The sequence below is a fragment of the Streptomyces sp. NPDC050564 genome, assembly GCF_044457265.1.
Taxonomy (GTDB): Bacteria; Actinomycetota; Actinomycetes; order Streptomycetales; family Streptomycetaceae; genus Streptomyces.
The window spans coordinates 194590-249510 of the sequence record NZ_JBITGS010000006.1 but is presented as its reverse complement, the minus strand read 5'-3'; the positions used below and the strand labels follow the sequence as shown (position 1 = coordinate 249510).

The window sequence follows — 54921 nt, the reverse complement described above, 5'->3', positions numbered from 1 at the left end:
TGCGCCCGCTGCGGCGCAGTTCGACCTCGAACGCGCCGTTGCCCTCGCTCGACGCAGGGTGCGAAAAACGCTCCATGTGGAGTGCCGCCGACTCCGGGACGCGGGCCTCGACCGCCTCCATCAGCCCTTGCGGACCACAGCAGTAGACCGCAGCGCCCTCGGGAACGTCCGCCAACAGTGCGTCGAGGTCGGGCCTTCCGTCCTCGTCCTCGGCGACGACGGTGACCCTGCCGCCCGGAAGCTTCTCGATCTCCTCCAGGAACGGCATCGAGTCCCGCGTACGCCCGCCGTACAACAGCCGCCAGTCGGAGCCGTTCAGCTGGGCGGCCCGCAGCATCGGCAGGACCGGCGTGATCCCGATGCCGCCGGCCACGAAGACGTACGCGGGAGCGTCCACCAGGGCGAACCGATTGCGCGGCCCGCGCACCTCGACCTCCATGCCCTCCCGGAGCTGCTCGTGGACCTCGCGCGAGCCGCCCCGCCCGTCCTCGACCAGCCGGGTCGCGACGGTGTACGACGACCTGTCCTCCGGGTCACCGCACAGCGAGTACTGCCGTACGAGCCCCGACGGCAGCACCAGATCCAGATGCGCGCCCGGCTCCCAGCCCGGCAGGTCCGGCCCCTCCAGGCGCAGTTGTACGACCCCGGCGGCGACCCGCTCGTGCCGGGTGACCAGCAGACGCAGTGCCCGCGAGCGCGGCCGGCCGGAGACGGGGTTCTCCAGGGCGGGCAGCGGCCACAGCGGCGAGGCCTCGATCCGGCGGCGCATGGCGCGCCTGACGAGCAGGGCCGCACCGGCGACGGTGACGACGGTCCGCAGCCGGGGCATCAGGCCATCCTCCGGTCCGCCGCCGTCGCCGCGGGCGAGGAGGCGAGATAGGCGACGGCCTGCTCGGTCGACCCCTCCTGGGACGGGTGATAGGCGCGGCTGAGATAGCGGGGGATCGACCTGAGCATGTCCCCGGTCGACGGCAGCACGCCCTGCTTCCCACTGACGTAGAAGTCCTTGAAGCTCGCCCTGCCCGCCACCGGCGTCGGGTCGTTCTTCATGAAGAACCGCACCCCGCGCTGCCACAGGAAGACCAGCGCCGTGAAGGCGGTCGCCCAGGTCCGTGCGCGCCGCCGGTAGCTTCCGTCGACGTGCATGAACAGCTCGAACGCCACGGACCGGTGCTCGACCTCCTCCGCACCGTGCCAGCGCAGCAGGTCCAGCATGGTCGGGTCGGCGCCTCGCCGGTCCAACTCCTCCGCGTTCAGTACCCAGTTGCCGAGGAAGGCGGTGTAGTGCTCGATGGCCGCGATGATGGCGACTCGCTCCACCAGCCACCACTTGCGGGCCTTGCCCGGCGGCAGCGTGCGGTCGCCGAGCAGCTTCTCGAAGAGCCAGTCGACCTGGGCGGTGTACGGCGTCGGGTCCAGGCCGAGTTCCTTGAGGTGGGGGAGTACCTCGTCGTGCGCCTGCGCGTGCATGGCCTCCTGGCCGATGAAGCCGATGACGTCCTCGCGCAGTCGCTCGTCCCGGATGTAGGGCAGCACCTGCTTGTACACATGCACGAACCAGCGCTCACCGGCCGGCAGCAGCAGATGCAGCACATTGATGGTGTGCGTGGCGAAGGGATCCCCCGGCACCCAGTGCAGCGGCGTGTCCTCCCAGGAGAAAGACACCTTCCGCGCCTTGAGCGCCACTCGCTCGGACTCGACCGGCCAGGGCAGCCGGGTCTGCTTGTTAGACATGCTGTCAATGTACTGACGGGTAAGTCCGCCGGGAACCCTCTTGCAGCGGCTTGTGCGAAGACGCCGTGACGGGCGAACGGCTCCGCGGGTAGACGGACTCACGGGTTCCGTACAACCAATCCCTCGGCACACAGGTCACCTACGCGTCGAACCGCACGTATCCCACAGGAGACCCCGCAGTGCACCTGCCCCTCAGACGTGTCCTCGCCTGCGCCGCCACGGCCGCCCTGGCCGTCGGCGGCCTCGTGGCGACCTCCGCCCCCACCGCCGCGGCGGCCCCGGCCAAGAAACTCGTGGACGACTTCAACGGCGACGGCTATGGCGACGTCGTCCTCAACCTGCCGTTCCACTCGCCGCTGGACCGCAACAAGAGTGGCGCCGTGATGGTGCTCTACGGCTCGGCGAGCGGCCTCAGCAGCAGCCACCGCAAGCTGATCACTCAGAACACCGCCGGGGTGCCCGGCACTGCCGAGTCCACCGACTGGTTCGGCCACGCCACCACGACCGGCGACTTCGACGGCGACGGCTACGCGGACCTGGCCGTCTCGGCCAACGGAGAGGACTACACCTCCGGCGGCACCTCCTGGTCCGACGTCGGTCAGGTGACGCTGATCTGGGGTGGCCCGAACGGCCTGACCTACCACGGCGCCACGACCGCGAAGCTCGGCACGCCCGCCGTCCAGAACCTGCTGGCCGGCCAGGACCTCACGTCCGGCGACTTCAACGGCGACGGCAAGCGGGACCTGGCCGTCGGCTACGGCCGCGGGGGCGAGGCCGGCACGGTGCTGTACGGCCCGATCGACCGCACCGGCGCGCCCGCCTCCCGCAAGGCACTGGGGCTGACCGGACTGCCCTCCTACGCCGACACCATGCTGGTCCCGGGAGACGTGACCGGCGACGGCATCACCGACCTTGTGGTGTCCTGGGACACCATGACGCTGGGCAACACGGACAAGATCCATGTGCTGCGCGGGGGCGCCGACGGTTTCACGGACATCGGTTACCTGAAGAACGAAGCGGGCGCCCAGCTCTACCACCGTCAGGGCGAGCGCCTGGCCGTCGGTGACCTCGACCACGACGGCCACGACGACATCATCGTCCCGCAACCCTTCGCGCTGAACTACAAGGGCGAGTTCATCGTCGTCCACGGCGGTGCGAACGGCCAGGACACGACCCGCAAGCCGGTCCACTTCAGCCAGGACACGCCCGGAGTGCCGGACACCAACTCCGACACCGGCGGCGACAACTTCGGCCAGCAGGTCGCCGTCGGCGACGTCAACGGCGACGGCTACCTGGACATCATCGCCACCAGCCCCCTCGAGAACCACAGCTACCTGACGAATGCCGGCAAGGTCACCATCCTGCCGGGCGGGCCGGGCGGAGTGACCGGGCGCGGCTCCACCGCGTTCACCCAGAACACGCCGGGTGTGCCCGGCTCCGCGGTCGCGGAGGGTGGGTTCGGAGCAGGCGCCAAGGTCACCGACGTCAACGGCGACGGTCGCGGCGACGCCATGATCGGGGTCTACGCCGTCGACGAGGCGGGGGTGAGCAACCACACCGGCGGCCTGTGGACGCTCCCGGGCAGCGCCACGGGCACCACGGCCACCGGCTCCAAGGAGTTCACCGCGACCGGTCTCGGTCTGCCGGCCGATGGCTTCCTGTACATAGGCCAGTCCTTCAACCGCTGACGGGCCCGCGGGCCCGAGGGGACGCACCTATCGCAGCGCGCCGATCGACCTGCCGTCGCTCAGCGTTCCCTTGAGGTCCGCCTGCGCGCCCTGCTTGGTCCGTACGGCCAGCAGGTTGCCCTGGGACGCCCCGCGCGCCCCGCCCGTCGCCCGGATCGCGTCGGTGTCCCGGCTGCCCGCCGCCAGCAGGTACCAGGACCCCGCCGCCGACTTCCACAGCACCCCGGCCAGCACGTGGGGGTCGCGCGCGCCGCACGCCGGGGAGTTCTCGGCCTTCGCGGCGACCGCCCCGTACGCGCTGCCCGGGGTGTGGAACTGGGCGAGCACCCGTGTGCCGCCGCCCCGCCAGGTGTCGGCCCGGGTGCAGACCCACTCCGCGCTGCCGCTCGCGTCGGGCAGCGGCTGCTCCGCGTACTGCCAGGCGTTCACGGACCGCACGCCCTGTGAGCGTACGGAGGCAAGGGAGCAGGCGAAGGGCGACCAGCTGCGCAGGGCCTGGGCGCCGGACGCCTCGTGGGGTGCCGAAGGGCGGCCGGCGGTGAGGTGGGCCGGGGTCAGTTCGCCGAGGTCGGTCATCAGGTGGGTGCCCGAGTCGTCCTTCAGCTGGAGCACGTTCCACGAGGCGCATGAGCCGGTGTGCTGGGCCGGGCTGGCCAGCGGGGAGGTCACGCCGTCGGCCGAGAGGGTGAGGTCCATCGCTCCGGAGGACGGCTTCAGCAGATCGCGCTCCGCGGCCTTGGTCACCCAAGGGGCCGTGAGATAGCGGACGTTGCTGTCGGCCCGGTCCAGCACGACCGCGTCCGCCTCGGCCCCGGTCGCCCCGTCGACGCGCGCGAAGTCGAGGGCCGCCCCGCTGGTGCCGTCCTTCGGCTCGGCGTAACGCGCGATGCGCAGACCGTCGTAGAGGAGCACCACACGCGCCTGGTCCACGTCTCCCGCGTACAGCAGCTGCGGCGGTCCGGGCGGGGCGCCGGAGGGGGTGCCGGGCGTCGCCGAGACCTGAACGGCCTCGCCGGGCCTGGCCCATACGGCGAGGGCGCGGCGCAGCAGGGCGGTGTCCTCGACGAGGTTCCCGCGGGCCGGCCACACGGAGAAGTCGGTGCGCGCGGACGACTCCCATGCCGTGGCGGCCACCCTCGTCAACTGCGCGGGGTTCAGGGCGGCTTCGGCCGCCGGGTTCTGCGCGTACGAGGGAGCTGCGGCGCCGTCCGGGCCCCACCCGTCGCCGGGCAGGCCGAGCAGCGCGCCGCATACGGCCACGGCCGCGGTGGCGGCGAGCGCGGCCTTCATGTGCTGCCTGCGCCGCATCAGGTCGGTGGGCCGGGCGTGCAGTGAGCAGGGGTCGAACTCGGGGGAGTTGAGGAGGGAGTCCCGGGCTTCCACACCACCGGCCTCGGTGAGCGCGGCACGCGGGTCCTCGACCCCCGCCGCCGTCAGCACCTTCTGAACGTCCTCGTCGGACAGCTTCTCCAGACCGCGCAGCACATACGCGGCGCGGGCGGGCGCGGAGAGCGCGGACAGCCGCTGGTCCAGGGCGAGTTCGTCGGCACCCCCGGAGCGCGGGAAGAGCCTGAGACCCCACACCTGAGGCAGCAGCGGCGGCAGCTGGGACCGCTTGGGCCACGCCCGCCGCTTCAGCGGCAGGCCCGCCTCCAGGGCGGTACGCACCACTTGGAGACGTACGAAGGTGTAGCCCGGGTCGCCGTCGCGGCCGCCGCCCGACTGCTGGGCCGGGATGACCGACGAGTCACCCGACGTACGGCCCCGCGGCAGCGCGCGCTGGGTGAGGGCGTGTGCGGTCAGCACCCTGCGGTTGCGGCCGAGGCTCGGCGGCAGCACCAGATAGGCGAGCCGGACGAGCCGCGGATAGTGCTCGACGAGCGCGGCCTCGGCCTGCTCGACGTCGACGACGGGTCCTGAGGAGGGTGCGGGGCGCGGGGCTAGATCCTGTGACGGCACGTTCAGCAAAACGAGCGAATCGGCGGATGGTCACCTGCCCCGGGGAGTTACTCCTCGGGCTCGACGAGCAGGCGTGCGTAGTTCGCCATCGAGCGCTGGTAGCGCGGCAGATGGGGCGCGAGGGCGCCGAGGACGAGCGAGAGGCCCTCGCGGTCGCGGCCCAGGCTGGACAGACACAGGGCGAGACAGGCGCGTACCGCGTCGTCCAACTCGTCCGACGGCGCGTCGAGTTCGGGAGTGAGGAGCTTGACCCCCTCGTCCGCCTGTCCGATGTTCCGCAGCGAGCTGGAGAGCTGGATCTTGGCGCGTCGGCCCTTGTAACCGTTGAGGCCGCGTGCGAGCGCCTCTCGGTACAGGGGCGCGGCCTTGTCCGAATGGCCTGTCGAGTCCCAGGCGCAGGCCTGCTCGAACGGTCCGAGAGGGCTGTCGGCGGGCAGTTCGGCCACCAGCGCGTCGATCACCGCCCGGAAGTCCGCCTCGCCCGCCGCCCCTGCTTCTTCGTAGGCGCCGAACGTGGCCCAGACGGCCGCCGTACGCTCTTCCCAGTCTTCGTTCACGGGGGACACCCTCGCACACCTGTGCCCCTGGGGGCATCGGCTTTGCCCCATGGAACAGCGGTCGATTGAGCACGGGGCGCCCGGGAGCCGTATCGAAGGCAGAGTCCCCGCCGGGGCTCTTATCGGCGTGAGCGCCGACAGGTACCGGAGGAACGTATGAGGTTGACACGCGAGAAGCTTCTGGCCGGGGCGGCCGTGGCCCTGCTGGCGCTGACCGGCTGCGGCGGATCGGGCGACAAGGCGGCCACCGAGGACAGGGTTCCGGCCACCGCGACCGGCAGCCTGGAGGACCTGGCGGCCGAGGTGAAGTGCAAGCCGGACATCCAGACGGACGCCGACGAGATCCGCCAGGGCGTCTGCAGGATCAGCGACGGCAAGTTCATCCTGGCGACCTTCGCCACCGACCGCGGTCAGCGCGAGTGGCTCAACGGGGCCAAGGACTACGGCGGCTCGTACCTCGTCGGCGCCAAGTGGGTCGCTGTGGGGGACCAGAAGATGGTCGCGACGCTGCGCGGCCAGCTCGGCGGGACCGTGGAGGAGGGGGCCTCGCACCACTCGGGGAGTAGCGGTGGTGGGGGAACCGAGACCGCGCACTCCGGTCACCACAGCGGCTGACCGCGCAGGACTTGGGGGGCTTGCTCCCGCGACAGTGACGAAGGCCGGTGACGGGAGATCCCGCCACCGGCCTTCTCAGTGGGTCACTTACAGCGTTGGCCGGTGTTGATGCAGTTGACCACCTTGTTCATCTCGTTCTCGTCGAAGACGTTGATGAAGTCGTCGTGGTCGGTCGCGGGCTTGTGGAGCTGCTCGGGGAAGCCGTCCACCGCGTAGGCGTTCTTGACCTGTCCGTTCTGGATGGTCGGCGCCGGCACGTTGTACACCAGACGCATCGTCAGCTGCGGGATCGCCTTGAAGCCGTTTGCGCAGTTGCCCTGGGCGTCGGCGAAGGCCACGTGCGTACGGTGGTTCGCGCTGTCGATGTTCTGGCCGTCCCAGCAGCTCTGGAACTTGAACGTGCGCACCACGCTGCTGCCCTGGGGGCAGATCGGGTACTGCGTCGTCAGCTGCACCTTGTTCTCGAAGCCGGTGCAGCTCCAGTGGGCGTTGGCGTTCGCGAGGCCGTTGGTCGTGGTCTTCGCGTCACCGGTGATGATCCGCAGGAATTTCGGCATCGCGACGACCTTGCTCTTCGGATTACCGACGAACTTGATCTGCGCCTGCTTGGCCTGCTGGATCGCGCCGACGTTGCCTTCCTTGCCACCGCCGTCGTTGTTCTGGTCGAAGTCCTGCGTACCGTTCTGGATACGGACGACCGGCCAGTAGTACGACGACTTGTCGCCCTGGTTCTGGCAGCTGGTCTGGGCCGCCGCGAACGTGTCGTTGTTGGCGAACGCGTCGTTCGACTGGTTGCCGACGTAGTCGTGCAGGTGGTGCGCACCGTTGGTCACGCCGGGCGCCACGATCACGTTGTCGGTGTTGAACTTCTTGTTGGCGTTCACGCCGCACAGGCTCGTGAAGGTGCCGGACGAGCCGCCGGCCCGGGTCCGTGCTTTCTGAGCGACATTCGGCTGGACCTTCGTGATGTCCACGAAGTCGGCGGCGACGGGACCGTTTCCGGCCTGACCGCCATTGCCGGCCTGCTGACCGCCGTTGCCACCCTGCTGACCGCCGTTACCGGCCGGCTGGCTGGCCGACGCGCTCGGGGCCGCGCTGGCCGTGGCGCCCCCGTTGTTCTGGCCGCCGTTGTTGTTCCAGCCGCCCCCCGCGTTGGTCTGAGCCTGGTCCGCGGTCGTTCCGGTACACGTGGCGAGACCGTCCAGCGAGTCCGGTGCGGTACCGCCGACCCGGGTGATCTCCAGCTGGATCCGGTCGATGATCGCCGCGCGCCGGTCCTTGAGCGGCCCGAGCACGGAGTTCTGGACGAAACTGGCGTCTTTGGCCTGCGCGTCCCGCGTGGTGGCCAGACGCTGGTACGCGTCGGTGATCTGCTGGTCGAGCGTGGCGAGCTCGCCGTCGACCTCCGTGCGGGCCTTGTTCGGCACGTCGGAGAGTTTCTGCCCGACATCGGGGCAGCTGATCGTGGCGACCTGGGCGGAGGCGGCCTTCGTGGTGTTGGGAGAATTGTTCTCCTCGTGTGCCGAGGCGTAGAAATTCGCCCAGATCAGCCCGCCCCCGCCGATCGCGAGAGCTGCCGACGCTGCAACGGCGCGAACGGCCAGCGGCGAACGGCGTTTTCGTATGTTGCGTCCCATGGAACTCCTCTGACTTCCTTGCGGGGGCATCGAGGCGCCCGACAGGAGTGAAGCGGCGCCATTCCATACGCACGGGGCGCGTGAGGTGTTCAGAAACCTCGGAAAATCTTAGAAGTTCGTGAGGTCAATTCCGGCACAATGGGCCCAGAAACCCCCGTTTCTCCGGGAGTTGATCTTCCCATTCAGGTTTGACGGTGCTTTTTGACTGATATTCAGCGGGCGCCCTGATCCAAATAGGCCAGCACCGCGAGGACGCGTCGGTTGTCGTCGTCCGAGACCTCCAGGCCCAGCTTGGCGAAGATGTTGGAGGTGTGCTTCGCGATCGCCCGTTCCGTGACCACGAGTTGGGCGGCGATCGCTGCGTTCGACCGCCCCTGCGCCATCAGTTCGAGCACCTCCAGCTCGCGCGGGGTGAGCCGCCCGAGCGGCTGGTCGACGGTGGAGCGTCGCGACAGCAACTGCTGGATGACCTGGGGGTCCATCGCCGTACCGCCCGCCGCGACCCGCCGTACGGCATCGATGAACTGCTCCGCGTCGAACACCCGGTCCTTGAGCAGATAACCGACCCCGCCCGTGCCGTCGGCGAGCAGCTCCCGCGCGTACAACTGCTCCACGTGCTGCGACAGCACGAGCACCGGCAGCCCGGGCCGGTTACGCCGGGCCTGAAGCGCGCACTGCAGCCCCTCGTCCGTGTGCGACGGCGGCAGCCGTACGTCGACCACGGCCACGTCCGGCTCCAACTCGGCCAGCGCGCGGCTGAGTTCGGGACCGCTCTCGACGGCCGCGGCGATCTCGAAGTCGTACGCCTGGAGCATCCGGACCAGTCCGTCGCGCAGCAGGAACAGGTCTTCGGCTAGGACAACGCGCAAGGGATCTCCATGGTGACCATGGTGGGACCGCCCGCGGGGCTGCTGACGGCCAGGACGCCGTCGAATGTACCGAGTCGCCGCTCGACTCCGGCCAGGCCCGTGCCCGCCCCGATCCGCGCGCCACCCTTGCCGTTGTCGGTGACCGCGATGCGCAGCATGCCGTCCGCGTGGTGGACATCGACCCAGACACGGTCGGCGCCGGAGTGCTTGACCGCGTTGGTCAGCACCTCGCTGACGGCGAAGTACGCGGCGGACTCGACGGGTGCCTCGGCTCGGCCGGGGAGGCTGACGTCCGCCTCCGTCGCGAGGGGCAGCCGCAGCGCCAACGCCCGTACGGCATCGCCGAGTCCGCGCTCGGCGAGCACGGGCGGATGGATGCCCCGGACGAGATCGCGCAGTTCGGTCAGCGCGTCGGCGGAGGACTGCCGGGCCTGCGCGAGCAGCTCCTTCGCCTTCAGCGGGTCCTTCTCGATCAACGCCTCGATGGTCCCCAGATCCATGCCCATCGCGACGAGCCGCGCCTGCGCGCCGTCGTGCAAGTCCCGCTCGATGCGCCGCAGTTCGGCCGCCGAGGTGTCGACGGCGGCGCGCCGCGTCTCGGTCAGCACGCGTACCCGCTCGGCGAGTTCGCCCTGCCCGGCGGCGAGCACCGAGCGGGTGAGCTGGAAGTGGAGGCGCAGGAGGGGCGGGGAGAGGTGGTAGGCACCGACGAGGAGTACGGCGGCGAGGACGGCCGCGAGGAGGGCGGATCCCTGCCCCGAGATCGGGACGAAGCCGTACCACCACCCGACATGCGTGCCGTCGGTGAAGACCTGCCACAGCCCCAGGGCGAGCGCGAATCCCTCCACCGGGTAGAAGACCAGCGCGGCGGGCAGTACCGCGGTGACGAAACCGGCGGTCATGTCGACCAGCAGCCAGCCCAGGTCCCGCCAGGTGGCGGGGTCCGAGAGCATCCCGAAACACCGCGTCCAGGGGTTGGCCCCCTCGGGGACCGGGCGGTACACGGCCGGAATCCGCACCCCGCACCACCGCGCGGCGACGATCCGCCGCGCGTCCGCGAAGGCCCGCACGCCATTCAGCACCCAGGGGGTCGTGACGATTCCCGGGCCGAGCGGCACGAGGACGATCGACACAACGGCCAGCACGAACAGGGTGATCGACCCGGCCGGCCCCAGCACGGCGACCCCGAGCCCCCGCACCCCGGCCACGACGGCCTCCCTGCCTCGCCCGCGGACCCCACCTCTCTCCGTCTCCATATCCCTCAGTCTCACCGACCCGCCTGCTCGGGTCACTGGGCTGGGCACCCCGGCGGGGGTGGTGCCAGCAACACCTCCCCGGCTGCTGGTGCGGTGAGTTCTGTTCGCCCCCTCCGCCCCTGCCCGTCCCGTACCAGCCTTCGGCTGCGGACCGGTGGGGGTTGATCGCGCAGTTCCCCGCGCCCCTCTTTAGGGGCGCGGGGAACTGCGCGGTCTTTGGGCGGGGGTCTGGGGGCGGCAGCCCCCAGGGGCGGGACGGGCAGGGGCGGAGGGGGCGAAACCCTGGTCACACACCGAGTACCTTCGACTCCACCGCCGGGTCCAGTCCCACCCCCGGCCGATCGGCCCGCAGCGGCGCAACCCCGCCAAGGCTCTGGAGCCAGCTCCACGTATCGGCGACGGTCTCGGAGACGGCCCGGCACCGAAGCCCGGCGCGCACCGCGCGGGAGACATCCGCCGAGTGGAGGGCGGCATGGAGATCACTCCCGGGCGGCACCCACACCGGCAGCTGAGTCCACGGCTCGATCCCTGCATCGAGCACGACATCGGGGTCGGTCCACCGGAGCTCCACCTGGGCCCCCGTGGCCCGAACGCACGCGTCGAGGAGACCCCCCATCGTCGTATGCCCCTGCGGACCGACGAGGTTGAACGCCCCCTCCCGCCCCACCTCCGCGGCCCCGACAATCCACTCGGCGAGGTCACGGACATCGACGTACTGGAGCGGCAGATCACGCGGCCCGGGCGCGAGCACGGGACCACCCCGCGCGATCCGGTTCAGCCACCACGGCAGCCGCCCGATGTTCTCGTACGGCCCGAGGATCAACCCGGACCGCACCAGCAGCGACCCCTCCGCGCCGAAGGCGTCGAGCACGGCCAGCTCAGCGCCCCGCTTGTCCCGCGCGTAGTCCGTCTGCTCCGCATCCGCGGCCGCCCCCTCCACAAGGGGCGCGTCCTCGGCGTATCCGGCGGCCGGCGCCCACGCGTACACGGAACAGCTCGACACGTACACGTACCGAGAAACCCGGCCGGCCAGCAGCCGCGCGGTGTCCCGGACGGCCCGCGGCGCCGCCGACCAGGTGTCGACGACGACGTCCCACTCGCCTTCGGCAAGGGCCGCGAGACCGTCGGGCGCGGTGCGGTCACCGTGCAACGACCGCACCCCGCCCGGGGGTTCATGCCGCCCCCGGTGGAAGACGGTCACGTCCCAGCCGTGGCCGAGCGCCGCCTCCACGACCGCCCGCCCCACGAACTCGGTACCGCCCAGTATCAGAAGTCTTCGTGTCATACGACGACTCTGCACGGGCGCCCCACCGGACGGAACCGCAATCTGCTGACAGAAGATCCGCCGCGAGGGGCTCTCAGCCCCGACGTACGGTCAACGCGCCGTCGGCGGCGCGTACTTGTACCCGACCCGCCGCACGGTCTGGATCGTCTGCCGGTGCTGCGCCCCGAGCTTGCGCCGCAGCCGTGCCACGTGCACGTCGACGGTCCGCCCGTCGCCCACGTGCCCATAGCCCCACACCGTGGTGACCAACTGGTCGCGGGTGTGCACCCGGTTCGGGTGTGCGACGAGATGGGAGAGCAGCTCGAACTCGAGATAGGTGAGGTCGAGCGGCCGGCCGTCGACCTCGGCGGTGCGCTGCACCGCGTCGATGTGGACGAGCGGGTCGCCACCGTCGGCGGTCGCCGACGGCTCGGGCCGGTCCGGCACGGCGACCGGCAGCACGGACTGCTGGTCGGCCGGTACGAGGACCAGGTAGCCGATCATCGGCGGCTGCCCCGGCAGTACGGGCAGGGCGTGCTGGGGAGCGGGCAGCCAGGTGGCACCCGGCGGCAGGAAGTCGGCGACATCCACCACCTCGTCCCGGTCGACGGCACGGAGACGATGCCGGGACGGTGCGGCGGACGGGGTGGGAGCGGTCGCGACGGAGGAGAAGGAACGAGTGGTCGCCATGAGAGGTCAGCTCTTTCGCGCGAGGAGTTCGTCGGGAAGGTCGACGACCGCGAGTTCGTGGTCGGGGCCGTCGAGGACGTACGTCGTGCGCGCTGGCCGAAGGCCGGGGTGTACGGCTTTAGAGGGCCGGCGCGTTCATCGCGCGGCAACACACCCGGTCGAAGTCGTGGTGCTGACGAGAAGGCCAGAAGGGCTCGAGGTCATGGCGACCCGTCGCGGTGTACTTCTGAAAGCTGGCCATGAACCCATTGAAGCAGAAGCCGGAGACGGACAGGAGACTCCTCTCACGGGTCGGACGCTTCCTTGGCGTGAACTTGACGTTGCGTCCCCTTATCCGACCAGGCGTTTGTGCCATGCCAGGGCCGCAACCGTGATCGCGTTGTCCGGAGAACCGTCCCACTCCGTGGACAGCCCGGCGGCGCCGAGCGCCGCGACGACGTCACGTCCGACGGCCGCGGTGGTCTCGGCCGAGCCGTCGAACCCGCCGTACAGCAGGGTCAGCCCGTGCCCGGCGGCCGCGCTCTTTGTGCACTGCGAGTGGAAGTAGACGAAGCCGCGAGCTCCTTCGCGCCGCTCGTCGGCAATCTCCGCCGTACCGCACGTGCGGCAGCAGGTGAAGTTCTCGCACGCGGTGATGCCGTCCGCGTCGAGCGCCTCGAAGGCCCGCGTGAGGCGCTCCGGGTCGGTGTCCCCCTCCCAGGTCTCCATCTCGGCGATCCGCTCCAGCCACAGCCGGTCCACGAGCTGTCGGGCCTGGGACTTGGACACCGGCCGGTGATCCCCGTCGACCAGCCACTCCTCCGCGTCCTCGGTCAACTGGGCCCGGCTGTCGTACCCGCAGCGCAGCAGCTCCCGCACCCGCTCCTCGACCTCTTCCCGTACGTCCTGCGGCAGCTCGGGGACCTCCTCGGGGGCGTCGACGTCGACCGGAGCCCAGTCGATGCCCGCGTCCCAGCCGTTCTCCCGCCGCGCCCAGCCCGCCATGGCGTCCGCGACCCGGCCGGGGTCCACGAGATCGGTCCCGAAGAACAGCTCACGGCCGTCTCGGTACTCCAGCCGGTAGTCCGCACCGCTCTTGTGCCACACCTGGATGAAGACATCCGGGATGTCCGGTATCCGCTGCACGACCAGATAGTGGTCGCCCTCGCCCCCGATCCGGTGCACCAGCTCGCGCAGCAGTTCCGCCGAAATCCGCGCGTGTGTCTGCCAGTTCTCCGTCTCGACCTTGATGGCGAGGGACTTGTCGATCTCCATGGGCCAACCATGGCACGCCCCACTGACAACGTGAGAGGGCGCCCACCGCGACGGTGGACGCCCTCTCACTCAGGCAGGATGAATCAGACCTGGCCGGCCTTCTCCAGGGCGGAGCAGCAGGTGTCGACGAGCAGACGCGTCACCACGTACGGGTCGACGTTGGCGTTGGGGCGGCGGTCCTCGATGTAGCCCTTGCCGTCCTTCTCGACCTGCCACGGGATGCGGACCGAGGCACCGCGGTTGGAGACGCCGTAGCTGTACTCGTTCCACGGGGCGGTCTCGTGCAGGCCCGTCAGGCGGTCGTCGATGCCGGCGCCGTAGTTCTTGACGTGGTCCATCGGCTTGGAGCCCTCGCCCAGCGACTCGCACGCGGTGATGATCGCGTCGTAGCCCTCGCGCATCGCCTTGGTGGAGAAGTTGGTGTGCGCGCCCGCGCCGTTCCAGTCGCCCTTCACCGGCTTCGGGTCCAGCGTCGCGGAGACGCCGAAGTCCTCGGCGGTGCGGTAGAGCAGCCAGCGGGCGACCCACAGCTGGTCCGAGACCTCCAGCGGCGCCAGCGGGCCGACCTGGAACTCCCACTGACCGGGCATGACCTCGGCGTTGATGCCGGAGATGCCGAGGCCCGCCTTGAGGCAGTTGTCCAGGTGCGCCTCGACGACGTCACGGCCGAAGATCTCGTCCGCGCCGACACCGCAGTAGTAGCCGCCCTGCGCGGCCGGGAAGCCGCCCTCGGGGAAGCCGAGCGGGCGCGAACCCTTGAAGAAGGTGTACTCCTGCTCGATGCCGAAGATCGACTCCTGCGCGGCGAACTTCTCCGCGACCTCGGCCAGCGCGGCACGGGTGTTGGACTCGTGCGGCGTCATGTCGATGTTGAGGACCTCGCACATGACGAGGATGTCGTCGCCGCCGCGGATCGGGTCCGGGAAGCTGGCCACGGGCTTGAGTACGCGGTCCGAGGCGTGCCCCTCGGCCTGGTTCGTGGAGGAGCCGTCGAAGCCCCAGATCGGCAGCTCAGCACCCTTGGCGTCGTCGCCCAGTATCTTCGTCTTGGAACGGAGCTTGGCCGTCGGCTCGGTGCCGTCGATCCAGATGTACTCAGCCTTGAAGCTCACGGGCCACATCCTTCGGGGTGGGTCTTGAGTCGCACTGCGGGTGCTGCGGCGCTGCGGCACTGGGGCGCCGCTGGGGATGCCCGGCAGCCTGTCAACAGGCGATTTCCCGATCATTGCCCGAATGTGAACCCCGTGTTACCTGGGCTGTGTGTGCGCGTTCTCACTCGCCCTCTCGCGACGGGAGCGTCAGCGCGGGAGGGTTCGCGACCGCGATCGGCGGCCCGGCCGATCCCGTCGGCCCCGTTGCTTTTGCCGAGCGACGGCTCGTATGCGATGAGAGTGAGCGCGATATGGGCGTGTTCTCACGCGTCGACCCTGTTGCTCCCGGCGGAGAGCAACAGGGCCGACGACGGGTGTCCGGATGGCCGGATGTCACCCCACCTTCTCGATACGGGCCTTGCGGATCAGGAACTTGCCGGGCTCCCGAACCTGTTCGAACGCCGCGTTGTTCAGCAGGACGCAGCTGCCGGACACCGAGGTGACCTCCACGGTCGTGGATTTGTTGTTGTCCAGGTTCGTGACCTTGAGCTTCGTCCCGGCCGGGAACTGGTTGCTGGACGCCGCCGGGGCGCCGCCCTCACCGGAGAGTGTCACGGTCGAGCCGGCACAGACCTGCTGACCGGCGGCGGCGCCACCGGCGTTGTCCGCGGGTGCACTCTGCGCGGGCGCGGACTGCTCCGGAGCCGACGCTGCCGGAGCCGAGGCTGCCGGAGCCGACTGCTCGGGCTGCGCGCCGGCCTGGGAGTCCTGAGCCGACTCCCCGACCGTGCAGCCCGATGCCTCCTGCTGGACCTTGATCTGCGCGATGACGGCCTCGCGGTTGGCGATCCGGGCTGCCGACTGAGCGTCGGGCTTGGCCCGTTGGCCGTCGATGAATTTCTGGTTGTTGCCGAGCGCGGTGGCAAGGCCCTTGCAGACCGTCGAGGTCTGCGCGTTCTGCACCGACGCCGCGTTCGAGGTGGCGGCCAGGGCGAAGGCCCCGCCTCCGGCCACGGCCGCGGCGCTGACCAGCAGTGCGAGCTTCTTCTTGGTGCTGAGAGTTCTCCTACGCGACATGCACGCCTCCTGGGTGAGGGGGAGTGGTACGTCGCTATGTACGAGATACCGAACGGGGTTACTCAATAGTCACAGGAGTCACTGAAGTGGCTTGGATCACAAGCGAGTTGCCGACTTCGGCGGGGAACTCGGGACGTCCCGTGCGTCTAACGGGACAAGGCGTCCCGTACCGCCTCATCCGTGCGCGCCACGACCGCCGTTCCGTCCTCCGCGGTGATGATCGGCCGCTGGATCAGCTTGGGGTGCTCGGACAGCGCCGTGATCCACCGGTCCCGCGAACCGGCGTCCCGGGCCCACTCCTTGAGCCCCAGCTCCTTGGCGACGGCCTCCTCGGTGCGCGTGATGTCCCACGGTTCCAGTCCGAGGCGATCGAGCACACCACGGATCTCGTCCTCGGTCGGTACGTCCTCCAGGTATCGGCGCACCGTGTAGTCGGCGCCCTCCGCGTCGAGCAGGCTCAGGGCGCTGCGGCACTTCGAACAGGCCGGGTTGATCCAGATCTCCATGCCGCACACGTTACGTCAGACATCCTCATCCGCTGCTGTCACGGCACCCCCAAAGCCCGTGTGGCCAGCGGCTTTTGTCAGTGGTTGGCGGTAGAATAGAAGCAGTGTTCGAGGGTGCCGCCGGGGGGTCCGGACGGTTCCCTGACCGCGACAGGAGGATGCCTGTGCCCGCTGCCGCACTGAAGCCGCTGCCCACTCAGTCCACGTCCAAGAGGGCGGTCCTGCTGGACCTGCCGTACGACCCCGTGGAGAAGCGCCCGCTGCCGCCGGGGCGTCCCCGCGAGTGGTATGTCACGCACAATCGCCGGCTCAAGGCGATGCGCCTTGCGATCGCTCTGCTCGACTCCGGTGTCTACATGCCGAACCAGGCCCGCAACGAGAAGATACGCAGCACCGCGGAACTCATCGGCATCCACCCGCCGTCGGACACCACCTGCCACATGGTCCGCGCGCTGATGAGGTACTCGCGCTGAGCCGGGTGGGGGTTGTTCGCGCAGTTCCCCGCGCCCCTGAAAGGGGCGCGGGGAACTGCGCGATCTTTTAAGCGGGGGTCTGGGGGCGCAGCCCCCAGGGACGGGACGGGAAGGGGCGGAGGGGGCGAAAACTCACCCCGACGACAGCTCCCGCTCCAGTGGTGTCCGGAAGCGTGGGGTCACCCGGGTCGTCCCCAGCCACGCCTGCAGGCGCGCCGCCTCCGCGGAGAAGGCATCACGAGCATCCCGCCCGAGTCCCTCCGGGTCCAGCGACCGCCACACCACCTCACCGTCGGCCCGCTGAGCCCAGCCACCGACCACCCCGATGTGCCGCAGCTTCCCGCCCACTCCGCCTCCAGCCCATCCCGCGATGTCCCGTGCCCTCATCCTCTCGAACATGCGACCAGCAGCGGGCGCGACTCACCCGTTCGCCGTACCCGGCATGCGCACGCCCTGCTCACAGCCTTGACTGAGACCACCGCGGCGAGCGGGTTCCGGAAGAGAACGCACGAGGAGCACGTCGGGAGATTCCATGCAGGGGCACGGCATACGAGGACTGATCCTGACGGCGGCCGCGGCGACGGCCCTGGCCGCCTCCCTGACCGGCTGCTCGGACGACAACACCCCCGCGAGCACCGTCTCCAAGGCCGCGTCCGCCGCGTCCGCGGCCGGCGAGGCGCTGGCCTCGGCGACCGCCGAGGCCGGCCGGAAACTCGACGAGGTCAAGAACGGTGTGAACGCCAAGGGCGATGTGAAGGTCGACCCCCACGTGACCACCGCCTCCGACGGCCGCGCCACCGCCAAGGTGACCGTCACCAACCCCGCCTCCTCGCAGAAGTCTTACGCCGTCCAGGTCAACTTCCGCGACAAGAGCGGCAACCTCCTCGACACGGTCGTCGTCACGGTGAGCGACGTCGCGGCGGGTGCCTCCAAGGACGCCACCGCCCGCAGCAACCGCGCACTCTCCGGCGACGTCACCGCCGACGTCGCCCGAGCTGTGCGGCACTGACGACCGTGGTCCAGAACGGCGCCGCGGTCACCCCGGCGGATCGCGCCGCCCAGGGCAAGGCGGCCCGCAAACGCGCGCCACGTTCCTCGCACGCCGGCTGGATCCCGGCCGCCGGGCGCCCCGATCCCGTCGCCGTACTCGAACGGCAGGGCAGGGACCGGCTCCAGGAGCTGCTGCCGATCCGGTACGGGCGGATGACGGCGTCGCCGTTCGCGTTCCTGCGCGGCGCCGCCGCCGTCATGGCCGCCGACCTGGCGGCCCAGCCGCACACCGGACTCATGGTGCAGCTGTGCGGAGACGCGCACCTGCTGAACTTCGGCCTGTACGCCTCCCCGGAACGCACCCTGCTCTTCGACCTCAACGACTTCGACGAGACGTTTCCCGGGCCCTTCGAGTGGGACGTCAAACGGCTCGCGGCCAGCGTCGCCGTCGCGGCCCGCGAGAACGGGTACCCCGAGGAGCAGGTCCGCCGCGCCGCCCAGGCCGCCGCGGGCGGATACCGCACGGGCATCCGGCGGCTCGCCGCGCACGGTGAGCTGGCCGTCTGGTACGAGCGCATCGACGCCGACCAGCTGCTCCCGCTCGTCCGCTCCGCCCGCCGCCGCAAGCAGGTCGAGTCGACCCTCTCCCGCGCCCGCCGACGCACCAGCCTGCACGCGCTCGGCAAACTCACCCGGACCGTCGACGGACGCCCCCGCATAGTCCACGACCCGCCTCTGCTGGAACCGGCAGGGGCCCCCGACATGGCCTCGCTCCGCAAGTCCTTCAGCGACTACCGCTCGACGCTCTCCGAGGAGCGCCGCCTGCTCCTCGACCGCTACCGCTTCGTCGACGCCGCCCGCAAGGTCGTCGGCGTGGGCAGCGTCGGCACCCGCTGCTTCATCGTGCTGCTCGCCGGGCGGGACGCGGAGGACCCGCTGTTCCTGCAGATCAAGGAGGCCGGACAGTCCATACTCGAAGAGCATCTGCCCCACGGCCCCTATGCCCATCCGGGGCATCGCGTCGTCGCCGGTCAGCGGCTGCTGCAGGCGACGAGCGACATCTTCCTCGGCTGGACGACCGGGCCGCAGGGACGGGCGTTCTACTGGCGCCAGCTGCGCGACATGAAGGGCTCCGCGGACGTCGCGGGCATGAGCCCCCGCCGGCTCCAGAACTACGCCGGCCTGTGCGGCAACGCGCTGGCCCGCGCTCACGCCCGCTCCGGCGACCGCATGGCGATCGCCGGATACCTCGGCGGCGCCGACACCTTCGACCGCGCCGTCGCGGACTTCGCGCTGCGCTACGCGGACCAGAACCTCGCCGACCACGCGGCACTGGGCGCGGCCGTGGTGGCGGGAGTGGTCCAGGCGGCTCCGGGCGTCTGACCGCGGCCTCCCGTACCCGGACAGCCGCTGTCAGCCGTACCGCGGGCAACCGCTGTCAGCCATCTCCGTACAGCCGCCGTCGGCCGTACCCGTACGGCTCCCGTCAGCCGTACTGCTCCAGCAGTCCCGCCACATACGCGCCGAGCCGTCCGCCCAGCACCTCCGGCGTCAGATCCGTGCGCCCCAGCTCGCGCCAGGGTACGGCGACCTTCTCGGCGTCGGGGGAGTAGGCCAGCGCGTCCAGGAGCCGCCAGTACAAGTGGTCGGCGCCGTCGGCCAGTCGGCGCCCGCCGTGTGCCTCGTACCGCTCGCGGAAGCCCAGCCCGTACGCCTCCCCGTACAGCAGGGCGAGGGCCGTGGAGCAGTGGGCGACGTCGAGGTCGGCCGGGCCCCAGGAGGTCTCCACCCAGTCGACGACCCCGCTGATCCGCAGGGTGTGGCCCGCACCGGTGAACAGCACATTCCCGGGGTGGAAGTCCCGGTGCAGGAAACACCCTTCGTACGAGGGCGGCTCGTGCCGGATCACGTCGACGGCCCGGTCCCACGGCGCACCAACGGGTGTACGGACGCGCTCGGGAGACGTCCACGGCTGGTAGGGGCGCGGACGCTCCGCGGGAACCACCCCGTGAATACGGACGAGTTGACGTGCCAGCAGGTCGAGGCGCCGCTCCAGATCCTCCTCGTCGAGCCGGACCGTGCCCGGCAGCGAGGACATCAACAGCGTGGGGTGGTCGCAGTGTTCCGCGGTGGCGTCGACGGCGTACAGCTCGGGCGCGGGCACGCCGTCGTGGGCTGCGAGCAGGGTGAGGACGGACGCCTCGCGGGTCAGCAGCCCCGGTGCGTGCCGCCGGTAGAAGGGCTTGACGAACGACCGCTGGACCAGGCCGGTGCCGTCGTCGAGGGTGAGCCGGCGCATCTGGGAGCTCCAGCCGCCGCGCAGGGGTGTGGACTCCCGTACGCTCCTGCCGTCCGGAAGCCGCTTGGCCACCCAGGTCCGGGTCGCCGTCCATCCCTGGTCGCCGAGCCCGGTGAGGACGAGGTCCACGAACCGCTGCCGGTCCTCGGCGTGGTCGCGGAACCACAGGCCCAGCATGTGCTCGGCGTCGGGCAGTTCGAACCGTGTGAACTGGGCGTCGGTGGCCAGCGCGTCCGTCACGGCCTCGGTCACCGCGGGCGGGATCACCGTGTCCGTGCCCGGCACGGCGAGTACCGCGCGCCCGGCATACGCCCGCAGGATGTCGAGCGCCGGGGCACGGCGCCAGTTGTCCGGCGTACGGATGGTCTTGCTGAAGCGGCTGTCGCCGTCCCCGAACGGAACCGGCCACGCCTCTGCGCCGTACACCGCGGGTGCGCACAGCCCGAGTGCCGCCACCCGCTCCCCGTAGTGCGCCGCGAGATCGGCCACCGTCTGGCCGCTCATGCTGAACCCGACCAGGATCAGCGGACCGTTCGCCCGAACCGTCGCGTCGATGACCGCGACGGCCTGCTCGAAACGCCGCTGAAGGCTCAACTCCCGCAGCTCGCCCGTGCTTTCGCCGTGCCCGGAGAAGTCGAAGGCGAGACCTCGGCAGCCGCGCGCGACGAACTCCTCCAGCAACGGGAGCAGCCGCTCCTTGCTTCCCTTGCCCGCGCCGTGCAGCAGAACGGCGGTGGCCGGCTCCCGATCGCCGTCGCTGTCGCCACCGCCGCGTACGCAGCTCAGTCGTTCACCGTCGTGGTCGTACGTGAAGGGAGAAAGCACCCCGTCATTTACTCATGCCGCCGTCTTCGCCTGCCCGGCTACTCATGCCGCAGGCTTCGCCGGCCCGGCCGGCTGCCCGACCGTCGGACCGGGTCGCCGGAAAAGGAGATGCACGCGCAGTGACCACATCCCTACGCTGGACATGCGTTACGGAGCCGCCCACCACCGCTTTCCGCCGGACAGGCATCACTCGGCGGAGTCAGGGCTACTCTCTACGCACCGACTGGCGGCCGCCCACCCCCAGCGCCCCGTCGGACACATCGGACACCACCCAGTCATCACCCACGCCCACGGAGGCCCGTCATGGGCACCATCGTCATCTCCGGGACCGTTGTCCTGGTCGTCTTAGGATTCGACAATCACATCTGGTGGCTCGCCGCGGTCGGCGTGCTCTTCATGTACATGCAGTACGGACGGGGCTCGTCCTCGGCGTCCTCGTCGAGCGGCGGATCCGCCTCGGGACCCCCGTCGCCGGCCACGCCCGCGTCGTACAAGGCATACCGCGACCGCCGTGACCGGCAGGCGAAGTGGGAGCGCCGCTACCGCCGCGAGCGCCCCCTGGAGTCCCGCCGCCAGGCACGCGAACAGGGCAAGTAACCTCCGGTCACCGGCTCACAGACCGGGCGCGCCCCAGATCGGGAACCAGCGGCCGAGGTCCTGCTCGATCCGCAGATCGTCGGTGAGCGCCGCCTTGATCTGCAGCTCCAGCGCGTTGTCGCGCCGCTGGCCGTCACCGGCCAGCGGCGCGAAGGGATAGAAGGTCCCGCGCTTGTACAGATAGACGAGTCCGAGCCGCCGCTGCCGCTCGGTGTCCTCGAAGGCGGCGACGGAACAGAGCAGCTGCGGCCCGAAGCCGCTGCCCTCCAGCGCGCTGTTCACCGCGTGCAGATCGCTCACCAGGGCGGGCAGATCCTCGGGCTCCCGCCGTGAGACGAGCCACGAGTACCCGTACTCGTCCCGGGTGAGCTCCACCGGCGGCCCACGCCGCTCGGCGTCCGCGTCGAGCAGCGCCTGCACCTCCTGGTGCGCCTCGGCGAAGGCCGCGCCCTCGACGGACGCGAAGCACACCGCACCCGTCCCGGTGGGTGTGAACCCGGCGGCCGCCTGCAGGGTCACCGCCGCCGACGGCAGCCCGAAAAGCTGGTCGAGATCGGGCGCGACGGCCTTGGTGCGGCCGAGCAGGATGTCCAGGAACCCCATGCAAATGGCCTTTCCGGGGGAGTCAGACGGCGTTTCCGGGGGTCGCCGCCTCACCCAACTCGGCGGAGATGCGGGCCAGTTGTTCGAGCCGCTGCTCCAGGCTCGGGTGGGTGGAGAACAGCCTGGAGATGCCCGGCTCGGCACCGAAGGCGGGCGTGAAGTAGAAGGCGTTGAACGCCTGCGCCGTCCGCAGGTCCTTGGTCGGAATCCGCCCGATGTCCCCGGTGACCTTGGTCAGCGCGGACGCCAGTGCCGAGGGCCGCCCGGTGAGCAGCGCCGCGGCCCGGTCGGCGGCCAGCTCCCGATACCGGGACAGTGCCCGGATGAGAACGAAACTGATCGCGTACACGGCCGCGGAGACACTCATGACGGCCACGAACACGATGGCCGTGTTCTGGTCCCGCCGTCCCCCGCCGAAGAGCTGCGAGTAGAAGGCGAACCTCACGATCAGCCCGGCGAGCACCCCGAGGAACGACGCCACGGTGATCACGGCGACATCCTTGTGCGCCACATGCGACAGCTCGTGCGCCAGCACACCTTCGAGCTCATCGGGCTCGAGCCGCCGCAGCAGCCCGGTCGTCACACACAGCACGGCATGATCGGCATTGCGCCCGGTCGCGAACGCGTTCGGCATGTCCAGATCGGACACGGCCACCAGCGGCTTGGGCATGTCAGCGACCGCGCACAGCCGATCGACGACGCCATGGAGCTGCGGATACTCCTCCCGCTCCACGATCCGCCCGTGCATCGCATACAGCGCGATCCGGTCCGAGAACCAGTACTGCGCGCCGAGCACTCCGGCCGCGACCACGACGACCAGCACCCAGGACTTCAGCAGCACGATCAGCGCGGCGACGAACGCCACGTACAGCAATCCGAGCAGAAACAACGTGACCGTCATCCGCACGGTCAGCTGCCGATCACTCCGGAACCGGCTCTGCATCATGCATCACCCCGCACTCAGGCACTCGTCCCGCCTTCCATTGTGCGCCCGCGCTCCCTCATGAGCAGGCCCCGATCGGCCCCATGACGGGCAAAGAACTCCTCTGTCAAAAGCCACTTATTTATGCGGAGCACAGCTTGGGCACACAGGTTGGACATACGGCTTCGGCATACGGCAAGGGCGCACGGCTCGGGCGGACAGCATGGGCACACAACGACGGAGCCCCGCCACCGCCCGAAGGCAATGACGGGGCTCCGTACCGAAAGCCGTGTCGGCTCACGACGACTTACGCGTCGACGTGAACGACTTACACGTCGTAGTAGAGCTCGAACTCTAACGGCGAGGCCCTTACCTGCGATCGAGCGGCTCTATAGCCTCTGACCTGCGGTAATGGGCCTCGTTGTTGCTCATGATGCCCCATCACGCCTCGGTGGACTGCGGACTGTCTGCGGACTGGTCGTCATCACTGTCCGCAGCCTTCACGATGCGGCGTACCTGTTGGCGGGTGTATCCGGTTGCCTCGCAGATGTCCTTCTGCGGTACGCCGTCCGCGTCCGCCTGCCCGATTGCGGCGGCCAGCTCCTGGCGCAGGATCTCGGTTCGGGCCTCGGCTTCTCTGAACCGGCGCGCCAGCTGCGTCAGTGATCGCTTGTCCATGACACATAGTGTTCCATTCGCAGTCATGGAACATGACGTTACACATGATCCAAGCGTTTGCCCAGATCCTGAGGCGTTGACAGGGAACATCATGTTCCCTACGGTGGTTCATGTCGCCGAAAACGACGACGGCCCCGCCCGGTGTTGGAGCACCGAGCGAGGCCTAGGAACGAACCCTGACTGAGAGGGATCGCCCCATGGGGATCACCGTATCGCCCCCCGTCAAGCCGTCCGTCGACTTCGTGATGGACGCCCCGCTGCAGCAGCTTGTCGACGAGCTGGGCATAGATCTCGTCGAGGCCGGCATCACCGAGCCGGGCTTCACTGGCTACGTCTACGTCGACCGTGACGGGGTTACCGTCGCGCTCCCGCCGAACCGGTCGGAGCTGGAGCACGACTGCATGGCCCGGTACCTGATCGGGACCGCGTTCCGGGTCGACGGCCTGCCGCCGCTGCCCGAGCCGTTCCAGGTCTCGGACATGACGGCCGACGTCAACCGCGCCCACCGCTCCCAGGCCGACGAGGCGCTGCGCCGGGTCCGCGGGGGTGCCGTCTGATGCCGCGCCGTAACCGCAACGTCGCCACGGTCCGCGTCGAGCCCGTGCCGGACCTGGTCCGTGCGATGGTCGGCTGGGCCGGTCCCCGGTCCCGCACCGTCCCGGTCAAGCCGTCCGCCAAGCGTCGCCGCTTCCGCGTCTACGGCGGTGCCGCATGAGCAACTCCTATGACCCGCTGCACAGCCCGGACAGGGCGGTCGGGTTCGTGGCGCCTCTGGCCGTCGAGGTGGAGTGCGCCCGGAGCCTGCTCGCCGAGACGGCCTCCGCGAACATCCACGACAACGAGTCGATGCTGAAGGCGGCCGTGGCCCTCGACTGCCGGCTGCGGTCTTTGCTCGCCGCGCTCGACGCCGAGCGAGGTGGGAAGCGGTGACCGGGCGGACGGTGTCGATCGTGACCGTCGACCAGGGCGAGGTCACCATCCCCGAGCCCGCATGGTGCGTCGGTCACCACTGGCAGCCGCGCCCGTACCTGGCGGACGTCACGCACAACTCGGTGCGGGTGAAGGCCGGCGCGATGACCGCCGAGCACGGCTGGGTGTCCATCCTGGTCGCCCGTATCTCGCACGCCCCTTACGCCCTGGTGATTCCGCAGCCGTACCCGGTCGTGTCCGTCGAGGTGGACATGGTCGCGGAGCTGGCCGCGGAGGACGTGCCGAAGGTGGCGCAGGGCCTGCGGGTCGCGGCGATGCGGCTGGAGAAGGTCGCGGCCGAGGCGCTCCGCCTGCGAGGTGGCCTCGCGTGAGCCGCTACGTCGTAGTGCCCCGCCCGACCGAGTGCCGCGCCATCGAGCGTGCGGCCCGGTCGGAGCGGCCGCTCCCCCCGATTCCGGCGATCCTCGCCGACCTGCTCACCGCTAACCGTCTCGGCGACCGGCACGGCGTGAACCTTTGCGCCCACCTGGTTGCCCGCGCCGCCCAAGGAGGGCAGCTGTGAAGTTCCGTACCGAGACCCGCCGACGGCTCGTCGACCACACGGTCGACGGCATCACGCACACCGTCAACAAGCCGTACACGAAGCGCGTGCCGGTCCTGCCGGCCGACTGGGACTCCCGCGCCATCAAGGCCGCGTCCACCCTCGTCCTCACCCTCACCGCGATCGCCATCGTCTGGTCGACCGTCAGCATCGGCAGCCTGCTGAACGGCGGCCCCGGCTACGCCGCGGCGGCCCTGTTCGACATCTCCTGGGTGACGGTGCTGCTGCTGGAGTGGATGGCCCGCTTCGACCCGGCCAAGCGGACGTTCGCCCGGAACATGGGCTTCGTCCTCGTCGCCATCACGGCCGCCGCCATCTTCTGGCACGGCATGCTGCTGCACTCCGTCGCCCTCGCGGTCGTCGGCGCCGCGGTATCGCTGATCGCCAAGGCGCTATGGATGGCCATCTTCAAGCACGTCGAGAAGCCTCTGTCCGACGAAGACCGGCAGTGGGTCGACGCCGAGATCAGCAAGGCGAACGCGAAGCTGGCCGTGGCTGGTGTACGTCGCCGGGTGGCGGTCGCCGAGGTGCAGGCCCGTGCGGAAATCCTGGCCGCCGAGAGCCTGCTCGCCGAGCTCGACGAGGGCGCGAACACGGTCGAACAGATCACGGACGCGGAGCCTGAGCCGATGCCTCTGGCCAGTCCGAACACGGTTCGCAAGCCCGTCGAGCCGCTGCCGTCCATCGCCGAGTTGGCGCGCCAGCAGGTCACGGCCGGCGCCTCCAACAAGGACGCCACTCAAGAGATTCTGCGGCGCCTCCCGGAAGCCAATCCCGAGTCCGTGCAGGCGACGGTGCGCCGTGAGGCCCGCCGCGTCAACGGCTACCTGTGAAGGGGAACACCGTGAACCACACGATCCGCATTGAGCCCGAGTTCCGTGGCCACGGCCGCTGCACCTACAGCTACCGGTGCAGTTGCGGTGCCTACGGCTACGGCTCTCGGAGTCGGGGCGCCGCCGAGGCGGCCGGGCGCGAGCACCAGCGCAAGCAGGGGGTCCGCTGATGCCGGTCTCCAAGCATGATCCGCATAACGCCCGCGAGCTGGCCTCGGTGCTCATCCTCGGCGCGCGCATCCAGCGCCGTAAGAACCGCGGCAAGTCCGTGAAGGCCCTGGAGAAGCGCGTCGACCGCATCCGCGAACAGGCCCAGAAGCGCGAGAACGGCAAGTAGCTACACCCCGGGGACGGCGTCCAACCGCCAAGCTGCCGCCGTCCCCGGGCCTCCCGTCCCTCCGCAGAGAGAAGGAAGTATCAGAATGTCAGTGACCCTCCTGAAGGAGCCACTGGACGCCCCCGAGGCGCCCGCCAAGCAGCGGGAACGACGCCGTGCCCGGTTCCGCACCGCCGCCCGCGCCGCGCTCGCCAACGAGCAGGTGCGCACCGTAGGCCGGCTGGCCGTCCGCCACGGCTCGTACATCATCGGCGGCACCCGGGTCACCGCACGCCGCGCCTGGGACGGCCGCAGTGCCTCCCGGTACGAGCGGATGATCCGCGCGGCCGAAGCAGCCGGCCTGATGGACCAGGTGGCCGAGTGGGAGCAGCGCGGGCACGCCTTTCGCATGGCCCGGCATCGCAGGCGTATGGACACCATCCAGGCTTTGCTCAGCCTGCCCAAGGCGCTCGCCTCCGCGGCTGCCGCGGGTACCGGGCTGCTGCTGTTCGTCGGCATCCTGCTGGCCTGGGCGAACAGCGATGTTCGCGATGTTCTCACCCCCATCGAGACCGTCGTCGACCTGGTGCGCTGGGTCGCGTTCATCGGCGGCATCGTCTGGGACCCGTTCCTGTTCGCCGCCCCGTGGATCGGCCTCGCCGCCGTCTGGACCGTCGGACGCCAACGGCACACCGCACCCCAGTGGGCCCTGCCGATCCAGGACCGGGACATGGGCGGTCCGATCACCCCGCACATCGTCATCGTCGCGTTCAGGGACCTGGGCATCAGCGCCTTGCGTAAGGCCATCGAGGACATGGGCGACGTCGGAGCCGCCATGCTCTCCCCGATCAAGATTGCGGGCTGTGGTGTCGAGGTCGATGTCACCCTGCCGTCCGGGGTGTCCACCGAGGAGATCCAGAACCGGCGCCGCAAGCTCGCCGAGAACCTCAACCGGCATGAGCACGAGCTGCACATCACCATCCCTCCGCAGCCCCGCACCGTACGTTTGTGGATCGCCGACTCCGGGGCGCTCGACGAGCCCATCGGCGCCTCGCCGCTCGTCCTCGACGACGACGCGGTCGCCGACTACTACAACGGCCGCGCCCCGTGGGGGCAGAACCTGCGCGGTGACGCGGTCGGAGTCTCCGTGAAGCAGCGGCACATCCTGGTCACCGGCCTGTCCAACCAGGGCAAGACCGCAGCTCTTCGCGCGCTTGCTCTGTGGCTGGCCCTTGACCACACCGTCGAGTTCTACGTCGCGGACTTGAAGGGCATCGGCGACTGGCGATGCTTCCTCGGCCTCGCCCAGGTGCTCATCCAGGGGCCGACCGACGAGCACGTGATGGCGGCAACTCACATGGTCGAGTGGGGTGTTGAGGAGATGCAGACGCGCATCGCCCTCGTCGAACAGTCTGGGTCGACGGACGGCATCACGCGTGAGATGGCGCGCACCGACCCGCGGTTCAAGCCGATCGTGTTCATCGTCGACGAGGCGCAGGTCGCCTACGGCTGCGGCGCCATCGGCGACGACAAGCGGCCCTACGGCGGCTCCAAGGCGACGTCCCGCTACTTCCAGGCCGTCAAGAAGATTCACGACCAGGGCCGTGCCGTGAACGTGACGATCTGGGAAGGCACCCAGGACCCGACCGACGAGAACCTGCCCAAGCGGTCCCGCGAGGGCAACCACATGCGCTCCAGCCTCGTCCTCGGCACCGAGTCGCAGGCCAAGATGGCGCTCGGCGACGCCCCGGTCGACGCCGGAGCCGCACCGCACAAGCTGCGCCAGGGCCTCGACAAGGGCACGCTCGTCGTCGCCGGCGACGCCGTACAGATGGAACCCGGACAGGCCTCCGTGACCGTGCGCACGCACTACATCAACGGCGAAGAGGCCGCCGAGATCACCGAACGGGCCAAGGCTCGCCGCGAGGGTGTCGCCACCGTCCACAAGCTGGAGATCGTGCAGCCCGTCGACCACCTCACCGACCTGGCGGCCGTCGTCGGCGACGAGAAGCGGGTCCGCACGACTGAGGTCATCCACCGGTTGAAGAACCTCAACGCCAAGGCTTACGAGCACTGGACCGGCAGCCGGCTCAAGGCGCTGCTCGCCGAGTACGACGAGGAGCCGGGCACCTACGACGGCTACCCGGTCGTGAAGTGGGAGAGCGTCCAGCGGGCCCTCGAACGGCGCGACGAGGAGATCGCAGAGGCTCAGTGACCTTCCAGTGGGCAGTGACTTTCCACTAGGTGAGTCACTGCCCCGCTTCACTGGACGTGACCAGCGCAAACGACGATCTAGTGAGTCAGTGAGGCCGTTCCCAGGGACTCCCAAGTGCCCCCGGAAACGGCCTCTCTGGCGTACACCACAGCCTCACTCACTGCACGACAAGGCCCCCGCCTCGGTTCTCGAGGACGGGGGCCTTTTTGCGTTCAGTTGGCGTTGAGGACCTGCAGGAGCTCCTGCTCCGCGTTGCGGATCTCAGCGCGGGTGATGTCGGTGATCTGCTGGTTGCCGACCCACACGTTGACCGTCATGTCGCCGAGCGCCGACCGATCGGCCAGCGTGGCCATCGTCGACCACTGCGCCGGGGTGAGGACCGCTTCAGGCTGGCGCAGGTTGTTCACGCCGGACTGCCCCGGGCCGAGCCAGCCGCCGGAGTCGTATCCGCCGGGCCGGTCGTAGGCGCGGGAGAGGCTGCCGTAGGCGCCGAGCGCGTACTTCATCGAGCTGTAGATGTTCGCCATGGGGTCGATGCTCACGCCGTACATGAACGGGCCCTTGTGGCGGTACTTCCCGGCGTAGTGCTGGAACGTCGGCCGGATCACCTGCATGAGGCCCGTGCTCGGGTAGCCGGCCTTCGCGTTGGAGTCCCACAGGTTGACCGCCTTCGGGTTGCCGCCGGATTCCTGGTTCATCCGCCGCAGCGTCGACTGCGCGAGGCCGCGGGACTGGTGCACCTCGGCGAGCGCCTTCAGGACGACGGGCCGCCACTGCTCGACACCCTTCGACGGGGTGTACTTCACGTTCGGCGTGGACCGCTTGTCGCCTTCCTCGCCTGCCCCGACGAGCTTGAGCGCCAGGTTCTTCATGGCGTCCTTGAGCATGCCAACGAACCCGATCTTCCCGCCGGGGATGGCGTCGATCAGCGGGTAGACGACGTGCTTCACGCCAGCCTTCACGGCGCCGCCGAACGTGTCCTTCAGCCAGTTGTAGCCGGACTTCACCTTGTCCCAGGCACCGCCGAGAGCATCGCCGATACCGGAGAAGATCCCGCCGTCCTTGAAGCCGAGCGCACCACGGACGCCGCCGACGCCACCCTGGCGGGCTGCGGCGTTCATTGCTTCCACGTAGCCGGGGCCGACCGCGCGCGTCCACTCGGGCCGCATGATGGCCTCGCCGCCGGACAGGGCGACGGGGCCTGCGGTCGACGGCACCAGGTGCACGTCGCGGCCAGGGGTGTAGCCAGGCATGATGCCGCCGGTCGCGAAACCCCTGATCGGGTCGAGGTGCTTGCCGCCGAACGCGTCGGTGACAAGATTCCAGACTTTTCGCAAACCGTCGTTATATACCGTGTTCACGACGAACGCGACAGGCACCTTGGCGATGTCCTTGAGCTTGTCCCAGGCAATCTTGATGCCCTTGCGGGCAGCGTCGAACGCGCCGACCATCCCGTTCTTCAGGGTCGTTCCCCAGCCGGGGATCGTCTTCGTGAAGAACGTGCCGATCGGGTTCAGGACGTTGCGCTTGATCGCCGACCAGGCGGTACCGAGGCCGTCGCGTGCCCCGTTGAACGCGCCGACCACCTTGTTTTTCAAGGTGGTGGCCCAGCCGGGAACCGTCTTCGTGAAGAAGTCCCGGATCGGATACAGGACGTAGGCCTTGATTGCGCCCCAAGCGGTAGAGATGCCGCTCTTCAGCTTGCCCCACGCCGCGATGCCCTTGTCCCGCAGCGTCAGGAAGGCAGGCACCAGATGGTCGACCACCCAACCCACGAGCGTCGAGACCCACTTGACCATGCCGGAGATCCAGCCGATCGCCGTCGACAGAGCGGTCGCGAACGCCCCGACGAGCAGCGACACCAGGCCGAGGAGCGGGGGGAGCAGCCAGGACAGCACGTTGACGGCCAGCTCCAGGACGAGCGTGACGATCTGTGCCAGCGAGGGCAGCAGAGGCAGCAGCGCCAGCGACAGACCGATGCCGGCCTGCACCAGCTGCAGGATGGACGGCATCAGCTGTACGAGGACACCCGCGGCGAGCTCCAGCACCTGCGCGACGATCTGAGAGATCAGCGGCCACAGCGGATCCAGTGCCTGCACCAGCGTCAGCAGTACCCCGGTGAGCGGCGGCAGTGCCTGCGCCAGCGCCCCCGCGAACAGGCCGGCCAGCTCAGCGATGACCGGGGTGATGTCCGCCAGCACCGGAGCCAGCGACGTGACGAGCTGGGAGGCCACGTCACCGAGCGGGGCGAGCAGCTGCAGCGCCGCATCCGCGATCGCCGTGAACGCGTCCGACAGAGTCGGCATCACCGGCAGCAGCGCATCCACGAACGTGGAGATCATGTCGCCGATCACCGGAACCAGCGGGGTGATCGCATCCACGGCGATCCCGATGGCCTGCGAGAACACTCCGGCGAGCAGCTTGGCGACCTGGCCGAGCACGTCGACCACCGGGCCGATCAGCGGGGCGATCGCCCCGAACACCGTGGTGAACAACTGGCCGAGCAGCCCGTAGTACGGCTTCAGGCCCTCGAACACGGCCGTGAGCGGGCCGGCCAAAGCCTCCACCACCTGCGTGATGAGCCCCACCAGCGGCGTGAAGATGGGCATCAGAGCGTCGACAATCATTCCGAGCACCTGGCCGATGACGACCAGGACCGGGGAGAGCGCCGTCACCATCCGCGCCAGCGCGTCGCCCACGACCGTGATCGCGGGAGACAGAGCCGTGATGATCGGCATCAGGGCCTGCCCGAGCGCTGTGGCCAGCGTCGCCAGGGCCGGGCCGAGGGTCTGCGCCAGCGTCGCAATCACCGGTGCCAGCGCGGCGACCAGCGGCAGCGCGGCCTGAATGATCGCGCCGATGACGGGGGCGATCGCACCGACGATCTGAGCGACCGACGTGAAGATCTGCTTCAGGGCCGCCTGTACTTCCGGCATCGCCGTGATCTTCCGCAGCTGCTCGAACAGGGCGCCCACCACGCCGAGGGCCTGCCCGCCCGCATCAGAGGCGGCCTTGAGAATGTTGGACACCGTGGCGAACGCGTCCCCGAGGATGCCGCCCAGCTGCGAGATGAGCCCGAACGCCGTGTCGATGGCCTGCTTCAGTCCGCCCGACGTGAACGACTTCGACAGCCCGTCCGTGAACGACTTGATGGCCCCGGCGAAGCCCGTCAGCAGCTTGTTGAACGCCGGCTGCGCCGCAACGGTCAACTGCCCGAACGCCGTGATCAGTTGCTTCGGGGTGTCCTTGAAGACGGCAAGATTCTTGTTCGCCCCCGACAGGATCTTGTCGAGCATCCCCGACTTCGCCATGCCCGTGATGGCGCCGGCCGCCGACTTGGCGATCTGATTCCAGATGCCGCCCGTCGCCGTCAGCTGCCGCTGCAGAATCGGGATCGTCGTCCTGCCGAGCGTCGACACCGTGCCATCGAGGCCCTGGAACAGCGCGTTCTGCACCGACAGACGCATGTGATCCCAGGCCGGACCCAGCCCCTGCACGGCGCGCACAAAGCTCTGCGCGTTCGGTGCGAGCTTCGACATGGCCTGATCGAGCTGCGACGTCTGAGCGGCAGCTGCGGCCTGGGCGTCCGCGACCGCAGCAGCAGCATCGGCTACACCACGCTGCGCATCCTGGATCTGGCGGGCGCCATCCGCGCGCGCCTGGTCGACGCCGGCCTGCGCATCCGACAAAGCCTGCTGCTTGTCGGCGACGTTCCGGTCCGCCTCGGCAATCTTCTGCCGGGCAGCTAGCACCTGGGCGCTACCGTCGACACCGGCCTTGTTGGCCTTGCTGGTGTCGTCCTTGAGCCGCTTGGTCTCGGTCTGCTGCTCCTGCAGATTCAGCTTCGCCCGGTCGTAGGCGAGCTGAAGCCTGGCGAGCTCGTCCGGGGTGACCCCGGGCTTGCTCTGAGCGGCCGTGAGCTCCTTCTGCGCCTCGGACAGGCGCAGGACTGCGTCACGCTCGTTGAGCTGCGACTCGGCGAGCCGCTGGTTCATGTCCTCCAGCGCCCTGGAGGCTTCCTGCCGCGCCGAGTTGAGATCCGCCTGCACGTCCCGCGCATCACGCTGGGCGTCCGTAAGGTCCCGCTCCGCGGAGAGCACCTGCTTCTGCGCGTCCTGTACGCGCTGAGCGGCCTGCACCCGGGCATCCGCCAAAGCCCGCTGAGCGTTCGCCAGACCGCGCTGAGCGGACTCCACAGCCTTCGTCGCCGACGCGGCAGAAGAGGCCTGCTTCGACGTGTCCGCGAACGCAGCCTTGAACGCGTCACCGACACCGGAGAGACCCAGCTTGAGAGCGCCAGCAGCAGCTCCCGCCGTTGCCAGAGCCGGGGCCAGCGCAGCGATCGCGGGCCCGGCCGGCGCGATACCCGCAACCAGCGACGTACCGAATCCGCCGACAATCCCCTTCAACCCGCCACTGATCGCCGTCCCGAACGCCTTCGAGAACGCCGACCCACCCGACCTACCCGACGACGACGCGCGAGCATTGACGCTCCGCGACCAGTCGCCCTCAAACTCCGGCCTGATCGAGACATAGCCCCGACCGACCAGCACACCACCTGCAGCCATGTGAGGTGCCTTTCAACACTTTTCAATTGGCAGCGGGTTGGTCCCGGAAGGCCGTCCGAGGGGCGGAGTAGAAGCAGCTAGGAAGGGACAGGCATCAGTCCCAGATGTCGTCGTCCTCGTCGTCCTGCGGCGGCGCCGTGATGCGCTGCGCCGAAGCCGGCGTCAGGCCCAACTCGCCGATCAGCGAGCGGAAGTGCTGCCGGTGCTGAGAGATGACCGTGCACCACGGGTTCCGGGCCCGGCCGCGGTCGCCGTCGATGATGACGCCCTCGCGTGCGAGCGCTCGGTTCCCCATGACGATCCACGCCCACGTCACGCACAGATCCGTGACGGTCTCGCGCTGCACGTCGACCAGGCCGGCGGAGTACGTCAGTGCCGGAACGATCCGGCCCCACAGCTCCGCGGCGGTCTTCCGGGCGCGCACCACCTCGAGGTCGTCTCCCGGAAGCAGGTCATCCCAGTCCGGCTCGACAGGATCCGTCGGAGCGAAGCGCACGCCCTCCTTCTGGCGGTCACCCCGGAACGTCCCCTCGCGTACCGCCTGGATGTACGGCTTCGGCTTACGGCCGGCTACAGCCATCACTCACCTCCATTGTTGATCTACGCCGACTTTCCAAGATCAGCCATGCAGCCCAGAGATCTCCGCGACGGTCCCCCGCTCGCGGGCGCGCGGGTCCGTGCCCACCCCCGCGAGGCCGCGAGGCGTGATCGATCCGGCTCCGGACGGGCCGAGCGGTTTGCTCGGCCCGTGCCGGTCGACGCTGGGCAGGTCTGCGCGAGAGAAAGGAGGAAGACTCGCTCTCTGCCCATCGATCCCGGTCCGCGGTCGGCCGTACATGCGCCCGCGGCGGGTGACGTTGACGCCGGATGGATGGACATCAGGCTGCCGCGTCACCGGGGTCGGCGGTCATGGCGGTGATGTCCTGCTCGGTGAGCCCGCGCAGTTCTTCGGGCGAGTGGACGACGTACTGCATGCCGTCGTGCATGCGGGCTGCGGTGTCGTTGTGGCGCTGCCAGATGGCGCCGGCCTCGTTGTAGGTCTCGGCTGCCTTGGGCCTGGTGTCGAGGTAGTCGTGTACGACGTCGTGCCAGTCCATGTCGTGGGCGCGCTTGCCGATGGCTCGGGCGAGGATGTGGTCGCCTGCCTGCTCGGCTTGGTGCAGGGCCTTGGCTGCCTGGTCATGCTTCTTGATGGCCGTGGCTCGGTCTTGGGCGTCGCGGATGGTGGCGTCGAGGGTGGCTCGGTCGACGGCTGTTGCTCGCTCGAGGTCGTAGCCCCAGAGGGAACGCTCCAGTTTGGCGAACGTCTGGTTGTCGGCTGCGGTCTGGTCGGTCTTGACCTTCTTCAGTGATGCCTTGGTGTTGGCGTACAGCTTGGCGATCTCGACTCGGCGGGCTTCGGGGTGCATGTTGCGCTGGCCGCGCAGATGCTGGAGTCCTTGCTTGTACAGGGCGTGGATCTCTTGGCTTTTGCGGCTGCCGGTGGTGGGCTGCGCCTGCTGGGTCTGGCTGCGGATGAGCTGGGTCATCTGCTTTCCGTGCTTGCTGGTCATGGTCAGTTCTCCATTCCGTGGTGGGCTGCGAGGGCTTGCATTCCGGCGATGACGTCTTGCCAGTCGCCGGGGGTGACGATCGTGCGGAAGCCGGAGCAGAGGTTGAGAAGGGCGACGCCGGTGGCGTTGCGGACTTCGTCGGGTTCGAGGTCGGTGAGGAGCAGTTGCAGGCCGGCCGCGTCGTTGCGGAGTGCGGCCAGCGCGATGGCGGTGATGGTCTGTTGGGGGTTCATGAGGCGTCGTCCTCCGTCTGCCAGCGGGCGACCTTGGCCGCCATGCGGGCCTGCAGGCCGAAGCTGCGGGCCGCGTCCAGCTCCGTACGTTGCTGCCGGCGCTGCTCGCGTTTCACCCGGGCGGCAGCGATGCGGGCCTGCACCTGCTGGTCGACGTGGGAGACGACGGGGGCCGCGGTCCCCAGGGAGTCGTAGCGCTGGCCCGGGATGCGGTCCTCGACCCACGGGGCGTTGGCGACGTCCTGGGCGCGGTGAGAGCGGCCGCGCTGCTGCCGGGTGGCGTGCAGGCGACAGATCGGGTCGGTGTCCTCGCGCTCCTGGCGTGCGCGCTTGATGGGCGCGTCGCACTCGACACCCGGCTGCGCCTTGCAGGTGGGGCAGGAGTTGGCCATGGCGTACTGGTACGAGGACGGCCACGGGGTCTTCGGCTTCGGCATCACGCCTCCTCGGGCGGGTCGTAAATCCAGGGGTGGACGTCGTACTTGGGCGAGGGCTTCTGTCCTCGCTGTCCGGGCTTCCTGGGCGGCGCCGGGATCTCGGCAACCCACCCGAGTTCCTCCAGCTCGTCCATGGCGTCCTTGATGGCCTCGGCGTCGACTGCGCCGGCCGATCCGCTGGCGCGGCGGCCCTTGAACGATTCGCGGATCTTCCGGGTGGTGACGGTCCGGTCGTCGTCGAGGAGCTGCGGCAGGCGGTCGAGGATGTCGCGGAGCAGCTTCCGGCCGCCGTCCCCATCACGGGACATGAGGCCGAACGCGGCGCGAGCGTGCGCGGTCAGGTAGGGGGCGAGGCCGATGCTGCGGGTCATGGCGTCTTCGCTGATCTCGCCTGCTGCTGTGTTGTCGTACAGGCTGAGGCAGGCGGCGAGCCGGATGATCTGGCCGCACAACTTGCCTGCCCACTCGGCGACATCGTGCAGGGCGCCGCCGTCCGCCTTGTCCTTCTCGGTCTGGTTGTAGAACTCGGCGAACACCTTGCGGGCCTGCGCGGTGAGCGTGAGCGTGCGGATGTTCTCGCTCGTCCAGACGTCGTCGACCAGGCGGACGATGCGCTGCGCGTAGTCGAGGGAGACGTCGAGCGGCACGTCGGGGGTGTCGAACGCCCCGGGCGGCATCGGGGAGGGGAGGGCGTACAGGAAGCGGTTCAGGAACCCGGACGACTTGAACTCCGGGTTGTCCTTCTCCATGTGCTCGACCACGCCCGGCTGAATGATCAGCGTGAGCGTGAGTGCGGTCCGCGGCATCCATGAGTGGCCGCGCCCGACGCGGTCGATCTCGTGCCCGGTGCCGCTGTACGCCTTGAGGACGAGGGTGATGTCGGCGCGGCCGTTGCCGTACAGGCCGGCGCACGCCTTGAAGAAACCGGCTTCGGATTCGTGGAGCGCCATCCGGCCGCCGTTCTCGCCCATGACCTTGCCGAGGGCTTCGAGGGTGACGTCACCGACGAACGCTTTGGGCAGGCCAGGCTGCGCCTTGAGTTCGAGGAGCGTGTCGAGGACGGCGCGGGCGTCCTCCTTGGTGGCCTTGCTCCTGGAGACGTCGTTCTCGACGGCCGCGAGTTCCTTCTCGGTGATCCGGATCTCTTGCTCGACCTGCTCGACCTCGGCGCGGTGGTCCTCGCGGAGTTGTCCGATGCGGTCTCGCATGGGGGCCGAGGCCGCATCGAGTGCGGGGGTTTTACGGGCCGAGGAGTCGGCGAGACCGAGGCAGTACAGGCAGACGTTCTCTGCGTCCCATCCGTCCTTGACCTTCACCTGTACGCGACCGCCGAGCGCGGCAGAGATGGTGCCGAGCGCGGAGAGGGCGAGCAGGTCGTCGGAGACGTTCAGGGAAGCGCCCTGCGCTCGGACCCAAGCGGCGAGGGAGACGCCGAGCAGTTCCGTGGGGAACGGCGGCAGCGTGTGCCTTGGTACTGGCAGGGGGGTGTCCCAACACGGACCGCCCCCCTCATTTTCCGTTCCACTTATTCCATCGGAGGCGTCTTCGGGCCCCCAGAGGTCTTCGCTGGAATTACTGGAATCGTTTTGGGCGGGGGCGGTCCGTGTTTCGGGTGCCTCATCGTCGCTGGGCTCCCCGTTGAACATCGGCGGGCCGACACGCCGGTCGAGTTCCCGCAGCGTCTTCTCGATCTCTTCGGGGGTGACCTGGGCGACGGCCCAGGCGAGGATGCCAGCGAACTCCATGGCGGCGGAACCCGCGTTGACCGTGCGCTCGACGCCGTCGCGGGAGGTCCGCATCGCGGTGATGAAGGCCGTCCGCAGCCCGTCGGTGGCGGTCTTGGCCTTGTACTGGCCGGCCGCGGCTTCCCGCATGGCGGAGACCACGGCCCGGACGGTGGCTTCGTGGCGTGACTCGCCGCTGCTGTACGCCTCTTGGAGACGCTTGTACTTGGCGCGCAGCAGCCACGGTCGGCCGGAGCCGGTGTGATCGGCAAGGAACGAGGCAACCTGCTCGTCTGTGGCAGCGTCGACGGTCTCGCCCGCATCGGGGATCCGGTCGGCGATCGCAGCGGGCAGGACGGGCAGGATGCCCGTGGTCTGCCACTGGTAGTGGCCGCCCTCCCGGGTGTGTGTGCTGGGGGCGACGACAATGACGCCGTTCTTGCCGCGCACGTCGCCCCAGGCGCGGCCGAGGTCACCGCGGCTGTTGCCGATGTTGCGGCCTTCGGGCTGCGCGAACACGTAGTGGCCGCGGCCTGGCTGGTCGACCCGGGTGGACTGGTGCGGGGCACCGGTTCCGGTGAGGACGTCGCGGAGATCGTCGGGCAGCGACTCGGGCCGGTCAACGTCGAACGCGAGCGCACCGGAGCGGCCCATGTGGAGGGCCAGGGCTGCGTTCGTGCCGGTGAACCAGAGCGCGATCATCTCGGGGTCGCGGGAGGACTTGTCCTGCCAGTGGTCGCCGACGATGCTCCCGGGGTTCTTCGTCGTGGGGTCGACAGGAAGGAGGTACCAGCCAGCGCCGGCGTACTTGAACGCGGCACTGATGACGTCGTCTTCCTCGGTGATCTCCGGGACGTACAGGTTCATGCGGTCACCGCCTGGGGGCGCAGGACGACGACGTACTCGAGACCGCAGGGCGCGGTCTTGAGGACGGATCGCACGAGGGGGAGCGGCGCCCGGTGAAGGTGGGGGTAGCCGCAGCGCGGGCACTTGTCGACCTTGACCTGCCGGTGCCACTTGGAGGAGCGGGACCGGTAGGTGTCGAGTCGGCCCGCTACACGGGGCGCTTCGCCCTGCGGTACGGTGACGACAGACCTGCTGCCGTCCGCCGCTTGGTCTTCACGAACCCCGGGAGTTAGGGCCTCTCGGGGTTCGTTGCTGTTCAGGCTCATGCCGCGCGCTGACCTCCGGCCTGGTCGGCGTCGTACTGGTCGATGTCGTCCCAGCGGGCTCGCAGGTACCTGCCGACCGGAAACAGGAGCTTCCCGGGGCCGGTCCCCGTCTGGTGCCAGCGGTGGACGGTCTTCTTTGGCACGCCGTAGTGCTGCGCGATCTCCGGCACTGTCGCCAGGGGCTTGCGCATCCCTATCTCCCTCCAGATGGACCACAATGTTCTCTCTGGGAACATCAAGTTCCATGAGAGACCGTTGGGCCCGATGATGCCCCATGGTTGCCTGTTCTGCAAGGTCCACATATTGTTCCCTCATGGAACACGCGGAGACAGTCACCCCAGTTGAGACCCTTGCCCAACGCGTCAAAGAGGTCCGCAGCCGTAAAGGAATGACCGCACAGGAGTTGGCCGACAACCTCAAGGCCCGCGGCCTCCTTTGGGATCGGCAGACCGTGACCAAGCTGGAGACCGGGCGTCGACAGAATGTCTCAGTGGTGGAGTGGCTCGCGCTGGCGCGGTCGCTCGACGTTGCTCCGCTCCACCTGCTGGTACCGCTGGAGGAAGTCGCCTACGAGGTGACTCCAGAGGAGTCGATGCCCGCCAGTCGAGTGCGGGCCTGGGTTCGCGGCACAGATGTCCTGCCGGGCACAGACCAGCGCATCTTCCGGAGCGAGGTGCCGCTCGACGAACTCCCGAGTCAAGGGAAACTCACCGCCGAGGGACGTGGCATGGCTGACGGCATGCGAGCCAAGTACCGGGCAGTCACGGGCAAGGAGATCGGTGACGACCAGCTCCTGAACTGGATGCTTCGAGGCGAGACGCCGGATGGGATGAGCGATGGCGAGTAAGAGCATCAAGAAGCGCCCGAACGGTAAGTGGCGGGCCCGCTACCGGGACTTGGCCGGCAAGGAGCATGCGCGGCACTTCGAGCGGAAGCTCGACGGTGAGCGCTGGCTCGACGAGGTCACGGCCGCGTTGGTGACGCACACCTACGTGGACCCGAAGGAGAAGAGGGTCACGGTCGACCAGTGGTGCGACCTGTGGATCGAGTCCTACGCGAAGCGGAGCTCGACGGTGCGGCAGGCGAAAGTGCATCTGGCGCAGATCCGCGCGGAGTTCGGCCCGCTGCCGCTGATGGCCGTTGACGAGATGGCCGTGAAGCGGTGGATGGCTCGGCTGCTGCGGGATGGCGTGGCGCAGTCGTACCGCTTCGCGCTGCACAGCCGGCTGTCCCAGGTGATGCGCGCTGCGGTACGGGCAAAGAAACTGACCTCGAATCCCTGCTCGCGGGAGACGTCACCGGGCGGCGGGAAGCAGCGGCCCTACGTCTGCACGGACGCGCAGCTGTGGCAGCTGTACGAGGCGGCCGAGGAGAAGTACCGGCCCGCGTTGCTGCTGGGGGCGTTCGCCGGCCTGAGGATCGCGGAGGCGTGCGGCCTGCGGGTGGTCGACGTCGACCTCGACGCTCGCACGGTGACGCCGATGGTGCAGTACCCGGCGGAGCCGCTCAAGACGGAGTCGAGCATGGCGGCCGTGCCGATCCCGGACGTGTTCGTCGGCGAGCTCAAGCGACTACTCGACGGCCGCGCCGCGGGGTGGGCCCTGCTCGACGACGACGAGCAGCAGCTGGGCCCGTGGAAGATCGAGCGGCACATGCGGCGCATCCGCAAGCAGGTCCCCGGACTGTCCCCGGAATTCCGCTTCCATGACCTGCGGCACTACTACGCGAGCATGCTCATCGCGTCGGGCGCTGACGTGAAAGTCGTACAGCAGAGGCTTCGGCACTCGAAGGCCACGACGACGCTGAACACTTACGGTCACCTCTGGCCTGACTCGGACCAGTCGACCCGGGCCGCCGTCGAGACCGCCATGGGTCCCTTGATCAACAAAACTGCGGACCCTGTGCGGACTGCCACAGGGTCCGCAGAGGGAACCGCCAGCGTATAAGCCTGTTGATCTTTACACGTCGTAGTAGAGCTCGAACTCGTGCGGGTGCGGGCGCAGCTGCAGCGGGGCGATCTCGTTGGTGCGCTTGTAGTCGATCCACGTCTCGATCAGGTCGGACGTGAAGACGTCGCCCGCGAGGAGGAACTCGTGGTCGGCCTCGAGGCGGTCGAGGACGGCAGGGAGCGAGGTCGGGACCTGCGCGACGCCCGCGTGCTCCTCGGGAGCCAGCTCGTAGAGGTCCTTGTCGATCGGCTCGGCCGGCTCGATCTTGTTCTTGATGCCGTCGAGGCCGGCGAGCAGCAGCGCCGAGAAGGCCAGGTACGGGTTGCCGGAGGAGTCGGGCGCGCGGAACTCGACGCGCTTGGCCTTCGGGTTCGAGCCGGTGATCGGGATACGCATGGCCGCGGAGCGGTTGCGCTGCGAGTACACCAGGTTGACCGGGGCCTCGAAGCCGGGGACCAGGCGGTGGTACGAGTTCACCGTCGGGTTCGTGAAGGCGAGCAGCGAGGGGGCGTGCTTGAGGATGCCGCCGATGTAGAAGCGGGCGGTGTCCGACAGGCCCGCGTAGCCGGCCTCGTCGTAGAACAGCGGGTCGCCGTTGCTCCACAGCGACTGGTGGACGTGCATGCCCGAACCGTTGTCACCGAAGATCGGCTTCGGCATGAAGGTCGCGGTCTTGCCGTTGCGCCAGGCGACGTTCTTCACGATGTACTTGAAGAGCTGGAGGTCGTCGGCCGCGGCGAGCAGCGTGTTGAACTTGTAGTTGATCTCGGCCTGGCCGGCGGTGCCCACCTCGTGGTGCTGGCGCTCGACCTGGAGGCCGGAGGCGGCCAGCTCCAGGGAGATCTCGGCACGGAGGTCTGCGAAGTGGTCGACCGGCGGGGTCGGGAAGTAGCCGCCCTTGTAGCGGACCTTGTAACCACGGTTGTCCTCGAGGGCACCGGTGTTCCAGGCGCCGGCCTCGGAGTCGATGTGGTAGAAGGCCTCGTTCGACTTGGTGTCGAAGCGCACGCTGTCGAAGACGTAGAACTCGGCCTCGGGGCCGAAGTACGCGGTGTCGGCGATACCGGTCGACGCGAGGTAGGCCTCGGCCTTCTTCGCCACGTTGCGCGGGTCACGGGAGTACTGCTCGCCCGTGATCGGGTCGTGGATGAAGAAGTTGATGTTGACCGTCTTGTCGCGGCGGAAGGGGTCGACGCGCGCGGTGGACAGGTCGGCGCGGAGCGCCATGTCGGACTCGTGGATGGCCTGGAAGCCGCGGATCGAGGAGCCGTCGAAGGCCAGCTCCTCGGCCGGGTCGAAGGCCTCCGCCGGAATCGTGAAGTGCTGCATCACACCCGGCAGGTCGCAGAAGCGGACGTCGACGAACTTGACGTCCTCGTCCGCGATGAACTTCTTGGCCTCGTCGGCGTTCTGGAACATCCAGCTCCTCCTACTCCCGCCCACAGTGGACCGGGGTGGTAGTTCGTTCGTGCGGCCAGTGCGGTGGCACACGCTGCAGCCGACCTTAGGGACGGGGGATTTCTCCAGCGTGACTCATTTGTTTCGCCCAAGTTAACCGACCCTGGTCGGTCCGGCCCCTCCTGTCCGCATGCCAAAACGGGCGCAGTACCGTGGACGGGTGGACAACAGGCAAGCAATCGGATCGTGGCTCTCCGGACCCCGCGCGGCCGCGGAGGAAGCCGGTGTCGACTTCGGATTCCGGGGCGAACAGCTCGGTCTGCCGGAGCAGGGACCGGGCTCGATCGCCCGCCCGGGGCGTCGGCTCGGCGCCCTCGCCGTCGACTGGGGCCTGTGCCTGTTGATCGCATACGGGCTGCTCACGGACAGCTATACCCGGGCGGCCCAGGTCTGGGCGCCGCTCATCCTCTTCGTGCTGATCATCCTCACGGTCGGCTCGCTCGGCTTCACCCCCGGGAAGCGGCTCTTCGGCCTGAAGGTGGTGTCCCTGGACACCGGCCGCGTCAACCCGCTGCGCACCCTGCTGCGCACGGTCCTGCTCTTCCTCGCCCTCCCGGCCCTGATCTGGGACCGCGACGGCCGCGGCCTGCACGACCGTGTCGCGGGCACGGTCGAGGTCCGTATGTAGAGAGTGCCTGTACGACGAAGGGGGCGCCCGGAGAGATCCGGGCGCCCCCTTTCGCGTAGGAGGGATGTCAGCGGGCCTTCGGACCGCCGCGCGGCATCCGCATGCCCTTCGGCATCGGACCCTTGGGAAGCGGCATGTTGCTCATCAGGTCGCCCATCGCCCGCAGCCGGTCGTTGGTCGCGGTGACCTGCGGGCCGGTGAGGACGCGCGGCAGCTTCAGCATCGTCGTGCGGAGCTTCTTGAGCTCCACCTGGCCCTCGCCGGTGCCCACGAGAATGTCGTTCACCGGAACGTCCGCGACGATCCGCGCCATCTTCTTCTTCTCGGCGGCCAGCAGGCTCTTCACCCGGTTCGGGTTGCCCTCGGCGACCAGCACGATGCCGGCCTTGCCGACGGCCCGGTGCACCACGTCCTGGCTTCGGTTCATCGCCACCGCGGGGGTCGTGGTCCAGCCTCGACCGATGTTGTCGAGAACGGCCGCGGCAGCGCCCGGCTGTCCCTCCATCTGCCCGAAGGCGGCGCGCTCGGCCCTGCGCCCGAAGACGATCGCCGTCGCGAGGAAGGCGAGCAGGAGGCCGAGAATGCCGAGATAGACCGGGTGGCCGATCAAGAAGCCGATCGCGAGGAAGACACCGAGGGTGAGAATTCCGACAGCCGCGAGTACAAGACCGATCTTGGAGTCGGCCTTGCGGGTCATCTTGTACGTCAGGGCGATCTGCTTGAGTCGCCCGGGTTCAGCAGCGTCCGCTGCGGTTTCCTTCCTCGCCATGCCACGAAGTCTACGTGGCCCGGGAGGCGCCGACGACGGCAGTACCGGGGGAGCGGCCCGCGGTACCGGGGGGAGTGGCGCTCACGAACGCGTCGCGACCGATTCCAGCACGCGCTGCGCCTCGACCCTGTCCTTGGCACGGCGGCGGTCCTCCAGGACGGAGGTCCAGGCATTGCGGCGGGCGGTGCGCTGGCCGCTGCTCATGAGCAGCGACTCGACGGCACGGAGTGCATCGGTGAACGACGGGATGGCGGTGGCGCGTACGGGCGCGGCCTGCATGATGGAGGTCCCCCCTCGGGATCGGCGGCTCGGGTTGGGGCTGTACGTGGAGTAAGACCAGGGTCACTGATTGGTGTTACCAGGGCGTGACCGACCGGTCAAACACCAATGAAACCTTGATGCGGCGGAGGCGCACGTTGATGTGCTCCAAACGGCGTCCCCATCTGCGGGGACGCCGGGACCGCGTCGAACGAGCCGAAGTGAGGAGGGAGATGCTTGTGCGCCGATTCACACAAAAGCGGTGGCACTCAGTGCCACCGCTTTCGTTGTCCGGCGTGTCGGACCGCCTCGGTCCTGCGACGCCCGGGACCGGTCGTACGCTGCCTCAGACGGCCTGCGAGGCGACGTAGGCGCCCCGCTTCTCGACGGCCATCTGGTAGAGCCGCCCGGCGCGGTACGAGGAGCGGACCAGCGGGCCCGACATGACACCGGAGAAGCCGATCTCCTCGGCCTCCTCCTTCAGCTCCACGAACTCGTGCGGCTTGACCCAGCGCTCCACGGGGTGGTGGCGCACGGAGGGACGCAGGTACTGGGTGATCGTGATGAGCTCGCAGCCCGCCTCGTGCAGCTGCTGGAGCGCCTCGCTGATCTCCTCGCGGGTCTCGCCCATACCGAGGATCAGGTTCGACTTCGTGACCAGACCGTAGTCCCGGGCCTCGGTGATGACCTTGAGCGAGCGCTCGTAGCGGAAGCCGGGGCGGATGCGCTTGAAGATCCGCGGGACCGTCTCGACGTTGTGCGCGAAGACCTCGGGGCGCGAGGAGAAGACCTCGGCGAGCTGGTCGGGCTCCGCGTTGAAGTCCGGCGCGAGCAGCTCGACCTTGGTGCGGCCCGCCTCGCGGCCGGCCGTCTGGGCGTGGATCTGGCGGACCGTCTCCGCGTACAGCCAGGCGCCGCCGTCCTCCAGGTCGTCGCGGGCGACGCCGGTGATGGTGGCGTAGTTGAGGTCCATGGTGACCACGGACTCGCCCACACGCCGCGGCTCGTCGCGGTCGAGTGCCTCGGGCTTGCCGGTGTCGATCTGGCAGAAGTCGCAGCGCCTCGTGCACTGGTCGCCGCCGATCAGGAACGTGGCCTCGCGGTCTTCCCAGCACTCGTAGATGTTGGGGCAGCCCGCCTCCTGGCAGACCGTGTGCAGGCCCTCGCTCTTCACGAGGCTTTGCATCTTCGTGTACTCGGGACCCATTTTCGCCCGGGTCTTGATCCACTCGGGCTTGCGCTCGATGGGGGTCTGGCTGTTCCGGACCTCCAGGCGCAGCATCTTGCGTCCGTCGGGTGCGACTGCGGACACATCGGCTCCCTGTAACTTCGATTCTTCGGCGTACACCAGGGTACGCCCGTGCGGTACTCGGTCCCCGGGGTGGGCAACCTTGGGGAGCGGGGGTGCATTCCCCACGGTTTCTGCGCGGGAGCGGAAACCTACGCCGAGGCCCGTTCCACCACCCGCGGCCTCAGATCCGCGTTCTCCAGAACGTCGCGAAGATGCCGCTCGGCCACCGGCAGGACGTCCGCGATCGGCACGTCGCGGCCCACCTCGTTGGCGATCGACGTGACACCCGCGTCGCGGATACCGCACGGGATGATGCGGTCGAACCAGGCGTTGTCCGGGTTCACGTTCAGTGCGAAGCCGTGCATCGTGACGCCCTTGGCGACGCGAATGCCGATCGCGGCGATCTTGCGGTCCTCGCGCCGCTGACCCGCGTTGGACGGGGCGTACTCCGGACCATTGAGCCGTGGGTCGAACTCCTCGTCCTGGAGACGGGGGTCGAAGTCGAGGGACAGACCGCCCAGCGACGGCCGCTGCTCGACCGGGTCGCCGAGCACCCAGACGCCGCTGCGGCCCTCGACGCGGGTGGTCTCCAGGCCGAACTCCGCACACGTACGGATAAGTGCCTCCTCCAGGCGGCGTACATGTGCTACGACGTCCACCGGGCGGGGCAGCTTCTGGATCGGGTAGCCAACCAGCTGGCCCGGACCGTGCCAGGTGATCTTGCCGCCGCGGTCCACGTCGATGACGGGCGTGCCGTCGAGGGGCCGCTCGTTGTCCGCCGTGCGCCGGCCCGCCGTATAGACCGGCGGGTGCTCAAGGAGCAGACAGGTGTCGGGGACCTCGTCCAGGAAACGGGCGGCATGCACACGGCGCTGCTCGTCCCACGCCTCCTGGTAGTCGACGGCCTCGGCACCGAATCCCATGCGGACGAACCGCAACTCACTCACGGCAAGCGCCTCCCTAGAAGCTGCGTCGGGCACACGGCAGTGCCCGTGCGGGGCACGCGAAAGAAGCTTTCGCCCTGGTACCTGGGGACCCTTCGTCAGGTACGTAGCGCGCCCACGCCACTGTACGTCCGGCCGATGACCGTCAGCTCCGGGGCCAATCCTCACACGATCGGATGAATGAAGGTCGAAGTGTGCGATGAGGTGCTTACGCTCCGCTACATTCGCGCCGTTCACGAGGCCATAAGGGCTGCTCACAGGCAATCCGGGCGCCGAGCGGCTTCGGGGAGGTGCACGTCGCCCCACGAAGCGGGACGCACGCACACCTCCCCGAGGCCGCTCGGGGACCCGAAAGGCAGGAGACCGCACCGCAGATGACGGAACGACCCGCGCAGCGCACCCCCAACCGCCAGCTCGCCGCGCTCATCGCAGAAGCGGGGTTCTCCAACGCAGGTCTCGCCCGTCGCGTGGACCAGCTCGGCCTCGAACACGGACTCGACCTGAGATACGACAAGACATCGGTGACCCGGTGGCTGCGCGGGCAGCAGCCCCGCGGGACCACGCCCGCGCTCATCGCCGAGGTGTTCACCCGACGCCTCGGCCGCCGGCTCAGCGCGCAGGACCTGGGGCTCGACGCGTGCGCCCCGGTGTACGCCGGTCTGGAGTTCGCCGCCACCCCCGAAGAGGCCGTCGACATCGTCAGCGGGCTGTGGCGCAAGGACTCCGGCAGCCACGCCGAACTGCGCAAGATCGCCTTCACCCCTGCGGGGCTCGTCGTCCCCAGCCGGGACTGGCTGATCGGGCGGGCCGACGACCGGGTCGGCCGCGGCGACCCGGGGTCCTCGCGCATCCCCGCGCAGGGACGCCCCGCCGTGCCCCGGCAGCGCAGCCAGACCGAGCGCGGCCCCGGCCAGAAGGTCACCGGCGGCGACATCGCCGCGCTGCGCTCGGTCGGCGAACTCTTCCGCGCCCTCGACCACGCCTACGGCGGCGGCCACGCCCGCCAGGCCCTGGTCCGCTATCTGGAGCACGAGGCCGAGCCGATGCTGCGCGGCGCGTACGGGGAGCAGACCGGGCGGCGCCTGTTCGCCGCCGCCGCCGACCTCACCCGGCTCGCCGGCTGGACCTCGTACGACATCGCCGCGCACGGGCTCGCGCAGCGGTACTTCGTCCAGGCGCTGCGGCTCTCGCAGGCGGCCGGGGACCGGGCGTACGGCTCCTATGTGCTGGTGACGATGAGCCGCCAGGCCGTCTACCTGGGCCACGGACGCGAGGCCGTGCAGCTGGCGCGGGTCGCCCAGCAGGGCGTCGGATCGGCGGCGCCGCCCGTGGTGCAGGCGTTGCTGCACTCCGTCGAGGCACGCGGGCACGGGGTACTGGGAGAAGTGCGGGCCTGCACCGCGTCCCTCGTCCGCGCCGAACGCGCGCTGGAGGCGTCCCGGTCCGGCGACGAAGTCCCCTACTGGGCACGGTTCTTCGACGAGGCGCAGCTCGCCGACGAGTTCGGGCACTGCCACCGGGACCTGTCGCAGTTCCGGGCCGCGGCACAGCACGCCGAGCGCTCGCTGCAACTGCGGGCGCCCGGCTATGCGCGCAGCCGGCTGTTCTGCCGCATGGTGCTCGCCTCGGCACGGCTCGGACTCGGGGAGCTCGACCAGGCCTGCCAGTTGGCGGCGGAGGCCGCCGGACAGGCGGTGGAGATGCGGTCGGTGCGGGCCATCGAGTACGTACGGGACTTCGAGCGCCGTCTGGAGCCCTACAAGGACGCGGCGCCCGTACGCGGATACCGGGACAAGGTGGCGGCGCTGGCCTGAGCCCGGGGCGGCTCAGGCCGCGGCGGGCTCCAAGGGTTCCTCCAACGGGGTCGGCCGGGCGCCCAAGTCCATGAGCAGGGCATGGGCGGCCCGGCGGGCCGAATGGAGCGCCCCCTGGAGGGTGCTGGTGTCCCGGTGGTCGCCGCACACGTACAGGCCCGCCAGCAGTCGTACCGGGCGGCGCAGGTCGTGCGGCGGCGGCATCGCCGGGACCGCCTCCGGCTCGTGGTGGACGGCGAGGAGTTCCCAGCGGGCGGTCGACGTCCCGTAGAGGCGGGCCAGTTGGGCGCGGACCGTCGCGTCCAGGTGGGCCGCGGCCGGTGGCATGCCCAGCACGGTCGAGGAGATGAGGGCGCGGCCCGCGGGAGCCCGCGTGGGGTCGACCTGGCTGATGACCGCGGTGTGCGACACCGGGCCGCTCCGGTCGGCGTCCAGGAGCAGAGCCGGGTCGGTGAGCGGGGGCTCGTCCGTGGTGTGGTGCAGGACCGTCACCGGGTGGAAGGCGGGAACGCGCAGACCCGGCAACAGCTCGGCGGCGGCGCGGGCTCCGGTCGCGAGGAGGATGGCACGACAGGTGAGTTCGCCGTGGTCCTTCGTCGTCACGGCGGTCGTGGAGACCGCGGTGACCTGGACGCCCGTATGGACCGTGCCCGGCGGCAGTTCCGCCGCGAGAAGCTCGGGGAGGGTGTCCGCACCGCCCTCCGGCAGACACAGGCGGCCCATCGCGAAGGAGTGCAGCGCGAGGTCCGCGCAACGGCTCGACGTCTGCAGCATCGGATCGCACAGCAGCGCGGCGAGCAGGGGGCGCAGGAAACCGTCGACCGTGCGGGCCGGGAGGCCTCGAGTGGTCAACGCCTGCGCTGCGGTGCGGTCCGGGCGTGCGAGGAGGCGGTCCGGTGGCGTGGTGGCGAGGCGGGCCAAGGAGGTGGCGAGACGCGACTGGTCGAGCGGGCCGCCGAGGGGGCCGGGGCGTGGCGTTCCACGCTGGGGGCGGGCCAGCGGAAGCCGGGGGGCGCTCGCGAGGGCGCGCGCGGTGGTGAGTGCGCCCCTTGCGCTCCGGGGGGTGGTGGGGGCGGCGGCGCGGTGGTGGTGGCCGTCGCTGTGGAGCAGGACGCCGGGGGAGAACGTGCGCAGCGTCAGGGCGTTCAGGCCCGGGGTGCGGCGCAGTTCGGGATACGAGGTGGACAGGAGCCGGCCCACTCGGTCCAGCCGGAAGCCGTCGACCTTCTCCGTGGACATGCGGCCGCCGACGTTCGGGGCGGCTTCCAGGACGGTAGTGGTGAGACCCGCCCTGGTCAGATGCAGGGCGGCCGTGAGGCCGGCTACTCCGGCTCCCACGATGACGACGTCCACGTCTTCCGCGATCTCCGCGATGTCCGCGGCTTGGCGTGCGGGCTCTAGCACGTGCCCCTCCTCGAGGTTGCGCGGCCGGTGGGGACGTCATGCCCCCAACAAGCGTCTGGGATACCCGAGTTCGGGGTCGAGGGTGTGGGAGCTCCGCGGCGGAGGGAAGTCGCGTGGCGGGCGTGCACGGGCGCATGGGGGGTGCATGTACTTGTCCGGCGGGGGCTGGGGTGGGTTTGTTTTCGCCCCCTCCGCCCCTGCCCATTCCTGTACCGGCCTTTCGGCTGCGGGCCGGTGGGGGCTTGTCGCGCAGTTCCCCGCGCCCCTTTCAGAGGCGCGGGGAACCGCGCAGTCAGGGGTCTGGGGGCGGCAGCCCCCGGAGACGGGACGGGCAGGGGCGGAGGGGGCGAAGAAACCTCTCAGTCCAAGGCCGCCCGCAACGCCCCGTCGATCGACGGGAACGCGAAGGTGAAGCCCGACTCCAGGAGCCGGGTGGGCAGGACGCGCTGGCTGCCGAGGATGTCGCCGGCCATGTCGCCGAGGGCGAGGCGGAGAAGCGGGGCCGGCGTGGCGAAGACGGTGGGGCGGTGGAGGACGCGCCCCATCGCCTCGGTGATCTCACGGTTGGTCAGAGGATCGGGGGCCGTCACGTTCACCGGGCCCGACAACGTCTCCGTGTCGATGACGTGCCGAATCGCGGCCACCTCGTCATGGAGGGAAACGAAGCTCCAGTACTGGCGACCATCCCCCATCCGCCCGCCGACCCCCGCCTTGAAGAGCGGAAAGAGCTTCCCCCAGGCCCCACCCTTGCGGGCGACCACCAGCCCCGTACGGGCGAAGGCGGTGCGAATGCCCGCCTCCTGGGCCGCACCCGTGGCCTCCTCCCAGTCCACACACAAGGAGGGCAGGAACCCGTCCCCGGGCGGGGCGGACTCGTCCACCGCCCGCTCACCCGTATCGCCGTAGAAGCCGATCGCACTCCCGTTCACGAATACCCGCGGCGGCTCGTCCAGCGAAGCCACCGCCCCGGCGAGCGTCGCCGTCCCCAGCACCCGGCTGTCCCGGATCTTCCGCTTGTACGCCTCCGTCCAGCGCCGCGAAGCAACTCCCGCCCCCGCGAGATTGACCACCGCGGCACAACCGACGAGCCCCGCCGCGTCGATCCGCTGCGCCTCCGGAGCCCACTGGACCTCGTCCTTCGCGCGGGGCGCACGGCGCACGAGACGGACGACGTCGTGGCCGTCCGCGGCCAGAGAGCGCGCCAGCGCCGAGCCGATCATGCCGGACGCACCGGCGATCGCGATGCGTGAACCGGGGGGAAGGGATGAGTCGCTCATGGGTCCATCCTGCCCGGGCGGCCGGGAAATTCGCGGGACGGGTACCCGTACGGCCGCCGTACAGTGATCCGCATGCCAGCTCCGTACATACGCACCGCCACCCTCGACGACGAGGACGCGCTCGGCCGGCTCGACCGCGACACCTGGTCCCCGCTGCACGCCGTCATGCCACGCCCCCGGCCGCCGTACGAGCCCTTCTACAGCGATCGGTTCGGCCCGCGGGACCATCTCGTCGCCGAGATCGACAACACGGTGGTCGGCTACATCCGGTTGGGATTCCCGACTCCCCTCGCCTCCAACGCCCACGTGCGTCAGATCCAGGGACTCGCCGTCGCCGACGAGGCGCGCGGAGCCGGGGTCGGACGCGCGCTGCTGCGTGCCGTACAGGACGAGGCCCGCCGGCAGGGCGCCCGGCGCATCACGCTGCGCGTCCTCGGGCACAACACCCCGGCACGCAAGCTGTACGAGTCCGAGGGGTTCGTGGTGGAGGGGATCCTGCCCGAGGAGTTCCTGCTCGAGGGCGAGTACGTGGATGACGTACTCATGGGGCACTCACTCTGAGCAGCCCGCACCTCGTGGAGCGGATCGATCCGCGCGTGCTGTGCGGACCTCTGTCGCGGAGCCCGGTCGGCCCTCGCCGTTGGAGAGCAACGGGCCCATTCCGCTCGCGCGTGCTGTGCGGACGTCTGTCGCGGAGCCCGGTCAGCCCTCACTGCTCGAGAGCAACGGGCCCATTCCGCCCATGAGCTGACGCAGGCAGCGGACCGCCAGCTCGGCGGGCGAGCCCGGGCCCTCGACGGCCGCGTCCGTCTCCGCCCAGGTCTCCAGGGCGACCCGGATCGCGTCCGTGGCCGCCGCCGCGGCCAGGCGGGCCCGCAAGGGGTCCGCGTCGGCGCCGGCCAGCCGGGCGACCACCGGGATCAGGCGCTCCTCCGACTCCTGGTTCACCCGGTACCAGACGGCGCGCAGCGCCGGATCGTCCTGAGCCGCCCGCAGCAGCGCGCGGGTCTGGTGCAGGCCCTCGGCCGCGTGCTCGTCCGGGGCGGACAGCGCCTCCTCGATCGCCTTCTCCAGGGCCTGGGGCATCGCCGTGCCCGGCTCCGTCGCCGCGAGCAGGGCGCGCCAGCGGTCGCCCCCGGCGGCGAGCAGCGGGCCCACGGCGTCCTGCTTGTTGCGGAAGTAGCGGTAGAAGGTGCGCAGCGCGACCCCCGCGCGGCGGGCGATGTCCTCCGCCGTGGTGCCGTCCGGTCCGTACTCCGTGAACAGTTCCGCGGCGGCGCGCGCGATGTCGTGCTGGGTCGCCGCCTTGCGACGCTCGGTCAGGGAGAGGGCGGAGGGTTCGGGCGCGCGGGACGGCTGGCGGGTCACGGGAGAAAGCGTACGCCCGAGAAATGTGTGGGGACACGTTTCGCCGTGATGGCAAAACGTGCCACATCGGCGTACGGTGTAGGCGCATCGAGTAGGTCGCCGTCGAGAGAAGCCCGCGCCGACCGCTCAGAGAGCCGGTGAGGCGCCGGGAGTGCGCCGGAACGACGCGCGAGTGCGCCGCAACGCCGCCGTGAGAGCGCCGGTACGGCGCCGGGAAGACTGGGAGACCCACCATGAACCGCTATGCAGGACGTCGCGTGCTCGTCACCGGAGGCGGCTCCGGAATCGGCCAGGCCACCGTGGAGCGCATGCTGGCGGAGGGCGGCCGTGTCGTCGCCGCCGACGTCAGCGAGGCCGGACTCGAGGACACCGTCGCCAAGGCGGGTGCGGACACCGGACGGCTGACCACCGTCCTCGTGAACGTCGCCGACGAGGTGTCCGTACGGGACGGGATCACTCGGGCCGTAGCCGCCCTCGGCGGGCTCGACGTGCTCGTCAACGCGGCGGGAATCCTGCGCTCCGGCCACACCCACCAGACGACGCTCGCCGACTTCACCAAGGTCATCGCCGTCAACCTGACCGGCACCTTCCTGATGATCCGCGAGGCGATACCGCATCTGCTGGACGGCGAGAGCCCCGCCGTAGTCAACTTCAGCTCCACCTCGGCGATGTTCGCGCACCCCTACATGGCGGCGTACGCGGCCTCCAAGGGCGGCATCCAGTCCATGACGCACGCCCTGGCGAGCGAGTACAGCAAGCAGGGCATCCGCTTCACCGCCGTACAGCCCGGTTCGATCTCCTCGGGCATGACCGACGGCTCCGGTGCCAGTGGGCAGAGCCTCGGGCCGGGGCTGCCGGAGGACACCGACTGGAGCCTGTTCGGCAAGCTGGCGCCGGCGCTCGGGGAGGGCTTCGCCGGCCCCGAGGCCGTCGCCGGCGTCGTCGCGATGCTCGCCTCGGAGGACGGCCAGTTCATCACCGGCACCGAGGTCCGCGTCGACGGCGGCACCCACTTCTGAGCCAGGGGCTCAGGAGGTGACGAGGTCGCCCGTGTCGACCGGTGCGGTGGCGTTCGCCGCCCGCCGGGCGTCGCCCCCGACCTCGTCCGCCGTCAGGACGTAGCCCGTCTCGTCGTCCGAGGTCGAGCGGGCGAAGACGACGCCGTACACCTTGCCGTCGGTGCTGAGGAGGGGGCCGCCCGAGTTGCCGGGGCGGACGGTGGAGCGGATCGAGTAGATCTCGCGGGTCACGGTGTCCGTGTTGTAGATGTTCTGGCCGGTCGCGTCGATGCGGCTCGCGACGGTGGCCGCCTGGAGGTCGAGGCCGCCGTCCTGCGGGTATCCGGCCACGACCGCCGAGTCGCCGCGCGAGGCGCTGTCGTCGAAGCCGAGGACGGGCGCCCGCAGACCCGGGACGTACAGGACCGCGACGTCCTTCTGCGCGTCGAAGAGCACGACCCTGGCCTCGTACGCGCGGCCCACGCCGCCCACGCGTACGGTCGGCCGGTCGATGCCCGCCACGACGTGGGCGTTGGTCATCACGTGCTCGGACGTGTAGACGAAACCGCTGCCCTCGCGGCCCTGATTGCCCGAGACGCCCTCGACCTTCACCGTGCTCAGCTTGGCGGCGTTCGTCGCGCTCGTCGTGACACTGTCCCCGGAGGGCTTCGCGACGCCCGCCGTCGGCTCGTTCTCGAACGGGTTGAAGACCTGGGGGAAACCCGCCTCCGTGAGCGCGGAGGTCGCGCGGGAGAACCAGGTGGGTGTGGTCTCCGGCATCGCGTTCTGCACGGCGCCCAGCAGCGCGGAGCTGCGGATCGACTGCGTCACCACGGTCGACGACGACGCGCCCAGGACGCTGGCGGCCACCCAGGCCACCAGCAGCACGGCCACCGTGTTCGCCGCGGCCCCGCCGATTCCGTCGGCCACCCGCAGTGGCCCCCGGTCCAGCTCGCGGCGCAGTTTCAGAGCCAGCCGGCCCGCCAGCTCGTGGCCCACCACCGCGGGCACCAGCACGGTGAGCACGGCCGTCACCGTCGCCGCCGTGGTCCCCGCCGTGACCAGGTCCATCATCCACGGCAGCACCCATACACCGATGACGGCGCCGCCCACGAAACCCGCCAGCGAGACACAGCCGGCGACCAGGCCGCGGCGGTAGCCCGACGCCGCGTAGACCAGGATCACCAGCATCAGCAGGAGGTCGAGCACGTCCACGGAGCCGCCTTTCTCTCGGGCCCCTTAGTACGCGCGGGGCGGGCCCAGTGATCAGACACGCGCGCGTGGCTCCGCGAATACGGCCACACGTGCGTGGACCTGTAGAAACGTCCCGGACCCGGACGATGGTTCCACCGGGTGGCACAGCACACATCGCGGAGGGAACGGATCGGGGCCAGGGTGGGTCCATGCGTGTCTTCCGGAAGACGCGGGGGGCACGAAGCCGGGGTGCGGGACGAGTGTCGCGTGGGGTGCGACGCGGGCTCCGGGTACGTGATTTTCGTGAGGCTCGTGGGCTTCATGGGCTTCGTGGGGCTCGGGTGCCGTGGGGTGTACGGCGTTCGCGGACGGGGCGGCCGCGGGTCTCGTGGCAGGCTCGGGTGCCGTGGTCCTGGCGAACCGTGCGAGGGACGCGCGCGTCGTGGCCTGCGCGGCTGTCACGGGAGGTGCGGGCGATCCTGGCGGGGCGGATCCTGCGATCGGCACGGTTCCCGTGGGGCGAGCGGATGCCGCGGGCAGTCCTTGTGGCGCTGGGCTGCGTGCCGGGGCTCGTCGCCGCGCTCGCACTGGTGATGTGCGCGGTCGGAGTGGACCGTACGGCGGCCCGACCCGACCGGCCGCCGCCCGCCGCGCGGCCCACCGCGGCCGCACACCCGGCGGCCCGGCCGGCCATAGTGCCGCGGACGCGATGGCTGGACGCCGCGAGCGCGCACGCACAGCCGCCGCCTCGCTACGACGACCGGGTCGTCGCGATCTTCGTCCACCACACCGACTCGCCCAACGGGTACGACTGTGCCGATACGCCCCGCATCATCCGCTACCTCTATGCCGGCCAGACCGACGCCCGGAACTGGGACGACATCGGCTACAACTTCCTCGTCGACCGCTGCGGGACGATCTACGAGGGCCGCGCGGGCGGCGTCGACCGGCCCGTCACCGGGGCACACGCGCAGGGCTTCAACCATCGGACCGCCGGGGTCGCGGCGATCGGGACGTTCACGGCCGGGACGCCGGTGCCGCGGGCGATGACCGAGGCGATCGCTGCGCTTGCGGCGTGGAAGCTCGGGTTGTCCGGGGTCGATCCGCGGGCGACGGTGCGGTTGGTGTCCAGCAACAGTCTCAGTCGGTTCCATGCGGGGGCCGATGCCGTGTTGCCCACCGTGACGGGCCACAACGAGGCGTTCATGACCAGCTGTCCCGGTGCGGCGCTGGCGGCCCGCCTCCCCGAGATACGGGACCGGGCGGCCCGCCTGCAGGGCCGGTGAGTCCCTTCGCCCCCGCCGCCCCTGCCCGTCCCGACCCGGGGCTCCGCCCCGGACCCCGTTCGCGGGGGGGGCCCCGCCCCCCCCCAGGGGGGGGGGGGCGGGCGGGCGGGGGTGGGG

At 69.9% G+C, this 54921-nt stretch carries 55 protein-coding genes and 1 pseudogene (1 of these 56 only partly in view); 22 read left to right on the top strand and 34 right to left on the bottom strand.

Going from position 1 to position 54921, the window contains the following annotated elements; translation table 11 throughout:
- Window positions 1–829 carry the 5' portion of a PDR/VanB family oxidoreductase gene (locus ACIBK0_RS12315; protein WP_399078490.1) on the bottom strand. The gene continues 224 nt to the left of window position 1, outside the view, so the window shows 829 of its 1053 coding nt (coding positions 1–829); the start codon lies at window positions 827–829; its stop codon lies off the left edge, out of view.
- Window positions 829–1734 (bottom strand): metal-dependent hydrolase, encoded by a 906-nt coding sequence (locus tag ACIBK0_RS12310; protein ID WP_399078488.1) that lies wholly within the window; start codon window positions 1732–1734, stop codon window positions 829–831. Before ACIBK0_RS12310 ends, ACIBK0_RS12315 begins: the two co-directional genes overlap by 1 nt.
- Before the next feature lie 179 nt (window positions 1735–1913).
- Here ACIBK0_RS12310 and ACIBK0_RS12305 point away from each other — a divergent pair, with 179 nt between their 5' ends.
- On the top strand, window positions 1914–3422 hold the full coding sequence (locus ACIBK0_RS12305; RefSeq protein ID WP_399078486.1) for an FG-GAP-like repeat-containing protein: 1509 nt from the start codon (window positions 1914–1916) through the stop codon (window positions 3420–3422).
- 27 nt (window positions 3423–3449) lie between these two features.
- Here ACIBK0_RS12305 and ACIBK0_RS12300 read toward each other — a convergent pair whose 3' ends face one another.
- Window positions 3450–5381, bottom strand: coding sequence for a hypothetical protein (locus tag ACIBK0_RS12300; RefSeq protein ID WP_399078484.1), 1932 nt, complete (start codon window positions 5379–5381; stop codon window positions 3450–3452).
- Window positions 5382–5428: 47 nt separating this feature from the next.
- Complete coding sequence (locus ACIBK0_RS12295) at window positions 5429–5989, bottom strand: tetratricopeptide repeat protein (protein WP_399078482.1); 561 nt, start codon at window positions 5987–5989, stop codon at window positions 5429–5431.
- A gap of 105 nt (window positions 5990–6094) precedes the next feature.
- Between ACIBK0_RS12295 and ACIBK0_RS12290 the strand changes: the two genes are divergently transcribed.
- Window positions 6095–6553 carry a hypothetical protein gene (locus tag ACIBK0_RS12290; protein WP_399078480.1) on the top strand — a complete coding sequence of 153 codons (459 nt, stop codon included), beginning with the start codon at window positions 6095–6097 and terminating at the stop codon, window positions 6551–6553.
- Window positions 6554–6636: 83 nt separating this feature from the next.
- Here the strand turns inward: ACIBK0_RS12290 and ACIBK0_RS12285 are convergent, their stop codons facing one another.
- The 9 genes from ACIBK0_RS12285 to ACIBK0_RS12245 all read right to left on the bottom strand — a co-directional run bounded on the left by ACIBK0_RS12285 (window position 6637) and on the right by ACIBK0_RS12245 (window position 16197).
- Window positions 6637–8190 (bottom strand): DUF1996 domain-containing protein, encoded by a 1554-nt coding sequence (locus ACIBK0_RS12285; protein WP_399078477.1) that lies wholly within the window; start codon window positions 8188–8190, stop codon window positions 6637–6639.
- 212 nt (window positions 8191–8402) lie between these two features.
- Complete coding sequence (locus ACIBK0_RS12280) at window positions 8403–9059, bottom strand: LuxR C-terminal-related transcriptional regulator (protein WP_369246103.1); 657 nt, start codon at window positions 9057–9059, stop codon at window positions 8403–8405.
- Window positions 9044–10315 carry a sensor histidine kinase gene (locus ACIBK0_RS12275; RefSeq protein WP_399078474.1) on the bottom strand — a complete coding sequence of 424 codons (1272 nt, stop codon included), beginning with the start codon at window positions 10313–10315 and terminating at the stop codon, window positions 9044–9046. The genes ACIBK0_RS12280 and ACIBK0_RS12275 overlap by 16 nt, the downstream gene beginning before the upstream one ends.
- Window positions 10316–10601: 286 nt before the next feature.
- On the bottom strand, window positions 10602–11600 hold the full coding sequence (locus ACIBK0_RS12270) for an SDR family oxidoreductase (protein ID WP_399078472.1): 999 nt from the start codon (window positions 11598–11600) through the stop codon (window positions 10602–10604).
- A 90-nt stretch (window positions 11601–11690) separates the two neighbouring features.
- Entirely contained in the window at window positions 11691–12269 is a 579-nt protein-coding gene (locus tag ACIBK0_RS12265) for a winged helix-turn-helix domain-containing protein (RefSeq protein ID WP_399078470.1), read from the bottom strand.
- A gap of 330 nt (window positions 12270–12599) precedes the next feature.
- On the bottom strand, window positions 12600–13523 hold the full coding sequence (locus ACIBK0_RS12260) for a DUF6891 domain-containing protein (protein WP_399078467.1): 924 nt from the start codon (window positions 13521–13523) through the stop codon (window positions 12600–12602).
- 83 nt (window positions 13524–13606) lie between these two features.
- A complete protein-coding gene (gene glnII, locus ACIBK0_RS12255) occupies window positions 13607–14635 on the bottom strand; it encodes a glutamine synthetase (RefSeq protein ID WP_399078464.1) in 1029 nt (342 codons plus the stop codon).
- A gap of 372 nt (window positions 14636–15007) precedes the next feature.
- A complete protein-coding gene (locus ACIBK0_RS12250) occupies window positions 15008–15691 on the bottom strand; it encodes a hypothetical protein (protein WP_399078462.1) in 684 nt (227 codons plus the stop codon).
- Between the two features lie 146 nt (window positions 15692–15837).
- The gene (locus tag ACIBK0_RS12245) at window positions 15838–16197 is read right to left on the bottom strand and encodes an arsenate reductase family protein (RefSeq protein WP_399078460.1); all 360 of its coding nucleotides are present in this window, start codon (window positions 16195–16197) and stop codon (window positions 15838–15840) included.
- Window positions 16198–16361: 164 nt separating this feature from the next.
- Here ACIBK0_RS12245 and ACIBK0_RS12240 point away from each other — a divergent pair, with 164 nt between their 5' ends.
- A complete protein-coding gene (locus ACIBK0_RS12240; protein WP_399078458.1) occupies window positions 16362–16670 on the top strand; it encodes a hypothetical protein in 309 nt (102 codons plus the stop codon).
- A 132-nt stretch (window positions 16671–16802) separates the two neighbouring features.
- Here the strand turns inward: ACIBK0_RS12240 and ACIBK0_RS12235 are convergent.
- A pseudogene (locus tag ACIBK0_RS12235) lies at window positions 16803–16991 on the bottom strand (winged helix DNA-binding domain-containing protein); the annotation flags it as partial.
- 211 nt (window positions 16992–17202) lie between these two features.
- On the opposite strand from ACIBK0_RS12235, the gene ACIBK0_RS12230 reads away from it, so the two are divergent.
- Window positions 17203–17679 carry a hypothetical protein gene (locus tag ACIBK0_RS12230; RefSeq protein ID WP_399078456.1) on the top strand — a complete coding sequence of 159 codons (477 nt, stop codon included), beginning with the start codon at window positions 17203–17205 and terminating at the stop codon, window positions 17677–17679.
- Between the two features lie 5 nt (window positions 17680–17684).
- Entirely contained in the window at window positions 17685–19043 is a 1359-nt protein-coding gene (locus ACIBK0_RS12225; RefSeq protein ID WP_399078454.1) for a DUF2252 domain-containing protein, read from the top strand.
- 103 nt (window positions 19044–19146) lie between these two features.
- Here the strand turns inward: ACIBK0_RS12225 and ACIBK0_RS12220 are convergent, their stop codons facing one another.
- Window positions 19147–20784, bottom strand: a complete 1638-nt coding sequence (locus ACIBK0_RS12220) for an alpha/beta fold hydrolase (protein ID WP_399078451.1) — start codon at window positions 20782–20784, stop codon at window positions 19147–19149.
- Between the two features lie 303 nt (window positions 20785–21087).
- Between ACIBK0_RS12220 and ACIBK0_RS12215 the strand changes: the two genes are divergently transcribed.
- On the top strand, window positions 21088–21381 hold the full coding sequence (locus ACIBK0_RS12215) for a hypothetical protein (protein WP_399078449.1): 294 nt from the start codon (window positions 21088–21090) through the stop codon (window positions 21379–21381).
- A 15-nt stretch (window positions 21382–21396) separates the two neighbouring features.
- On the opposite strand, the gene ACIBK0_RS12210 is transcribed toward ACIBK0_RS12215, so the two are convergent.
- The 3 genes from ACIBK0_RS12210 to ACIBK0_RS12200 all read right to left on the bottom strand — a co-directional run bounded on the left by ACIBK0_RS12210 (window position 21397) and on the right by ACIBK0_RS12200 (window position 23584).
- Window positions 21397–21984 (bottom strand): hypothetical protein, encoded by a 588-nt coding sequence (locus tag ACIBK0_RS12210; protein ID WP_399078447.1) that lies wholly within the window; start codon window positions 21982–21984, stop codon window positions 21397–21399.
- A gap of 22 nt (window positions 21985–22006) precedes the next feature.
- Window positions 22007–22927, bottom strand: a complete 921-nt coding sequence (gene htpX, locus ACIBK0_RS12205) for a zinc metalloprotease HtpX (protein WP_399078694.1) — start codon at window positions 22925–22927, stop codon at window positions 22007–22009.
- 420 nt (window positions 22928–23347) lie between these two features.
- Window positions 23348–23584, bottom strand: coding sequence for a helix-turn-helix domain-containing protein (locus ACIBK0_RS12200; RefSeq protein ID WP_399078445.1), 237 nt, complete (start codon window positions 23582–23584; stop codon window positions 23348–23350).
- Between the two features lie 197 nt (window positions 23585–23781).
- On the opposite strand from ACIBK0_RS12200, the gene ACIBK0_RS12195 reads away from it, so the two are divergent.
- The 9 genes from ACIBK0_RS12195 (at window position 23782) to ACIBK0_RS12155 (ending at window position 28479) form a co-directional block, all read left to right on the top strand.
- On the top strand, window positions 23782–24141 hold the full coding sequence (locus tag ACIBK0_RS12195) for a hypothetical protein (protein ID WP_399078442.1): 360 nt from the start codon (window positions 23782–23784) through the stop codon (window positions 24139–24141).
- Window positions 24141–24299 carry a hypothetical protein gene (locus ACIBK0_RS12190; protein WP_399078440.1) on the top strand — a complete coding sequence of 53 codons (159 nt, stop codon included), beginning with the start codon at window positions 24141–24143 and terminating at the stop codon, window positions 24297–24299. Before ACIBK0_RS12195 ends, ACIBK0_RS12190 begins: the two co-directional genes overlap by 1 nt.
- On the top strand, window positions 24296–24514 hold the full coding sequence (locus tag ACIBK0_RS12185) for a hypothetical protein (protein WP_399078438.1): 219 nt from the start codon (window positions 24296–24298) through the stop codon (window positions 24512–24514). The genes ACIBK0_RS12190 and ACIBK0_RS12185 overlap by 4 nt, the downstream gene beginning before the upstream one ends.
- Window positions 24511–24885 carry a DUF6907 domain-containing protein gene (locus tag ACIBK0_RS12180; RefSeq protein ID WP_399078436.1) on the top strand — a complete coding sequence of 125 codons (375 nt, stop codon included), beginning with the start codon at window positions 24511–24513 and terminating at the stop codon, window positions 24883–24885. Before ACIBK0_RS12185 ends, ACIBK0_RS12180 begins: the two co-directional genes overlap by 4 nt.
- The gene (locus tag ACIBK0_RS12175; RefSeq protein WP_399078434.1) at window positions 24882–25076 is read left to right on the top strand and encodes a hypothetical protein; all 195 of its coding nucleotides are present in this window, start codon (window positions 24882–24884) and stop codon (window positions 25074–25076) included. The genes ACIBK0_RS12180 and ACIBK0_RS12175 overlap by 4 nt, the downstream gene beginning before the upstream one ends.
- Window positions 25073–25948, top strand: coding sequence for a hypothetical protein (locus tag ACIBK0_RS12170; RefSeq protein ID WP_399078432.1), 876 nt, complete (start codon window positions 25073–25075; stop codon window positions 25946–25948). The genes ACIBK0_RS12175 and ACIBK0_RS12170 overlap by 4 nt, the downstream gene beginning before the upstream one ends.
- A gap of 11 nt (window positions 25949–25959) precedes the next feature.
- The gene (locus tag ACIBK0_RS12165) at window positions 25960–26118 is read left to right on the top strand and encodes a hypothetical protein (protein WP_399078429.1); all 159 of its coding nucleotides are present in this window, start codon (window positions 25960–25962) and stop codon (window positions 26116–26118) included.
- Window positions 26118–26285 (top strand): hypothetical protein, encoded by a 168-nt coding sequence (locus ACIBK0_RS12160; RefSeq protein ID WP_399078427.1) that lies wholly within the window; start codon window positions 26118–26120, stop codon window positions 26283–26285. Before ACIBK0_RS12165 ends, ACIBK0_RS12160 begins: the two co-directional genes overlap by 1 nt.
- An 85-nt stretch (window positions 26286–26370) precedes the next feature.
- Window positions 26371–28479: an FtsK/SpoIIIE domain-containing protein gene (locus tag ACIBK0_RS12155; protein ID WP_399078425.1), complete on the top strand. Its 2109-nt coding sequence runs from the start codon at window positions 26371–26373 to the stop codon at window positions 28477–28479.
- A 212-nt stretch (window positions 28480–28691) separates the two neighbouring features.
- Here ACIBK0_RS12155 and ACIBK0_RS12150 read toward each other — a convergent pair whose 3' ends face one another.
- The 7 genes from ACIBK0_RS12150 to ACIBK0_RS12120 form a co-directional block, all read right to left on the bottom strand.
- Window positions 28692–32888, bottom strand: a complete 4197-nt coding sequence (locus ACIBK0_RS12150; protein ID WP_399078423.1) for a transglycosylase SLT domain-containing protein — start codon at window positions 32886–32888, stop codon at window positions 28692–28694.
- A gap of 253 nt (window positions 32889–33141) precedes the next feature.
- On the bottom strand, window positions 33142–33627 hold the full coding sequence (locus tag ACIBK0_RS12145; protein WP_399078420.1) for a P27 family phage terminase small subunit: 486 nt from the start codon (window positions 33625–33627) through the stop codon (window positions 33142–33144).
- Between the two features lie 298 nt (window positions 33628–33925).
- On the bottom strand, window positions 33926–34600 hold the full coding sequence (locus tag ACIBK0_RS12140) for a hypothetical protein (protein WP_399078418.1): 675 nt from the start codon (window positions 34598–34600) through the stop codon (window positions 33926–33928).
- A gap of 2 nt (window positions 34601–34602) precedes the next feature.
- On the bottom strand, window positions 34603–34833 hold the full coding sequence (locus ACIBK0_RS12135; protein ID WP_399078416.1) for a hypothetical protein: 231 nt from the start codon (window positions 34831–34833) through the stop codon (window positions 34603–34605).
- Entirely contained in the window at window positions 34830–35270 is a 441-nt protein-coding gene (locus ACIBK0_RS12130; RefSeq protein WP_399078414.1) for a hypothetical protein, read from the bottom strand. The genes ACIBK0_RS12135 and ACIBK0_RS12130 overlap by 4 nt, the downstream gene beginning before the upstream one ends.
- Window positions 35270–37861 carry a DUF3987 domain-containing protein gene (locus ACIBK0_RS12125; RefSeq protein ID WP_399078412.1) on the bottom strand — a complete coding sequence of 864 codons (2592 nt, stop codon included), beginning with the start codon at window positions 37859–37861 and terminating at the stop codon, window positions 35270–35272. Before ACIBK0_RS12125 ends, ACIBK0_RS12130 begins: the two co-directional genes overlap by 1 nt.
- Window positions 37862–38162: 301 nt before the next feature.
- Window positions 38163–38357, bottom strand: a complete 195-nt coding sequence (locus ACIBK0_RS12120) for a helix-turn-helix transcriptional regulator (protein WP_399078410.1) — start codon at window positions 38355–38357, stop codon at window positions 38163–38165.
- 122 nt (window positions 38358–38479) lie between these two features.
- Here ACIBK0_RS12120 and ACIBK0_RS12115 point away from each other — a divergent pair, with 122 nt between their 5' ends.
- Together ACIBK0_RS12115 and xerC are read left to right on the top strand one after the other, a co-directional pair.
- Window positions 38480–39013 carry a helix-turn-helix transcriptional regulator gene (locus ACIBK0_RS12115; RefSeq protein ID WP_399078407.1) on the top strand — a complete coding sequence of 178 codons (534 nt, stop codon included), beginning with the start codon at window positions 38480–38482 and terminating at the stop codon, window positions 39011–39013.
- Window positions 39003–40112 carry a tyrosine recombinase XerC gene (gene xerC, locus ACIBK0_RS12110; protein WP_399078405.1) on the top strand — a complete coding sequence of 370 codons (1110 nt, stop codon included), beginning with the start codon at window positions 39003–39005 and terminating at the stop codon, window positions 40110–40112. The genes ACIBK0_RS12115 and xerC overlap by 11 nt, the downstream gene beginning before the upstream one ends.
- A 12-nt stretch (window positions 40113–40124) precedes the next feature.
- On the opposite strand, the gene glnA is transcribed toward xerC, so the two are convergent.
- Complete coding sequence (gene glnA / locus ACIBK0_RS12105) at window positions 40125–41534, bottom strand: type I glutamate--ammonia ligase (RefSeq protein ID WP_399078403.1); 1410 nt, start codon at window positions 41532–41534, stop codon at window positions 40125–40127.
- A gap of 199 nt (window positions 41535–41733) precedes the next feature.
- Here glnA and ACIBK0_RS12100 point away from each other — a divergent pair, with 199 nt between their 5' ends.
- Window positions 41734–42201, top strand: a complete 468-nt coding sequence (locus tag ACIBK0_RS12100; protein WP_399078401.1) for an RDD family protein — start codon at window positions 41734–41736, stop codon at window positions 42199–42201.
- Window positions 42202–42268: 67 nt separating this feature from the next.
- Here ACIBK0_RS12100 and ACIBK0_RS12095 read toward each other — a convergent pair whose 3' ends face one another.
- From ACIBK0_RS12095 to lipB, 4 genes are all read right to left on the bottom strand, one after another.
- The gene (locus ACIBK0_RS12095) at window positions 42269–42970 is read right to left on the bottom strand and encodes a DUF4191 domain-containing protein (RefSeq protein ID WP_399078399.1); all 702 of its coding nucleotides are present in this window, start codon (window positions 42968–42970) and stop codon (window positions 42269–42271) included.
- An 81-nt stretch (window positions 42971–43051) separates the two neighbouring features.
- Window positions 43052–43249: a hypothetical protein gene (locus tag ACIBK0_RS12090; RefSeq protein WP_054229278.1), complete on the bottom strand. Its 198-nt coding sequence runs from the start codon at window positions 43247–43249 to the stop codon at window positions 43052–43054.
- Between the two features lie 325 nt (window positions 43250–43574).
- Window positions 43575–44540: a lipoyl synthase gene (lipA, locus tag ACIBK0_RS12085; RefSeq protein ID WP_399078397.1), complete on the bottom strand. Its 966-nt coding sequence runs from the start codon at window positions 44538–44540 to the stop codon at window positions 43575–43577.
- 128 nt (window positions 44541–44668) lie between these two features.
- Window positions 44669–45466: a lipoyl(octanoyl) transferase LipB gene (gene lipB / locus ACIBK0_RS12080; RefSeq protein ID WP_399078395.1), complete on the bottom strand. Its 798-nt coding sequence runs from the start codon at window positions 45464–45466 to the stop codon at window positions 44669–44671.
- A gap of 371 nt (window positions 45467–45837) precedes the next feature.
- Here lipB and ACIBK0_RS12075 point away from each other — a divergent pair, with 371 nt between their 5' ends.
- Window positions 45838–47277, top strand: coding sequence for a regulator (locus tag ACIBK0_RS12075; protein WP_399078393.1), 1440 nt, complete (start codon window positions 45838–45840; stop codon window positions 47275–47277).
- Between the two features lie 12 nt (window positions 47278–47289).
- Here ACIBK0_RS12075 and ACIBK0_RS12070 read toward each other — a convergent pair whose 3' ends face one another.
- Together ACIBK0_RS12070 and ACIBK0_RS12065 are read right to left on the bottom strand one after the other, a co-directional pair.
- Window positions 47290–48681: an FAD-dependent oxidoreductase gene (locus ACIBK0_RS12070; RefSeq protein WP_399078391.1), complete on the bottom strand. Its 1392-nt coding sequence runs from the start codon at window positions 48679–48681 to the stop codon at window positions 47290–47292.
- 359 nt (window positions 48682–49040) lie between these two features.
- Window positions 49041–49958 carry a TIGR01777 family oxidoreductase gene (locus ACIBK0_RS12065; RefSeq protein ID WP_399078389.1) on the bottom strand — a complete coding sequence of 306 codons (918 nt, stop codon included), beginning with the start codon at window positions 49956–49958 and terminating at the stop codon, window positions 49041–49043.
- 72 nt (window positions 49959–50030) lie between these two features.
- On the opposite strand from ACIBK0_RS12065, the gene ACIBK0_RS12060 reads away from it, so the two are divergent.
- On the top strand, window positions 50031–50519 hold the full coding sequence (locus tag ACIBK0_RS12060) for a GNAT family N-acetyltransferase (protein ID WP_399078387.1): 489 nt from the start codon (window positions 50031–50033) through the stop codon (window positions 50517–50519).
- A gap of 141 nt (window positions 50520–50660) precedes the next feature.
- Here the strand turns inward: ACIBK0_RS12060 and ACIBK0_RS12055 are convergent, their stop codons facing one another.
- A complete protein-coding gene (locus tag ACIBK0_RS12055; RefSeq protein WP_399078385.1) occupies window positions 50661–51326 on the bottom strand; it encodes a TetR/AcrR family transcriptional regulator in 666 nt (221 codons plus the stop codon).
- 233 nt (window positions 51327–51559) lie between these two features.
- Between ACIBK0_RS12055 and ACIBK0_RS12050 the strand changes: the two genes are divergently transcribed.
- Entirely contained in the window at window positions 51560–52345 is a 786-nt protein-coding gene (locus ACIBK0_RS12050; RefSeq protein ID WP_399078383.1) for an SDR family NAD(P)-dependent oxidoreductase, read from the top strand.
- Window positions 52346–52354: 9 nt separating this feature from the next.
- Here ACIBK0_RS12050 and ACIBK0_RS12045 read toward each other — a convergent pair whose 3' ends face one another.
- Window positions 52355–53539 carry a MarP family serine protease gene (locus tag ACIBK0_RS12045; protein ID WP_399078381.1) on the bottom strand — a complete coding sequence of 395 codons (1185 nt, stop codon included), beginning with the start codon at window positions 53537–53539 and terminating at the stop codon, window positions 52355–52357.
- Window positions 53540–54045: 506 nt separating this feature from the next.
- On the opposite strand from ACIBK0_RS12045, the gene ACIBK0_RS12040 reads away from it, so the two are divergent.
- A complete protein-coding gene (locus ACIBK0_RS12040; protein ID WP_399078379.1) occupies window positions 54046–54804 on the top strand; it encodes a peptidoglycan recognition protein in 759 nt (252 codons plus the stop codon).
- The last annotated feature ends 117 nt before the right edge of the window (window positions 54805–54921 follow it).

What these genes read in the sequence shown, in the direction of transcription:
- ACIBK0_RS12310 (WP_399078488.1), bottom strand. Translation starts at nt 1,734, where the DNA reads ATGTCTAACAAGCAGACCCGGCTGCCCTGGCCGGTCGAGTCCGAGCGA.
- ACIBK0_RS12270 (WP_399078472.1), bottom strand. Translation starts at nt 11,600, where the DNA reads ATGACACGAAGACTTCTGATACTGGGCGGTACCGAGTTCGTGGGGCGG.
- ACIBK0_RS12145 (WP_399078420.1), bottom strand. Translation starts at nt 33,627, where the DNA reads ATGGCTGTAGCCGGCCGTAAGCCGAAGCCGTACATCCAGGCGGTACGC.
- ACIBK0_RS12185 (WP_399078438.1), top strand. Translation starts at nt 24,296, where the DNA reads ATGAGCAACTCCTATGACCCGCTGCACAGCCCGGACAGGGCGGTCGGG.
- ACIBK0_RS12095 (WP_399078399.1), bottom strand. Translation starts at nt 42,970, where the DNA reads ATGGCGAGGAAGGAAACCGCAGCGGACGCTGCTGAACCCGGGCGACTC.
- ACIBK0_RS12160 (WP_399078427.1), top strand. Translation starts at nt 26,118, where the DNA reads ATGCCGGTCTCCAAGCATGATCCGCATAACGCCCGCGAGCTGGCCTCG.
- ACIBK0_RS12050 (WP_399078383.1), top strand. Translation starts at nt 51,560, where the DNA reads ATGAACCGCTATGCAGGACGTCGCGTGCTCGTCACCGGAGGCGGCTCC.
- ACIBK0_RS12115 (WP_399078407.1), top strand. Translation starts at nt 38,480, where the DNA reads ATGGAACACGCGGAGACAGTCACCCCAGTTGAGACCCTTGCCCAACGC.
- ACIBK0_RS12245 (WP_399078460.1), bottom strand. Translation starts at nt 16,197, where the DNA reads ATGGAGATCTGGATCAACCCGGCCTGTTCGAAGTGCCGCAGCGCCCTG.
- ACIBK0_RS12060 (WP_399078387.1), top strand. Translation starts at nt 50,031, where the DNA reads ATGCCAGCTCCGTACATACGCACCGCCACCCTCGACGACGAGGACGCG.
- ACIBK0_RS12065 (WP_399078389.1), bottom strand. Translation starts at nt 49,958, where the DNA reads ATGAGCGACTCATCCCTTCCCCCCGGTTCACGCATCGCGATCGCCGGT.
- ACIBK0_RS12140 (WP_399078418.1), bottom strand. Translation starts at nt 34,600, where the DNA reads ATGACCAGCAAGCACGGAAAGCAGATGACCCAGCTCATCCGCAGCCAG.
- ACIBK0_RS12260 (WP_399078467.1), bottom strand. Translation starts at nt 13,523, where the DNA reads ATGGAGATCGACAAGTCCCTCGCCATCAAGGTCGAGACGGAGAACTGG.
- ACIBK0_RS12090 (WP_054229278.1), bottom strand. Translation starts at nt 43,249, where the DNA reads ATGCAGGCCGCGCCCGTACGCGCCACCGCCATCCCGTCGTTCACCGAT.
- ACIBK0_RS12120 (WP_399078410.1), bottom strand. Translation starts at nt 38,357, where the DNA reads ATGCGCAAGCCCCTGGCGACAGTGCCGGAGATCGCGCAGCACTACGGC.
- ACIBK0_RS12265 (WP_399078470.1), bottom strand. Translation starts at nt 12,269, where the DNA reads ATGGCGACCACTCGTTCCTTCTCCTCCGTCGCGACCGCTCCCACCCCG.
- ACIBK0_RS12200 (WP_399078445.1), bottom strand. Translation starts at nt 23,584, where the DNA reads ATGGACAAGCGATCACTGACGCAGCTGGCGCGCCGGTTCAGAGAAGCC.
- ACIBK0_RS12230 (WP_399078456.1), top strand. Translation starts at nt 17,203, where the DNA reads ATGCAGGGGCACGGCATACGAGGACTGATCCTGACGGCGGCCGCGGCG.
- ACIBK0_RS12190 (WP_399078440.1), top strand. Translation starts at nt 24,141, where the DNA reads ATGCCGCGCCGTAACCGCAACGTCGCCACGGTCCGCGTCGAGCCCGTG.
- ACIBK0_RS12290 (WP_399078480.1), top strand. Translation starts at nt 6,095, where the DNA reads ATGAGGTTGACACGCGAGAAGCTTCTGGCCGGGGCGGCCGTGGCCCTG.
- glnA (WP_399078403.1), bottom strand. Translation starts at nt 41,534, where the DNA reads ATGTTCCAGAACGCCGACGAGGCCAAGAAGTTCATCGCGGACGAGGAC.
- ACIBK0_RS12215 (WP_399078449.1), top strand. Translation starts at nt 21,088, where the DNA reads ATGGGCACCATCGTCATCTCCGGGACCGTTGTCCTGGTCGTCTTAGGA.
- ACIBK0_RS12125 (WP_399078412.1), bottom strand. Translation starts at nt 37,861, where the DNA reads ATGAACCTGTACGTCCCGGAGATCACCGAGGAAGACGACGTCATCAGT.
- ACIBK0_RS12130 (WP_399078414.1), bottom strand. Translation starts at nt 35,270, where the DNA reads ATGCCGAAGCCGAAGACCCCGTGGCCGTCCTCGTACCAGTACGCCATG.
- ACIBK0_RS12075 (WP_399078393.1), top strand. Translation starts at nt 45,838, where the DNA reads ATGACGGAACGACCCGCGCAGCGCACCCCCAACCGCCAGCTCGCCGCG.
- ACIBK0_RS12295 (WP_399078482.1), bottom strand. Translation starts at nt 5,989, where the DNA reads ATGGGGCAAAGCCGATGCCCCCAGGGGCACAGGTGTGCGAGGGTGTCC.
- xerC (WP_399078405.1), top strand. Translation starts at nt 39,003, where the DNA reads ATGGCGAGTAAGAGCATCAAGAAGCGCCCGAACGGTAAGTGGCGGGCC.
- htpX (WP_399078694.1), bottom strand. Translation starts at nt 22,927, where the DNA reads ATGCAGAGCCGGTTCCGGAGTGATCGGCAGCTGACCGTGCGGATGACG.
- ACIBK0_RS12250 (WP_399078462.1), bottom strand. Translation starts at nt 15,691, where the DNA reads ATGTCGCGTAGGAGAACTCTCAGCACCAAGAAGAAGCTCGCACTGCTG.
- ACIBK0_RS12040 (WP_399078379.1), top strand. Translation starts at nt 54,046, where the DNA reads ATGCCGCGGGCAGTCCTTGTGGCGCTGGGCTGCGTGCCGGGGCTCGTC.
- ACIBK0_RS12155 (WP_399078425.1), top strand. Translation starts at nt 26,371, where the DNA reads ATGTCAGTGACCCTCCTGAAGGAGCCACTGGACGCCCCCGAGGCGCCC.
- ACIBK0_RS12210 (WP_399078447.1), bottom strand. Translation starts at nt 21,984, where the DNA reads ATGGGGTTCCTGGACATCCTGCTCGGCCGCACCAAGGCCGTCGCGCCC.
- ACIBK0_RS12135 (WP_399078416.1), bottom strand. Translation starts at nt 34,833, where the DNA reads ATGAACCCCCAACAGACCATCACCGCCATCGCGCTGGCCGCACTCCGC.
- ACIBK0_RS12285 (WP_399078477.1), bottom strand. Translation starts at nt 8,190, where the DNA reads ATGGGACGCAACATACGAAAACGCCGTTCGCCGCTGGCCGTTCGCGCC.
- ACIBK0_RS12195 (WP_399078442.1), top strand. Translation starts at nt 23,782, where the DNA reads ATGGGGATCACCGTATCGCCCCCCGTCAAGCCGTCCGTCGACTTCGTG.
- ACIBK0_RS12275 (WP_399078474.1), bottom strand. Translation starts at nt 10,315, where the DNA reads ATGGAGACGGAGAGAGGTGGGGTCCGCGGGCGAGGCAGGGAGGCCGTC.